This window comes from Pseudarthrobacter sp. RHLT1-30-1 (genome assembly GCF_059383415.1).
Window position 1 is genome coordinate 1 of the sequence record NZ_JBWZCG010000004.1, and the last position, 57,671, is coordinate 57,671.

A 57,671-nucleotide genomic window follows, 5' to 3' on the forward strand; every position below is an offset into this window, starting at 1 on the left:
CAGATCCTTGTTTGTGGTGTGGTGTACTGGGATACCCTGCAACGCGTGTTCATTTGTGCCCCCTTCCGGTGGCCGGGAGGGTCCGGAGTGGCCCCCGCGTTGGGGTGTGGGGTGAAGGGGTGTCGGGTGGGTTACTCGATGGTGGCGTAGAGGGCGTTGAGTTCCGCCGTGAGTTGCCGGCGCAGCTCGGGGGTGCCGATTTCCTTGCCGTCGATGTGGTTGACGGGCGCCAGCAGCCGGATGCTCGAGATCAGCCAGACCGCGTCGGCGTCGTACAGGTCCTGGGGCTCCAGCGGGCCGTAGCCCAGCTCCCAGCCGGCGGCCTTGGCCGCCGTGAACAGGGCACCCTGCGAGGTGCCGGGCAGGATCCCGCTGTCGAGCTGGGGCGTGATGAGCCGCCGGACGGTGTGGACCCCGCCGGCCCCGTCGTCGGAGGTCTCCAGGTGCGCGAGCAGCACGGTCGACGTCGGGCCCTCCAGGACCCGGCCGTCCGCCGAGGTGAAGATGACGTCGTCCGCGCCCTGGGTGTGTGCGTAGCGGAGCGCGGCCATGTTGACGGCGTAGGAGAGTGTCTTGGCGCCCATCAGCAGCCACGGCGCCCGTTCGCCGACTTCGCTGTCATAGCCGCGGTCCAGCAGGATGACATCGACCCCGGTCTCGCGCTGCCGCCGCCCGGTCGGTCCGGGGGCGGAGGCCTGGACCCAGCAGGTGGGCCCGGCTGCACCTTCGACGCCGCGGGTCACGAGGAGCTTGACCACGAGTTCGTCGTCATCGCTGCCTGCGGCGCCCGGCACGTGCTGGCGCCGGTATTCGCCGATTGCCGTCGTGATCGCCCGGCGCCAGGCGTCCTCGGCCGGGATGTCCAGGTCCAGCAGCCGGGCGGACCCGGCCAGCCGGTTCAGGTGCGCCTGGAGCTTGCGCGGCTGCCCGCCCACGGCCAGCAGCGACTCGAAGACCCCGTCGCCGCGGGTGGCGCCCTGGTCTGTCGCCATCAGCTGCGGCTTGGTGGCATCGGCCAGCCGGCCGTCGTCGAACGCGGGATCCAGGAAGACCAGCACCGGGGCAGGGGCGGGGGCAGGAGAAGTCATGGCTTCAGCTTAGTGCGGCGCGCCGCGGGATAGGATTTGAAGGTTGCCCGTTCCGGAACTGTTCCGCGGGTCTGGAACTTGAGGGGTTCGCCTGTGCTGTGGCCATTTTCGCTGGCGGAAACGCTTCCGTCGTGGGTGATCCTGATTTTGACTGTGGTCGACCTCGTCATCCGGGTGGTGGCGCTCGGCATCATCCCTGGAAACCGCCGCCCCACCACGGCCATGGCCTGGCTCCTGGTCATTTTCTTTGTCCCGGCGGTGGGCGTGGTGCTTTTCCTGCTTTTCGGCAACTTCCGTCTCTCCCGCAAACGCCGGGCGCAGCAGGACGCCGTGAACACCCGGGTGCGCGCCGGCGCATCGGATCTGGCGATGCAGGAAAGCCGCTACGAGGGCCCGGAATGGGTGTCCTCCGCGGCGGAACTGAACAAAACCCTGGGCTCGCTGCCGATGGTCGACGGCAACCATGTCGAGCTCCTGCCCGGCTACCCGGACTCCATCAAGGCCATGGCCGCCGCCGTCCGTAAGGCCGAGACCTTCGTCAACGCGGAGTTCTACATCCTGAGCTCGGACCACATCACCGATGACCTGCTGACCGCGATGGAGGAAGCCGCGGAGCGCGGCGTCGAGGTCCGCCTCCTGTTCGACCACCTGGGGACGCTGCGGATCAAGGGCTACCGCAGGCTGATCACCCGGCTCAAGGCCAGCAAGATCCGCTGGCGGCCCATGCTGCCGCTGAACCCGCTGCAGGGGCAGTGGCGCCGCCCGGACCTGCGCAACCACCGCAAGATCATGGTGATCGATGGGGAGGTCGCCTTCACCGGTTCGCAGAACCTGATCGAGCCGTCGTACAACAACCCGCGGCACCGCAAGCTCGGCCGCGAATGGGTCGAGCTGATGGCCTGCCTGCGCGGGCCGATCGTCACCACGCTCAACGTCGTCTTCGCCACCGACTGGCTCAGCGAGACCGACGAGTCGCTGGAGGGCCAGCTCGCGCACCGCCCCGAACTGCACGCCGGCAACATCACGGCGCAGGTGGTGCCCAGCGGTCCGGGCTTCATCACCGAAAACAACCTGCGGCTCTTCAACACCCTGATCTACTCGGCGCAGCGCAAGATCTCGATCTGCAGCCCGTACTTCGTCCCGGATGATTCGCTGCTGTATGCGGTGACGACGGCGGCGCAGCGCGGCGTCGACGTCGAACTCTTCGTCTCGGAAAAGGGTGACCAGTTTCTGGTCCACCACGCCCAGCAGTCCTATTACGAGGCGCTGCTGGAAGCCGGCGTGAGGATCTACCTGTACAAGGCGCCGTTTGTGCTGCACGCCAAGCACTTCACAATCGACAACGAGGTCGCCGTGCTGGGCTCCAGCAACATGGACATGCGCTCCTTCTCGCTGAACCTGGAGGTCTCGGTGATGCTCCTGGGCGAGGACATCGTGCGCCGGATCAGCGCCGTGGAAGACAGCTACCGGGACATATCGCGCGAACTGACGCTCGAGGACTGGATGAAGCGGCCCATTGGCGTCAAATACGTGGACAACGTCGCGCGGCTGACGTCCACCCTGCAGTAGCCTGGTCAGCCGGCCGGGAAGTCCGCGCCGAGGGCAGAGAGGACGCCGAAGGCCTTGGTCCGGATCTCCTCGTACTCCTCCTGCGGCGAGGAATCGGCCGTGATCGCGCCGCCGACGCCGAGGCTGAGTCCGGTGCCGCCCCCGGCCCGGCCGGTGAGCACGAGGGTCCGGATGGCGACGGCGAGATCGGTCGCGCCGCTGAGCGAGAAATAGCCGATCGCGCCGGCGTAGATCCCCCGGGGTGCGCCCTCGAGCCGGTCCAGGATGGCCATGGTGCTGACCTTCGGCGCCCCGGTCATGGACCCGGCGGGGAAACACGCCGCGACAGCCTCGGCCCGGGGCATCCCGGGCCGGAGCCGGGCATCGATGGTACTCACCATCTGGTGCACCGTGGCGTAGCTTTCGATCGCGCAGAGCCGGCTGACCGAGACCGAACCCGGCACCGCGAAGTGGCTGAGGTCGTTGCGCAGCAGGTCCACGATCATGATGTTCTCGGCGCGGTCCTTCGGCGAGGACGCCAGTTCCTGCCGCAGCAGCGCGTCCCTGGCGGGGTCCGGGTCCCGGTGCCGGGTGCCCTTGATCGGCTCGGCGCGCATCCGGCCGTCGGCCGCGATCCGGAGGAAGCGCTCCGGCGAGGTGCTCGCCACGGTGAGGTCCCCGAACCGCAGGAAGCTGGCGAAAGGGGCGGGATTCCGCCGGCGCAGCGCGACATAGGTCTGGAACGGGGCCGGGGCGGCGGCGGGAAGTTCGGCCGTCAGCGCCGTGGTCAGGCAGACCTCATACGTGTTGCCCTCGGCGATCTCGTGCTGTGCGTCGGCAATTTTGGCCTTGTAGGAGATCTCCGAGTCCCGCGCAGCGAAGTCCAGGGGAGCGGAGCCGGCAGCGCGAGGTTCGACGGCGCCGCGGCCGCCCGCCGCCGGCTGCCCGGATGGTCCCTCGAGCGCGGTGGTGCGCGCCGTGTCCAGCCAGTCGTCGGCGCCGGAAGCGTCCAGTGCCAGCAGCCAGGCCGTGTGCTCCACATGGTCCAGGACCACCGCGCGGCCGGCGAACAGCAGGCAGGCGTCGGGCGTTTCGGCTGTGACGTCGCTGCCGCCGGTCTCACGTTTGAGTTCGTAGCCGAGGTAGCCAAGCCACCCCAGGGTGAAGTCGCAGGGGTAGTCCTCGGGGCCCTGGAGCCGGCGGCGGCCCCAGACACCGTCAAGCCAGCGGAAGAATGACCCTTCAGCACGGACGACGGCGGTGCCGACGCTCACGCTGGTGGTCCCCGAACAGTGCCGGACCGACTGGCCGAACGGGCCGCCGTCGTCCGCCAGGATGCTGAAGCGGCTCCGTTGCACGGCAGCGCTGCCTTCCGGCGCCGCGCCGCCCTCCGGCCCGGCATCCCGCGGGTCCATTGAGGAATCGAGCCAGACGGCATTGGCGGACTGGCCGAAAAGGGTCTCGAACAGTGCGGCCGGGTCCGGGGTGGCGTCGATCCGTTCCGCGCGGAGTTGGAGGCCGCGGCGGGCGGCAAGTTCCGGGAGCAGCACGGGAGACAGCGCCGGAAGGTACTGGAGGGCCTGCAGCACATCCGCCGGAGCGGCGCCGTCAGCCAGGTTGAGCACCCGGACGTCGGCTGCGGCGGGGACGTCGTCCCCGGCCAGCCACTCCTGCTCCTGCGCGGCCCATGGGTCCCAGTAGGGTTCGTAGCTGTCACCGTCGCGGGCCAGGGCCCTGGTGCGCCGGTCCGGTTCGGGCGCATCGGTCCAGATCACCGCGCTCAGGAAGGGGCGGGCGGCCGCCGCGGCGGCTCCCACGCCTTCCACCAGGACGATTTCGGCGGGCTGGGTGGTGCGGACGTCGCCGTCGTAGTGCGCCGTCCAGTCCCAGCTGACCCATTCGGCCTTCTCGCCGCGGTGCAGCGGGGCCAGGACCGTCGCGGCGTAGCGTTCAATGCCTGCCATCAGCCCGTTCCAGCCGGGGTAGAGGTCCTCGAGGTGAAAAAGGGAAACCTTGTGGTGCTCGCGGAGCCGCGCCGCCAGTTCGATCGCCAGGGTGGTCTTGCCTGCGCCGGATCGTCCGTCGATGGCGATGATGACGGGTGCGGGACTCATGGAATAGAGCGTACCCGGTGCCCTGTTGAGCCGGGATTTTGCACGCCGGGCCCTCGCTGCCCGAGCTCAGCCCGGACGTGCGCCACGATCCCGGGAAGCGCGGCGTGGATCAGGTCCCAGGTGAGGTCGAAGTCCGCGTGCCCACCGTACCAAGGGTCTTCGATGCCCTGATCGAGGGGGTCCTTGCCCGCAACGGCCGGATCGAAGCTGCGCAACATCCTGATCTTCGCCAGGGACCTGGCGTCCGGCGCCGCCTGCTGCAGCCAGCCGAAATGGTCCACGTCGAGGGCCAGGATGAGTTCGCGGCTGGTGAACCACCCGGCGTCCCATTCGCGGGCCACCTGCTGGTCCGAGGAAATACCCTTGGCGGTGAGCTTGCGGGCGGCCCGCGGGTCAATCGGGCGGCCCACTTCATAGGCCGTGATTCCTGCTGAATCAACCACGGCGCCGGCCAGGCCGGCGGTGGCGATGGCCTCGGCCAGCATCAATTCGGCCATCGGCGACCGGCAGATGTTCCCGGTGCAGACCGCGATGATCCGGTACTGGCTCGACGTTGAGGTCATAGTGCTAAGCATGGATCATGCGGCACATGTTGGCTAATTTCCGGGCTCCGGATATTACAGAAAAGTCATATTGGGTTTACAGATTTCTAACTAAGGGTTCTCGGGAGCTCCGGTCCAGACGGCCTTGCGGAGAATGGACCGCAGTGACGCCACCTCCTCGCCGGTCAGCATCGTCAGCTGGTGTGCTTCCGCAGCCTGGGCGGCCTTCTGGGCGGCAGCATGCAGGGTGCGTCCCGCTCGTGTGGCGGACACGAGTTTCTGCCGCCGGTCGGAGATTCCCGGTTTTCTCTCCACCAGGCCGCGCTGTTCCAGCTCATCGATAAGGGCCACGATCTGGCTGGGATCGAGGCTGAGGAACTCGGCCAACTCGCGTTGCGTGGGTCCCAGATTGCCGCACGCCAGCGCCAGCACAGAGTAGGACCGCTCTTTCAGCCCAAACTCCGCGAGTGCGGCGTTGTTCAGCACGCTGCCAGCCGCGTGCAGTTTGGCCAGCAGGAAGCCGATGTCAGTACTGATGCTTGATGCCGCCAGTCGCGTGGAAGCCCCGCCGGAGCTTTCAGTGGCGTCGCGTGCCTGAAGTGTCATGGTGCCTTCCGGGCTGGTGGCCGAATGGGTCGTTGAATTATTCAATGATCACACGCCTGGGGGACGGCCATTGGATGCATAAATAAATGATTGACATTTTCAAGGATTGCCTTTCTAATTGAAGCAGTCAAGGGAGATGTGCCTCACACACAGGCTCCCGGGGAACATCCGCCGCGAGGCGCAGTGCAAAGGAGCATCATGAGCCTGTCAGGAAAAGTTGCAATCGTCACCGGAAGCGGCCGGGGACTGGGCCTGGCCTACGCCCGGGAGCTCGCCCGCCAGGGTGCCGCCGTCGTCATCAACGACGTCGACGCCGCAGTGGCAGCCGAGGCGGTCCGGACCATTGAGTCTGACGGCGGCCGTGCCGTCGCCGTCGTCGCGCCGGTGGGCAGCAGCGAAGCCGCCCGGCAGCTCGTGCAGACGGCCGTGGAGTCCTTCGGCCGGCTCGACATCCTGGTCACCAACGCCGGCATCCTGCGGGACAAGTCCCTGCTGAAGATGACCGACGAGGACTTCGATGCCGTGATCAATGTCCACCTGAAGGGCACCTTCACCTGCGCCCGCGAAGCGTTCGCCTATTTCAAGGAGAACGGCATAGCCGGCCGCATCATTACCATCGGCTCGCCCACCGGACAGCGCGGCAACTTCGGCCAGACCAACTACGCCGCCGCCAAAGCCGGCATCGTTGGCATGGTCCGCACCTGGGCCCTGGAAATGAAGAAGGCCGGCGTTACCGCCAACGCCGTGATCCCGGTGGCCGCCACCGCCATGACCAAGACGGTCCCGTACTTCCAGAAGGCCGTCGAAGCGGACGAGCGCGGCGAGGCCATGCCCGCCTTCTTCCGCCACGAGCTCGGCTTCGGCACCGCCGACGACGTCGCCGGACTCGTTGCCTTCCTCGCCTCCGACGAGGCGGCGGGCATCACCGGCCAGGCCATCGGCGCCGGCGGAGACCGCCTGCAGCTGTGGACCCACCCCGAGGCCGCCGTGACGGAGTACCGCGAAGGCGGCTGGGGCTATGCCGACCTGATCGATAACTTCGGGAAGCTCTTCGGCGATAAACTGCAGAGCGTGGGCGAGGAATTCCTGCCGCTTCCGGAAGACCTCAAGCCCGAACCGGCAGAGGTCCGCTGACATGGCCTCCCAGCGTTATGAACTCGGCATCGATGCCGAGAAGCTCGACGCAATCGACATGCATGTCCACCTCGAGGTGGACGGCCACGGCCACGAATCCCTGCCGCCGGCCCTGACCGAAGCGTCCGCCAAGTACTTCAAGTCCGAGGACCGCACCCCGTCGCTGGACCGGATCGCCGAGGTCTACCGCGATCTGAACATGGCCGCCGTCGTGTTCACCGTCGATGCCCGCACCCAGCTCAAGCACGAGCCGAACAGCATCGAAGACCTCATCGCCGGCGCCGCGCGGAACAACGACGTGCTGATCCCGTTCGGCAGCGTCGATCCCCGGACCGGCCCGGAGGCCATCCAGGGCGCCAAGCACCAGGCCATCGACCTGGGGGCCCGCGGGTTCAAGTTCCATCCGTCCCTGCAGGGTTTCGACCCGTCCAACGAACAGTTCTACCCGCTCTGGGCCGCCCTGCAGGAACTGGGCCTGCCGGCCATCTTCCATACCGGACAAAACGGCATGGGCGCCGGGCTCCCGGGCGGCTACGGCATCAAGCTGGGCTACTCCAACCCGCTGCTGCTGGACGCCGTCGCCGCGGACTTCCCGGAACTGCAGATCATCATGGCCCACCCCTCGGTGCCGTGGCAGGACGAGGCCAACTCCATCGCCACGCACAAGTCCAATGTTTTCATCGACCTCTCCGGCTGGTCCCCGAAGTACTTCCCGGAATCCCTGGTGAAGATGGCCAACTCCGTGCTGCAGGACAAGGTCCTTTTCGGCACCGACTTCCCGCTGATCACCCCGCAGAAGTGGCTGGGTGCCTTCGCGGACCTGCCGCTCAAGGACGAGGTCCGGCCCAAGATCCTCAAGCACAACGCCGTCCGCCTGCTCGGACTGGGAGGCTGAGATGACTGTCGATACCGAACAGCAAACCCGGCTGTACGGCGTCTGCGACTACTACGACGCCGAGTCCCTGTTGACGGCGGGGGAACGCCGTGTGCTGGGCAGGCTGCGGAGCTTCCTCGACGAGAAGGCGCGGCCCCTGCTGGCCGACTACTGGGAACGCGGCGAGTTCCCGGATGAACTCGCCGAGCCGCTGATCGGCCTGGATCTGATGGAACCGGCTGAACTGAGCGGCCCGGAGGGCAGCCCGGCCCGCGGAATCTACCAGGGCTTCCGGATCTTCGAACTCGCCCGCACCGACGCCTCGCTCGCCACCTTCTACACGGCCCAGGCCGGACTGTTCCGGACCGCCATCCGGGTTGGCGCCTCCGCAGAACAGCAGGCGCAGTGGATGCCGAAAGTCATCGATTTCTCGCTCAAGGGCGTCTTCTCGCTGACCGAACCGGAGTCCGGCTCCGACATCGCCGGCGGGCTCTCCACCACCGCACGCCGGGTTCAGGACGGTGAGGGCGACGGCTGGGTCCTCGACGGCGCCAAACGGTGGATCGGCGGTGCCGCCACCGCCGACGTGCTGGCCGTGTTCGCCCGCGACGTGGCCGACGGCCAGGTCAAGGCCTTCCTCGTCGAGCGGGACGCTCCCGGCGTGACGCTGGAGAAGATCCACGGCAAGACCGCCTTGCGGATGATGCAGAACGCGCACATCACCCTCGACGGCGTCCATGTGCCGGAAGCCATGCGGCTGCACAACGTGAACTCCTTCCGGGACGTCGCGGCCATGCTGCGGGCGATGCGCTCGGACGTCGCCTGGATCGCCACGGGCCTCGCGGCCGGTGCCTTCGAGGCGGCCCTGCGCTACGTCACGGAACGCCGGCAGTTCGGCCGCCCGCTCGGATCCTTCCAGCTGGTCCAGGAAAAACTGGCCCGGATGCTCGGCAATGTCACGTCGGCGCTGTCCCTCGTGGTGCGGCTGACCGAACAGCAGTCCAGGGGCATCTACCGCGACCAGGACTCCGCCCTGGCCAAAATGCAGACGTCGCTGCTGATGCGCGAAACCGTGGCCCTCGCCCGCGAAGTGGTCGGCGGCAACGGCATCACCCTCGAGACCGACGTCGCCCGCTTCCATGCCGACGCCGAGGCCGTCTACTCCTACGAAGGCACCCACGAAATCAACGCCCTCATCGTCGGGCGGGCCCTGACCGGCGAAAGCGCCTTCACCCGCTGACCGGCACGCCACCAAAACCAACGCACCCCGCTCCGGCACCGCCGTCGGACAGTTCCCTACCCCACCCAGCCCTCCAGGAGGACACCATGCCCAATCTCGTCGTCGATTTCGACAAACTGCTCACCCTCGCCGGCACCGATCTCGGGGTCACCGAGTACCGCGAAATTACCCAGGAACAGATCAACAAGTTCGCCGACGCCACCGGTGACGACCAGTGGATCCACGTTGACCCCGAGCGCGCCAAGGACGGCCCGTTCGGCGCCCCGATCGCCCACGGCTTTCTCACCCTCTCGCTCATCATCCCCTTCTGGGGCGAGCTGTTCGACGTCGACGGCGTCACCACCAAGGTCAACTACGGACTGGACAAGGTCCGCTTCACCTCGCCCGTCAAGGTCGGCTCCCGCATTCGCATGCAGGCCACCATCGCCGAGGTCACCGAGGTTAAGGGCGGCGCCCAGATCAAGGTCGCCAACACGATCGAAATCGAAGGCCAGGAGCGCCCCGCCGTCGTCGCCGAGTTCCTCGCCCGCTTCTACAAGTAAAAGTCCTTCCCCAAGAACCCTCCTCTGTTCAAAGGAACAACCATGTCCCAACTCACTCAGCTTCAGGCTATGGGCACCGCCGAGCGGCGCAAGGAAGCCCGCACCGTCATTGCCTCGAGCTACCTGGGCAGCACCATCGAGTACTACGACTTCCTGCTCTACGCCACGGCTGCGGCCGTGGTCTTCCCGAAGGTCTTCTTCTCCGGCATGGACGACTGGGTGGGCGTCGTGGCCGCCTATGGCACCTTCGCCGCCGGCTACGTGGCACGTCCCGTGGGCGGCGTCATCTTCGGCCACTTTGGCGACAAGCTGGGCCGCAAGAACATGCTGATCATCTCCATGCTGATGATGGGCGTCGCCTCCACTCTAATCGGAGTGGTTCCGGACGCCTCCGTGGCCGGTCCCTGGGGCGCTGTGCTCCTGGTGATCCTCCGCGTCCTCCAGGGCATTGCCGTCGGCGGCGAGTGGGGCGGCGCAGCCCTGATGGCACTGGAGCATTCCGAATCCGGCAAGCGCGGCTTTGCAGCTTCCTTCGTCAATGCCGGGGCGCCCACCGGTGCCGTGTTGGGCACCCTGATCATGGGCGCATTTTCGGCCCTGCCCAACGCCCAGTTCCTGAGCTGGGGCTGGCGCGTGCCGTTCCTGCTCTCCTTCGTCCTGCTGGGCATAGGCATGTTCGTCCGGCTGAAGGTTTCCGAAAGCCCCATCTTCAAGGCCGCACTGGAACAGGAAAAGGCCGAAAAGGCACAGGCTGACCAGGAAGCCATCCGCCAGGGCCTCACGGCCAAGCGGGATATTCCGCTGCTGCTGGTACTGCGGCGCCCCAAGACCCTGATCTTCACCATGCTGGCCGGCGCCGCCGGCTTCGCCCTCCAGGTGGTCCTGGCGACGTTCTCGGTGACCTTCGCAGTATCCAAGGGCGCGGACCGGCAGGGTGTGCTGTACGCGTTTGCCGCAGCGTCGGCCCTGTACATTGCGTTTGTCATCCTGGGCGGAAAGATCTCCGACAAGGTGGGCAGGCGGCCGGTGATGATCGGCGGACTGGTTCTCTTCATTATCTACCTGGTGCCGATGTTCCAGCTGCTCTCCTCCAACAACATCATGCTGATCTTCGTGGCATTCGCCATCGGCCTGATGATCCATTCCACGCTGTTCGGTCCCTTGGCGGCCTTCGTGTCCGAGCAGTTCGGCACCACCTCCCGCTACACCGGGGCATCGCTGGGCTACCAGCTGGCAACCCTGCTGGGCGCCGGCTTCACCCCGGGCATCGTGGCGCAGATCTACAAGGACTCCGGGCAGGACACAACATCGGTGGTCTGGTACCTGGCGGCCATGTCGGTGGTCTCCATCATTTTCATCCTGCTGACCCGGGAACCGAAGAACAACGACCTCCAGACCGTCCAGGCCTGACCCTTCATCGGGTCCCGTGCAACGGGCTAACCTCACAGTAGAAAGGATTCGCCATGGAAAATTTTGGCATCGGCTCATGGCTGCAACGTCGCCGCCCGAAGTCCGGAAGCAAGACCGCCCTGATCAGCGGAGACCGGGAACTCAGTTATGAACAGTTCGCGGACCGGACCCTGCGGCTCGCCAACGCCCTGCGGGACCGCGGCGTGGCCAAGGGGGACCGGGTTGCGTACCTGGGCGAGAACCACCCGTCTTTCCTGGAGACCCTTTTTGCCTGCGGCACACTGGGCGCCATCTTCGTCCCGCTCAACACCCGGCTGGCACCCCCGGAAATCCAGTTCCAGCTGCAGGACTGCGGTGCCGGGACCCTTGTCCATGCCGGCAGCCTCGGCGACCTGGCAGCCCGCGGGTCGGCCGGCACGGCAGTGGCGAGACTCGTCGTCGTCGACGATTCCCTTGACGGTTCCTCGGCCAGTGCGGCAGGCGGCGGCGTGCAGGCTGCCCGCGGGGCGGACGCAGCGGCGGTGGAGGACTTTGAGGACGTGTTGGCCTCCGCCGGGAACCAACCCATCGACGAACCGGTCACGCTGGACGATGGCGCCATGATCCTCTACACCTCCGGAACCACGGGCCGTCCAAAGGGCGCCCTGCTGACCCACGGCAACGTCACGTGGAACTGCATCAACGTGATCGTGGATTTCGATTTCTCCTCGCAGGACGTGGCGCTGATGATTTCGCCGATGTTCCACGTCGCGTCCCTCGACATGGGCGTACTCCCGACGCTGCTCAAAGGCGGAACGGTCATCCTCGAATCCAGGTTTGACCCCAGCCGGGTCCTGGCCCTCATCGAGCAGTACAGCGTCACCACTATGAGCGGGGTCCCGACCACCTATCAGCTCATCTGCGAACATCCCGCGTGGGCCTCGACGGACCTTAGCTCGCTGAACAAGCTCACCTGCGGGGGGTCCGCGATCCCGATGCGGGTGCTCGACGCCTATGAGTCCCGGGGCCTGCAGATCGGCACCGGCTACGGCATGACCGAAACCGCGCCTGCAGCCACGGTCCTCCCCGCGGCGCGGTCCCGCGACAAGGCCGGTTCCGCCGGGCTTCCGCACTTCTTCACCGACGTCCGCATAGCCGACCCAATAGCCGGCACCGCGGAGCCCGGAACTGGGGGAGAGATCCAGATCAAGGGTCCCAATGTGATCCGCGAATACTGGAACCGGGCTGACGCCACCGCCGAGTCATATGCGGAGGGTGGCTGGTTCAAGTCAGGCGATATGGGATACAAGGATGACGACGGCTTCGTCTTCGTCTCAGACCGGATCAAAGACATGATCATTTCCGGCGGCGAGAACATCTACCCCGCCGAGGTGGAACAAGCCATCACGGAACTGGAGGCGGTGGGAAGCGTGGCTGTGATTGGCGTGCCGGATGAGAAGTGGGGTGAAGTGCCCCGGGCGGTCGTCCTGCTGCGTGAGGGGGCCCAACTCACTGAGGAACAGCTCAGGCGGTATCTGGAAGGTCGCCTGGCGCGCTACAAAATCCCCAAGTCCGTGGTGTTTGTCGATGAGATGCCCCGGACAGCCAGCGGCAAGATCAGGAAGGCTGACCTGCGGAAGCTGAATTCCGTGCAGCAGTGACCGGCTGCGGCCACCGGCTGTCAGTGGATGAGGGCCAGCATCACGCCGACCGCCATGAACAGCACGCCGAATGTCCGGTTGAGGATCCGCTGCCCGCGGGCATCGTGGGTGAAGCGCTGAAAGGACTTGGCCGCAGCGGCGAAAAAGAACCACATGACCAGGATGTCAATCACAATCACGGTGGCGGACACGATCAGGTATTGCGGGAGCAGCGGATTCTCCGGACGGATGAACTGCGGCATAAAGGCGAGGAAGAAGACGACCGCCTTGGGGTTTAGGAGGTTCACCCAGAGGCCCCGGCGGAACATGGAGAACGCCGGCTCGTTGCGCAGGGCGGCGGCCTTTTCCTGGTCGAGATCGGGTTTGTGGCGGAACTGCTGGATGCCCAGGTAGACAAGGTAGGCGGCGCCGGCGTAGCGGATCACATTGAAGGCCACCGGCGAACTTGCCACGAGCACGCCGACACCGAGGGCCACAATCACGATGTGCACTACCAGCGCGGCCTGCTGGCCGAGGATACCCCAGATGGAACGCCGGAAGCCGGAATTCAACGAGTTGCTCATAGTGTTGATGGCGCCCGCGCCGGGCGTGAAGCTGATCAGGACACCGGCGCCCGCCAGGGCCAGCCAAAGGGAGGGTTGCACTGATTCAGTGTACGGCCGCGGACCCCACATTTTCCGCCGGGTGCTGCCGGCCGTCGGGAAGCCACCGGGGGGCCAGACGCTCCCCTCAGCTGGCGCGGAGGCCGTAGCTCAGAATCATGTTGCCCTTGCTGGTCTGCTGGGACGACTGCAGCTCAAGCCGGGTCAGGGGATCGCCGTCTTCGAAGAGCCTGCGGCCACCGCCCGCGATCACGGGATGGACGATCAGCATCAGGCTGTCGAGCAGCCCGGCGAACAGCAGTTGGCGGACGAGCGAGATGCTGCTGAAGACGCCGATGTCGCCGCCGTCGCCGTTCTTCAAGCCCGCGACGAAATCCTCCAGCGGCCCCTCAATCAGTTGCGAATTCTGCCATGCCAGCTCGCCGGCCAGGGTCCGGGACGCCACAAATTTGGGCAGCGGGTTGATAAACGCGCCGAAGTCGGCGTCGGCTTCTGCGTTCGGCCAGTACTCCGCCCATTGCTGGTAGCCAACGCGGCCCAGGAGACCGGTATCGATCCGGCCCATCATCTCGCCCATTCCTGCGCCCAGCTCCTCGTCGAAGCTGTCGAATTGCCAGCGGAACGGGTCTTCCACCACACCGTCCACGGAACTGAACAGGCCGGCCGTCACCTTGCGCATGGGATCTCCTCGCCGTGGGGTTTCTGAGAGCACCCTAGCGGCAGATCTTGAAGCAGGGAATACCCCGGCCGCGACAGTGCTGCGATCCGGGCAGTCACCAGCCGCGGGTCGGCCGTTGGAGGCAGGCGGTCCGGGCGCGGGCCAGCTCCTCATCACTCAGTGCTGCTGCGCCGGGCCGGAGCGGCCGTTCCCTGCGCCCTTCGCTAACGGGGAGGCCGATATGCCAACGCGCTCAGCCACACTTGCCCAGCTTTGAATGCGACCAGTGGAACCTGGTCCTGGGCAGGTCCGCATAACGTGGATACTGGTCAAAGTACGAACGCGCTCGGGCTGACATGTAGCCAGTTTCGTCGATGGCGAAGTGGCCGATCAGCTGGATTCCCCGTTCGGCTGCCTTCGCTTCCAACGCCAGGGCCTCCTCGAGAACCGGATCCGGGTAGCCGTAGGCGTCATCGAAGCTGCCGGGATGGGCTATCGCAAAGTACTTCGTGGCTTCCGGAACCAGTGCCGCGAGGACGGCGTCCTGGAAAGGGACAAGGCAGCCCGCGAAATCCCCGGGGAGGACATCCATTTCGCTTAGTTGCATGTCCGCGTCCAGGCAGATCAGTACGAGACTTGGCATCAGCATGCCGTGCTGGATGATGAGCGGGCGGGCGAGTATCTCGAGGTCAAAACCTGCTTGGATGATCATGTTTTGATGCTAAGAAACCTGCCCTTCGAGCTCCAGAGTCCGCCCCGGCTATGTGGACAACGGGCTGACGCTTACGCCCGGGCGATCACTTCGCCGTTGGGGATCAGGAACCAGCCGTCATCGGTGGAACCCCAGCGGTGCCAGCCGGCTGAGATCCGGGCCAGGTCCGCGGCGTTCGCGAAGCCGTACTCGAGCGCCTGGTCCGCGAAGGCTGAGTGCAGCACTCGTTCACCCCAGACCCGGGCCTGCCAGCGGCGCTGCTGGTCGGTGGCATAGAGCCAGTTGCTGCTGGACGGTGCGACGTCGGTAAACCCGGCGGACTGGGCCCAGGAAACCAGGCGGCGGCCGGCGTCGGGTTCGGCACCGTTGCGGCGGGCGATCCGCTGGTAGAGCTCCATCCATTCGTCCAGTTCGGGGACGGCCGGGAACCAGCTCATGCCGTGGAAATCGGCGTCGCGCACCGCCACAATCCCGCCCGGCTTGGCGACGCGGCGCATCTCCCGCAGGGCGGCAACGGGGTCGGTCAAGTGCTGCAGAACCTGGTGGGCGTGCACGACGTCGAACGTCTCGTCCTCAAAGTCAAGGTCGTAGATGTTGCCGGCCACGAATCCAACGTTCTGCACGCCGCGCTCGGCCGCGAGGGCGGTCGCCTGGCCGATCACCTCGGGCGAGCGGTCCAGCCCGGTAACTGTTCCGGGGAAGACGAGACCGGCGAAATCGCACGTGATGCTGCCCGGCCCGCAGCCGACGTCGAGCACCGAAACCCCGGGGGTGAGGTGCGGGATCACAAACGCCGCGGAGTTCTCCGCCGTCCGGGAGGCATGGGCGCGGACGACCGACTCGTGGTGGCCATGGCTGTACACATCTTCAGGCTGCTGCGCACTCATAAGGAAAAGCTACCGCTCCGCGCGCGGAAATGACCTCAGGGTGCTGTATCTGGCGGCGGCGACGGTTGCTGTGCCGCCTCCTGCCCGGCCCGGACCGTCGCCTCGATCATCGAGGACATGAACCGCGTCGCAATGTCCAGTTCCTCCGGAGTGAATTCGGCCATCGCGGCCGCCATGTGGAGGGCCAGCGGCCGGAACATCGCGCCGCCGTCGCGGTACGCCTTGGGGGTCATGCGGAGCTGGACCTGGCGGCGGTCCGTGCCCTGCCGTTCCCGGACCACGTGGCCGGAGTTGTGCAGCCGGTCGATCAGGGCGGTGGTTGCCGGCGAGCTCAGGTGGAGTTCCTTCCGGAGCACCCCGGGCGTGACAATCTCGTTCCTGGCCGCGTGCTGCATGATCACGGACAGGGCGTTCAGGTCCGTCCGGTGCATGTCATTGCGTCCGCCGGCGGAATCCACGTAGCGGTTGGCCTCCAGGCTGAACTCCTGCAGCAGCCGGACCAGCGGCGGCGGCCCGGAAGGCGGCGGCCCGGAAGGGTCGGGGCGTCCTGACGGATCGACTGTCACGGTGCGCACCTTCCTCTCCCTGTGGGTGTCCTCGCCTGCTCCGAAGATGGCGACCTCCGGAGTTTACTGCAGTGCGTGGGACCCTTGCCGCGGCCCGTCGCCGCAAGATTTCTCAAGAATCCGCTCGCACCTGTTTATCTCCATCATGGAGATAGTCTATTATGGACTCAATTGTACTCGTCCCAGACCCGCACCAGAAGGAACCATGAACAAGACCCCACACGGAAGTGCCCGCGTCCCCTTCTGGCTGCGCTGGCTGGTTCCCGTGCTGCTCGTTGTCACGTGGCTGGCCATCGCCGGGATCGGCGGACCCACCTTTGGCCGGCTGAGCGAGGTTTCCTCGAATGACCAGGCGTCGTTCCTCCCGGCGGGGGCCGAGGCTACCGCGGCGCAGGACTGGCAGGCCAAGTTCCGGGACTCCAACGAGATCCCCGCCGTCATCATCATCGAGAGCGATTCCGCCTTCACCCCGGCCCAGCTCGGCGAGGCCGCGGCCCTCAAGGTCAAGCTCGAGGCGCTGGGCGCCGGAAGCACCGTTATCGGCCCGATCCCGTCCGAGGATGCCAAGGCAGTGCAGTTTGTGGTTCCGATCGATTCCTCGGGCGAAGTGAAGGAAGTCGTCAAGGAACTCCGTTCGCAGGTGCAGGCGTCCGCTCCGGAGGGAATGCAGACCTTTGTGACCGGCCCGGCCGGGCTCACGGCGGACCTGGTCAGTGCCTTCGCCGGCATTGACGGGATCCTGCTTCTCGTGGCCCTCGGCGCCGTGTTCCTGATCCTGCTGATCGTCTACCGCTCGCTGCTGCTGCCGATCGCTGTGCTGTTCACCTCCGTCTTCGCCCTCTGCGCCGCCATCATGCTGGTCTTCGGCATGGCCAAGCTCGGCTGGATCCAGCTCAACGGCCAAAGCCAGGGCATTCTGTCCATCCTGGTGATCGGTGCCGCCACGGACTACGCGCTGCTCTATGTGGCACGGTTCCGTGAAGCCCTGACGCACACCACCAACCGCACGGCCGCCGCCCTCACCGCGTGGAAGAAATCGTGGGAACCCATCCTTGCCTCGGGCGCCACGGTGATTATCGCCCTGCTCTGCCTGCTGTTCTCCGACCTAAACTCCAACAAAGCCCTTGGACCGGTGGCCGCCGCGGGCATCCTTTGCGCACTCTTCGCCGCACTGACGCTGCTGCCCGCGATGATGGCGCTGCTGGGCCGGGCCGCGTTCTGGCCCTTCCGCCCCAAGCTGCTCCCGGACGCCGGACGGGAGCCTGAACTCGTCACCGGGCTTGAGGGCCAGAAGGGCCTGTGGCGTGCCACCGGCAGCCTCGTTTCCCGCCGCCCCCGGACCGTCTGGATCGCGTCAGTGCTGCTGCTTCTGGTGGCCTCCGCCGGCGTCCTGCAGCTCAAGGCCAACGGCGTCCCGCAGACCGACGTCATCCTCACCGCCTCCAACGCCGTCGACGGCCAGGACGCCCTGGCCCGGCACTTCGACGCCGGCTCCGGCAGCCCCGCCGTCATCGTCGTTGACGAGGCCAAGGCCCAGGACGTGCTGGACAAGACCACGGCGACCGACGGCGTCGGGGCCGCGTACCTGCTGGCCGACGGCGGCGCGCCGGTCGTCGCCGGGGTCCCCGGTCCGCCCGCAACGCCTGCGGTGAGGGACGGGAAGGTCCTGATCAACGCGACCCTGAATTACGCCGCGGACTCCAACGAGGCCGAAAACGTCGTCGTGGCCCTCCGCCGGGAACTCAAGAAGATCGACGGCGGCGCACTGGTCGGCGGCGTGACGGCGACGGCGCTGGACACAAACACCACCGCACAGCGTGACCTCGTCACCATCATCCCGGTGGTCCTCGCCGTGATCCTCGTGATCCTGATGCTGCTGCTTCGCTCTGTACTGGCGCCGGTCCTGCTGGTCGCATCGGTGGTCCTGTCCTACGGCGCCGCGATGGGCGTCTCAGCCGTTGTGTTCAACAACATCTTCGGGTTCTCCGGAGCCGATGCCACCGTGCCGCTCTTCGGCTTCGTCTTCCTGGTCGCATTGGGGGTTGACTACAACATCTTCCTGATGAGCCGGGTCCGGGAGGAGTCCCTGAAGCACGGCACGCGGCCGGGCATCCTGCGCGGACTAGGGGTCACCGGCGGTGTGATCACGTCCGCCGGAGTGGTCCTCTCGGCCACCTTCGCCGCCCTGGGCGTCATCCCCATCATGTTCCTGGCGCAGTTGGCCTTCATCGTGGCCTTCGGGGTGCTGCTGGACACCATCCTGGTCCGCTCGCTGCTCATCCCGGCCCTGGCCTACGACATCGGGCCGCGGATCTGGTGGCCCAGCAAGCTGGGACGCCCCGAGCCCGATGGCGGCGCACGCGCCCTTCCGTCCGCTCCGGAACCGGAACCGGAAACCGAGCCGGAATCCGCGCAGGCGGGAATCCGCTAGCTGGAATACCCGGCCTAACCGCCGTCACTGTGCCTGGTGCTTCCACCAGGCAACGGTGGCGGCGGCTGCGTCGTGGAGCAGCGTGGGGCGCAGATCCAGGGCCTCCTCGCTGGCGCGCGAGTCCATCACAAAAGGATGCTCGAACTGGTACAGGGTTTCGGTCAGTTCGCGGGTACCTGGGGAGAACATGCCCATCGTCCGAAGCGCCCAGCCGGGGACGGCGGCCACCCGCGGTGCCCGGACGCCGGCAGCGGCGGCGAACGCGTCGGCGATCTGCCGCTGGCTCAGGGCCGGGCCGGTCGGCGCATGCCACACCCGGTTCCAGGCTGCGGGATTCTGCGCTGCCGCGATCATGGCGGCGGCCAGGTCCGGCACGTACGTGAATGAGTGCGGCAGGTCCGCGTTGCCAACCACCATCAGGAACTTCCCCGCCAGCACGGGCTTCACCATCCGTTCGCCGGCATGCGCGCCCCGCACCCTGGGGCCGAAGAAGTCACTCGCCACCACACTCGCGGTGTCCGTGGCGGACCCGGCGCGGGCCGCCAGCAGCCCGGTGCGGATCCCCCGCTTGCCGCCCCGCGCATCGCGCGGGCCATCCTCGGTCATCGGCCGGTCCGGCTCGCTGTAGGAGTAGAGGCTTTCCGGAAAAACGACGACGGCGCCCGCCGCACCCGCCGCGGCAAGCACCGACTGCTCGGCGCCCGGGAGTTCCGCAGCCCAAGTGCTCGCGCTGTACCGCGAGCCGTGGACGCAATGGAACACGGCGCTGGCGCCGCCGAACAGCTCCCCGAGCCGGGACGGCTCGGACACATCGACGGAGACCTTCTCGACGAGGGGGTGGTCGGGACCGCTGCCGGACCGGGTAAGCACCCGCACCCGATGGCCCGCGGCCGCCAACTGCTCGGCAACCGTCCAGCCGACCGGACCTGCCCCGGTGACCACATACCGGGCAGAGGCGGGGGAGCCGGGCCGGGATGCGGGGGACTCTGCGGCCCCGGGGGAACCGGGCCGGGATGCGGGGGACTCTGCGGCCCCGGGGGAACCGGGCCGGGATGCGGCGGACTCTGCGGGCCCGGAGGAGCCCGGGACTTCGGGGGATCCTGGCTGGGACATGGTTTTCTCGCTCTCGCTGGGTTGAATCCGCGGCTGCGCCGGTCCGTCTTGCGCGGCCGGTGGGAGTTTGCTGAGAGCAGTGCTCTCTAATGTCAGGATGGCCTCCGCTGCGACTCAAGTCAAGAGCAGTGCTCACATTTGTTGACACTGCTCTGCTTCGTGGAATGCTGGACGTATGCCTCCGACCGTCACTGCGCCGCCCGTGGAGCCGGCCCCGCCCGCTAAGCCATCGTCTGCGAAGCCGCCCACCCCGCGCGAGCGTGCCCGCGCCCGGACCATCGAGGACATTGTCCGGCTCGGCCGGGTGCACCTGACGCTGCATGGGGCTGCCGCGCTGTCGCTCCGCGCCGTGGCCCGCGACCTCGGCGTCGTCTCCTCGGCCGTCTACCGGTATGTGGAGAACCGCGAGGAACTGCTGACGCTGCTGCTCATCGACGCCTACAACGAACTCGGCGACGAAGTGGAGGACGCCGTGGCCGCCTTGCCAGCCACCGATTTCGCCGGACGGTTCACCGCCCTGGGAGCCGCGGCCCGGCGCTGGGCGCTGCGCGAACCGGCCCGCTACGGACTCTTGTTTGGCAGCCCCGTGCCCGGATACCGGGCGCCCGCCGAGCAAACCACGGGACCGGGAACTCGCGTCATCTACGCCCTGATGGCCCTCCTCGACGGCGCCTACCGAGCCGGACAGTTGACGGAGCCTGGCGGCCAGGCCGCCGTCGAGCAGCCGCTTGCCGCCGACCTGGAGCGGATCCGCAGCGGATTGGGACTGGCCGTGCCGGACTCCCTGCTGGCGCGCGGCGCGCTCGTCTGGACCTCGCTGTTCGGCGCCATCAGCTTCGAAGTTTTCGGCCAGTACGGGGCTGGCACCTTCGCGGCCGCGGACGACCTGTTCGCCCACCACCTGGCTGTGCTGTCGGATCTCGCAGGCCTTCGACCCGCCGGGGAGCAGCCAGGCTGACGGGCCGTCCCACCCCGGGAATGGCCGCCGTGCCAGGGTTTCAGTCCCCCCTGTTGCCGGCCGGCGCTGCTCGATAGACTGCCCCTGCGCCTGCCTGGGCGCGCCGATGCTTCCGGGAAGGATCCAACCATGTCCGAAAACAGCGAGTTCGACCGAACGGCAGCGGAACCCGAGGACAAGCCCGCGGAAGGCCAGTACGTGGAGGGCGACTACGGCTCGGCGGGCACCGCCGGGGAGAACCCGCCCGAGGCCGTCGAAGGCGAATACCCCACCGGAGATTATGGTGCGGCGGGCGTCAGCGGTGCCACGGCCGTCGGCCTCGAGGAGGGTGACTACCCCGAGGGGGACTACGGACCGGCCGGCGTCAGCGGCGGCGCCGCCGACGAGCGTGTTAATCCTGCCGACGACCGGGCTGCCGCCGGCACGACCGGCGCGCGGTCCGCCGCTGGCGAAGAGGGCGAGTATCCGGAAGGCGACTATGGCGCCGCCGGCGATACGGGTGCCCGGCGGACCGGCAGCCGGACGGAGAAAGAAACACCCGCGAACGACGGGTCCAACGATTCCACCGGCGAAGCGGGACGCGGAGACCGCTGAGCGGCCGGCTTCGCGCTCAGCGAACAGGAAGGTTTCGGGCCTCGCGGTGCCCGAAAAGTCCCCGGAATTCCGGGTAAGAGTGGCTTCCGGGGATAGCTGTGGGTCACCCGGGTGGCCCAAGTTGAGCGCACATCACTCAACTTTGGATTGACTTTGATTCGGTGCGCGGTAAAGTTGAGTGCAGATCACTCAATAGCGGTTGGATCCTTTGGGTCCGCAGCCAATCCGGCAAGTTTCGAAGGAAAAGAAGGAAGCAACACATGTCACGTGCAGTAGGTATTGACCTCGGAACGACCAACTCCGTCGTCTCAGTTCTCGAAGGTGGCGAGCCCACCGTTATTGCCAACGCCGAGGGTGGCCGCACCACTCCGTCGGTTGTTGCATTCTCCAAGTCCGGCGAAGTACTCGTGGGCGAGATCGCGAAGCGCCAGGCCGTCAATAACATTGACCGCACCATTGCGTCCGTCAAGCGCCACATGGGCACTGACTGGAGCGTCGCCATTGACGACAAGAAGTACACGGCGCAGGAAATCTCCGCCCGTATCCTCATGAAGCTCAAGAACGACGCCGAGTCCTACCTGGGTGAAAAGGTCACCGACGCCGTCATCACCGTTCCCGCGTACTTCAACGACGCCGAGCGCCAGGCAACCAAGGAAGCCGGCGAAATCGCGGGCCTCAAGGTCCTCCGCATCGTCAACGAGCCCACCGCGGCCGCACTGGCCTACGGCCTGGACAAGGGCAAGGAAGACGAACTCATCCTCGTATTCGACCTCGGCGGCGGAACTTTCGACGTTTCCCTGCTCGAAGTGGGCAAGGACGAGGACAACTTCTCCACGATCCAGGTCCGCTCCACCGCCGGCGACAACCGCCTCGGCGGCGACGACTGGGACCAGCGCGTTGTGAACTACCTGCTGAACCAGCTCAAGGTCAAGGGCATCGACCTGTCCAAGGACAAGATCGCCCTGCAGCGCCTGCGTGAGGCCTCCGAGCAGGCCAAGAAGGAGCTCTCCTCCTCCTCCAGCACCAACGTCTCCCTGCAGTACCTCTCCGTCACCCCCGACGGCCCGGTGCACCTGGACGAGCAGCTGACCCGCGCCAAGTTCCAGGACCTCACCAAGGACCTGCTCGAGCGCACCAAGAAGCCGTTCCACGACGTCATCAAGGAAGCCGGCATCAAGCTTTCCGAGATCGACCACATCGTGCTGGTCGGTGGCTCCACCCGTATGCCGGCCGTCTACGACCTGGTCAAGGAACTCGCCGGCGGCAAGGAGCCGAACAAGGGCGTCAACCCGGATGAGGTCGTCGCCGTCGGCGCCGCCCTGCAGGCCGGTGTCCTGAAGGGCGAACGCAAGGACGTCCTCCTGATCGATGTCACCCCGCTCTCCCTCGGCATTGAAACCAAGGGCGGCATCATGACGCACCTGATCGAGCGCAACACGGCCATCCCGACCAAGCGCTCCGAGACCTTCACCACGGCGGATGACAACCAGCCGTCCGTGTCCATCCAGGTCTTCCAGGGCGAGCGCGAGTTCACCCGCGACAACAAGCCGCTGGGCACCTTCGAACTGACCGGGATCGCTCCGGCCCCGCGCGGCGTGCCGCAGGTCGAGGTCACCTTCGACATCGACGCCAACGGCATCGTGCACGTCTCCGCGAAGGACAAGGGCACCGGCAAGGAACAGTCCATGACCATCACGGGCGGTTCCAGCCTCTCCAAGGAAGACATCGACCGTATGGTCAAGGACGCCGAGGAGCACGCAGCAGAGGACAAGGCACGCCGCGAGGCAGCCGACACCCGCAACACTGCCGAGCAGCTGGCCTACTCCGTGGACAAGCTGATCGCCGACAACGCCGACAAGCTGCCCGAAGAGGTCAAGACTGAGGTCCAGGCCGACGTCGACGCCCTCAAGGCCGCCCTCGAAGGCACCGACGACGCCGCCGTGAAGACCGCGTTCGAGAAGCTGCAGGCTTCCCAGACCAAGCTCGGCGAGGCCATCTACGCGCAGCCAGGTTCCCCGGACGGTGCCACCGGCGCCCAAGGTGCGCCCGAAGGTGAGAAGGCAGCCGGCTCCGACGAGGACATCGTCGACGCCGAAATCGTTGACGAAGACGAGAAGAAGTAATCATGCCCCATCACGGTAACGAAGAAGAGCACGGTTCTTCCGAGAGCCGTCGCGACGCCGAACAGCGGGAGAACGAGCCGCAGAAGCCGATCATCCACGACAACCGCAAGGTTGATCCGAAGACCGGCCAGGCCCGCCACCCCGACCAGGAGCGCGCCGCTGCCGGGGACTCTGATTCCGGGGACGCGCTGTCCCAGGCGGAGGACATCCTCAACAGTGTCGAGGTGCCGGCGGCGGAGTCCGTGGCCCAGGCCGCCGACGGTGCGGAGGCGGAGGAGCTCAGGAATGACCTTCGCCGTCTGCAGGCCGAGTACGTCAACTACCGCAAGCGGGTCGAACGCGACCGCGCCGTGGCGGGGGAGATGGCCGTCATCGGCGTCATGAACTCCCTGCTTCCGGTACTGGACGACGTCGACGCCGCCCGGCAGCACGGGGACCTCGCGGACGGCCCGTTCGCCGCGATCGCCGCCAAGCTGGAGAACGCGCTGAAGACGTATGGCCTGGAGCGCATCGCCGAGACCGGCGTGGAGTTCGACCCCACGATCCACGAGGCCCTCATCCAGCAGCCCGGCGCGGATGTCGAGATCGACACCGTCAGCCAGGTCCTGCGCTCGGGCTACAAGTCCGGTGACCGGGTCCTTCGGGCGGCACAGGTCATCGTGGCTGTCCCGGCCTAGCAGTACCCCCTCGAGGTGACAGTTCGCGCCCATGTTTCGACCAAACATCGGCGCGAACTGTCACCTCGGCACACAGATTTGAAAGGAAACGCCATTGGCTAGCCAGGACTGGGTGGACAAGGACTTTTACAAGATCCTTGGAATCGCCAAGGACGCTTCCGACGCCGACATCAAAAAGGCCTACCGGAAGCTCGCGCGGCAGCACCACCCGGACACCAACGCGGGCAACGCTGCTTCGGAGCGGAAGTTCAAGGACATCTCCGAGGCCTATTCCGTACTCTCAGACCCCGACGAGCGGCAGCAGTATGACGCCATCCGGGCCATGGGCGGCGGAGCCCGGTTCGCTCCGGGCGGCGGTGGCGGCGCAGCCGGCGGGGCTGGCTTCGAAGACCTCTTCGGCGGGCTCTTCACCGGTGCCGGGGGACGGCACTCCGGCGGCTACAGCACCGCCGGTGGCATTCCCCCCGAGTTCGCCGACCTCTTCGGCGGTGGCGGCTTCGGCGGCGGAGGCCAGTCCTTCCAGCGCCCGCCGCAGAAGGGTGCGGACCGGACGGCGTCGACCTCCATTTCCTTCGCGGGATCCATCCGCGGCACAACCATCGGCCTGCGTGAACCGGACGGCGAAGTCATCGACGTCCGCGTCCCGGCCGGCATCAAGGACGGACAGAAAGTCCGGGTCCGCGGCAAGGGCCAGTACGGACCGGCCGGCAACGGGGACCTGATGGTCACCGTCTCGGTGAAACCGCACGATTTCTACGTCCGCGACGGTGACAACCTGCGCATCCACGTCCCGGTCACCTTTCCGGAGGCAGCCCTGGGCGCCGACATCGAGGTTCCGACCATCGACGGCGACAAGGTCAAGGTACGGGTCCCCGCCGGGACGCCGTCGGGCCGCACGCTGCGCGTCAAGGGACGCGGCGTCAAGCACTCGAAGGCCACCGGTGACCTGCTGGTGACCATCGACGTCGCCGTCCCAAGGAAGCTGAACAAAGAAGCCGAGGAAGCCGTCCAGGCCTTTGCCGCGGCCACCTCCGGCGAGGACGTCCGCGCCGAACTGGCAGCCAAGGCCCGGCTCTAGGAACGGACGCCCCGCCATGGCCATCGAGTTCGACTTCGACCAGCCGATCTTCGTGATCTCCGTCGCCGCGCAACTGGCGGACATGCACCCGCAGACGCTGCGGCAGTATGACCGGCTGGGGATTGTCTCGCCGAGCCGCGCCCCCGGCAAGTCCCGCCGCTATTCGCAGCGGGACGTCAACATGCTCCGCGAGGTGCAGCGGCTCTCGCAGGAGGGCGTCTCGCTGGAGGGCATCAAACGGATCCTCCAGCTGGAGAACCAGGTCGCAGCACTGCAGCGCCGCGTCACCGAACTAAGCGAGGAGCTCGAACGACGCCCGCGCAGCCTGGAGTCCCGCATCTTCGCTGCCGGGGCCGCGGGCGACGTCGTCAGCCTGGTCCGGGGCAAGCGCCCGCGGGCCCGTTCCCAGGCCGTCGTCGTCTGGAGGCCGCGGAACAGCGAGTGACGCAGCACGCTGTGCGTTCCGTCCCCTCCAGGTAGTCCGCGGCATCTTCCACGTAGTACAGGATTGCCGGGGCGAGTACGCCCGCCCCGGATCCGGGTAGTCGCTGTCTGAAAGACGGGTACAGCGTTTGCGTGACTTCAGTGCGGCGTGGCCGTTTGAATTGTCCTGGCAGGAAAGGCTGGCGCCAGAGCCAGCGAAGCAGCGAGGACAGCCGGGGGGCACCGCATGTTAGATCCATTGACGCCGGGTAAATCGGCGCCTGGACCCGCAACGATCGCGGGCAGGCCATGAACTCCGGGCTCCACACCTTGGTAATATTCGCGGGATCCCTGACCGGCTCGGTCCTGTTGTCCCTGGGCCAGGCAATCGTCGTCGTCTGTGTCTGCTTCGACATGGTCCGGGCCCTCAGCGTGCCGCGGTCCCACCGCCGCTACGTGGCAAACACCGTCTTCGCCACGCTGGCCTGGCCGTCGATCCTGATCTGCGCGGTCAGTGTGCTGATCGACGCCGCCAGCGGGACGTGGCAGGACGTGGCGGGCGGAGTCTTCATGATGGTGATGGTGATCTACCGGTGGCGCCACGGCGGTGACGAGGACAGCTGGTGGAAGGGGCGGGGCAAGAAACTGGCCACGTGGTTCCGGAACCAGACGTCCTCCCGGTCCGCGACCGCGCCGGCTGCCGCCTAAACCAGCCAACGCGGGGTCACTCCTCGCCAATCCCGGCTGGTTCAACCGGCGCGATCTGACCCCGCGTTGGATGTTCAGTAGCTGGCGGGGGCGTCGCCTTCGGCGCGCTGGACGTACTTGGCGGCGAGGGCCTCGGAGCCTCGAGCCAGCAGGGCGACGTCGGCGCCCACCAGGATGAAATTGGCACCGGCATCCAGATAGCGGCGGGCGGTGTCGGGTTTAAAGGCATTGACGCCGGCGGGTTTGCCGGCCGCCTTCGCGGCGGTGAGGCAATGCTCAACGGCGGCGCGCACCTCGTCATGTTCCTGCTGCCCCAGCAGGCCCATCGATGCGGCAAGGTCGGAGGGGCCCAGGAAGATGGCGTCCACGCCGTCGACCGTCAGGATGTCCTCCACCGCTTCCACGGCCGCGCCGGATTCGATCTGGACGGTGACGCTGACGGTCTCGCCGGCCCGGGCCAGGTAATCGGGAATCCGGTTCCAGCGGGCGGCGCGGGCCAAGGCGGAGCCCACCCCGCGCACGCCCTGCGGCGGGTAGCGGGTGGCCGCCACCGCGGCTTCCGCCTCGGCCGGGGAATTGACCATCGGGATCAGCAGGTTCTGGACGCCCAGGTCCAGGTACTGCTTGATCACCACGGTGTCGTTCACAGGCGGCCGGACCAGGGTGTGGATGGGGTAACCGTGGATGGCCTGGAGCTGGGCGAGGACGGATTCGAGGCCGTTGGGGCTGTGTTCGGCGTCGACCAGGAGCCAGTCCAGGCCTGACCCGGCGCAGAGCTCGGCCACCAGCGGGCTGCCCGAGCACACCCACATCCCTGCCAGCGGACGGCCGGCAGCGCCGGTTTGGTTGCGCAGGGCATCCCGGAAGGTGTTCTGGGGTTCTATGCGAAGCGGCATGTCACAACTCCCAGTGGTCCGTAGTCTGCGTGGACGGTGTCGCCCTTGTACACCCACAGCGGCCGGGTGAAGGAGCCGGCAAGGATGATGTCGCCGGCTTTCATGCTGTCCCCGTGCGCGGCGATCTTGTTGGCCAGCCAGTGCACCCCGTTGGCCGGGTGGTCAAGGACCCCGGCGGCAACACCGGTTTCCTCCACGGTCTGGTTCTTGTACAGAATGGCGGAGACCCAGCGGAGGTCCACGGCGTCCGGCTTTACCGGGTTGCCGCCGATCACCATGGCCCCCATCGCGGCATTGTCCGAGATGGTATCCACGATGGTCCGGCCCTCCATCTCGATCCGGGAGTCCAGGATCTCAAGGGCCGGAACCACGTAGTCGGTGGCTCTTAGGACATCAAAGATGGTGCAGCCGGGGCCTTTGAGCGCGTCCTTGAGGACAAACGCCAGTTCCACTTCCACCCGCGGGTGGGTGTACTTGTCCCATTCCACCGAGCAGCCGGTCTCCAGCACCATGTCATCGAAAATGGCGCCGTAGTCCGGTTCGGTAATGCCGGTGGCGGCCTGCATTGCCTTCGACGTGAGGCCGATCTTCCGTCCCACCAGGGTCCGGCCGGCTTCCTCGTTGCGGCGCCGCCACAACTGCTGGACCGCGTAGGAGTCCTCCACCGTCATGTCCGGGTAACGGGCCGTCAGGCGCGGGATGGGTTTGCGGGTGCGGCCGGCTTCGAGCAGTTCGTCCGCGATGGCCTCGATCGTCTTGGCGTCCAGCATGGCTACAGCTGCGCCCCGAGCTTGAAGCCTGTCCGGTCCCCGTCGGGGCTTCCGTCCTTGCGGGTGTAGGAGAAACCGTCGGCGCCTACGGTGACCGCCATTTCGCTCTTCTCTTCGCGCTCGATCACGGGCTGGGGATTGCCGTCGAGGTCCAGGACCAGGGAGGCCTCGGTGTACCAGGACGGGACCACGGGGTTGCCCCACCAGTCGCGGCGCTGGTTGTCGTGGACGTCCCAGGTGATGACGGGGTTGTCCGGGTCGCCGGTGTAATAGTCCTGGGTGTAGATCTCCACGCGGTGGCCGTCCGGATCCAGGATGTAGAGGTAGAAGGCGTTGGAGACGCCGTGCCGGCCGGGGCCGCGCTCGATCCGGTCCGAGATGCGCAGGGCGCCCATCTTGTCGCAGATCTGGATGATGTTGTGCTTCTCATGGGTGGCAAAGGCGATGTGGTGCATCCGCGGGCCGTTGCCGCCGGTCAGGGCGGTGTCGTGCACGGTCTGCTTGCGGTGCATCCAGGCCGCGTAGGTCACGCCGTCGGAATCCTGGATGTCCTCCGAGACCCGGAAGCCCAGATCCTCGAGGTATTTCCGGCCGCGCGGAACGTCCGGGGTGACCTGGTTGAAGTGGTCCAGCCGGACCAGCTCGCCCGCGGAGTAGAGGTCGTAGCGCTGCGTGAGGCGTTCGACGTGCTCCACCTCGTAGAAGAACTCGTAGGGGAAGCCCAGCGGATCCTCCACCCGGACGGCGTCGCCGATGCCCTTGGTGAAGCCTTCCTTGCGCCGTTCGGTGCGGCAGCCCAGTTCCTTGTAGTAGGCCTCGGCGGCGTCCACCTCGGCGGGTGACTTCACCCGGTAGGCGAAGGCCGCGACGGCGGCGATGGGTCCCTTGCGGAGCACCAGGTTGTGGTGGATGAACTCCTCCAGCGGCCGCAGGTAGATGTTGTTCTCATCCTCCTCGGTGACGTGCAGGCCCAGCAGGTCCACGTAGAACGCGCGGGACTTGGCGAGGTCGGTGACGACAATTTCCATGTAGGCGCAGCGGACGATGTCCGGTGCCGGGACGGAGGGGGTGGGGACAAAGTTGGTCATGGTGCGCTCTCTCTTCTTTGAAGGGGGGTGGATGATTAGCTGTCGCCGGCGGCGGCGGCGTCTTCGACGCTGCCGAACTTAGGCGTGTGGACGGTGCCGAGCGTGATGTGGACGGCCTGCTGGTCGGTGTAGAAGTCGATTGAGCGGTAGCCACCCTCGTGTCCCAGGCCGGAGGCCTTGACCCCGCCGAAGGGGGTGCGGAGGTCGCGGACATTATGGCTGTTGAGCCAGACCATGCCGGCTTCGACGTTTTGCGAGAAGTTGTGCGCGCGGGTCAGGTTCTGGGTCCAGATGTAGGCGGCCAGCCCGTACCGGGTGTTGTTGGCCAGGGCCAGTGCTTCCTCGTCGCTGTCGAACGGGGTGATCGCGACGACCGGGCCGAAGATCTCCTCCTGGAAGATCCGGGCGTCCGGGGCGACGTCGGCGAAAACGGTCGGCGCGATGTAGTTGCCCTCGGGCAGGTGGTCGGGGCGGCCGCCGCCGGCCAGCAGCCGACCCTCGGTCTTGCCGATCTCCACGTAGGAGGCAACCTTGGCGTAGTGCTCCGGGTGGACCAGGGCGCCGACCTCGGTCCTGGGGTCGTGCGGGTCACCGACGACGATGTTTTTTGCGCGCGCGGCGTACTTCTCGCAGAATTCCTCGTACACGCCGCGTTCGACCAGGATCCGGGACCCGGCGGTGCAGCGCTCGCCGTTGAGCGAGAAGACCCCGAACAGGGCCGAGTCGATCGCGGCGTCCAGGTCTGCATCGGCGAACACCACACACGGTGATTTGCCGCCGAGTTCCATGGACAGGCCCTTGAGGTTCTCCGCGGCGTTGCGGAAAATCGTCTGGCCGGTGGTGGTTTCGCCGGTGAAGGAGATCAGCGGAACGTCCGGGTGCTTCACCAGGGCGTCGCCGGCTTCCTCGCCGAGGCCGTTGACCAGGTTGAACACGCCGTCGGGCAGTCCGGCGTCCTTGAAGATCTGCGCCCACAGAGAGGCCGACAGCGGGGTGAACTCGGCGGGTTTGAGGACCACGGTGTTGCCGGTGGCCAGCGCCGGCGCCAGCTTCCACGACTCCAGCATGAACGGCGTATTCCACGGGGTGATGAGGCCGGCGACGCCGATCGGCTTGCGGTTGACGTAGTTGATCTGCGCGCCGGGGACCTTCATGGCGTCGTCGAACTGGGCCACGATCAGGTCCGCGAAGAACCGGAAGTTCTCCGCCGCGCGGAGCGCCTGGCCCTTGGCCTGGGTGATCGGCAGGCCGGTGTCGAACGTTTCCAGCTCGGCGAGACGGGCCTCCTGGGCCTCGACGGCGTCGGCGATCCGGTTCAGGACGCGGGCGCGTTCCCGTGGCTTCATCCGCGGCCACGGCCCGGTGGTGAAGGCCTTGCGGGCGGCGGCAACGGCCAGGTCGATGTCCTCCTTCTGGCCGGCGGCGGCGGTGGCGTAGTTGGTGTTGGAGACCGGGTCCAGAACATCAAAGGTCGCCCCGCCCACGGAATCAACGAATTCGCCGTCGATGTAGTGCTGGATGTGGGTGGGCAGGTGCTGCGGGACGTAATGGGTTGAAGCTTCTTCGGCAGTGAAGGTCATCGTTTTTCCTGTCTGGTATTGCAACGCGGGGTCACTTCCGGCCCATCCGGGGCCGGTTAATGGGCGCTAAGTGACCCCGCGTTGCTTTGGGCGAGGTAGGCGTCCAGGGTGGCGGAGCGGTGCAGGCGGGCGGCCTTTTCGATTTCGTCGGCGCTGGCGCCGGACTCGATGAGCCGGAGCAGTGCCTCGTGTTCGTCGACCGATTCGTGGGCGCGGCGGGGGACGAAGCGGAACGTGGAGGACCGCAGCGACGCCAGCCGGTTCCAGCCCCGGTGGACGAGGTCCAGGATGTGCGGGTTGGGGCAGTGCTCGAACAGGATGCTGTGGAAGTCCTGGTTCAGCCGGGTGAACCGGACGGGGTCGAAGTGCTCCAGGCACTCCCGCATCTCCTCGTTAACGGCCCGGGCCCGGGCCACGTCCGCCGGCCCGATCAGGGGAGCGGACAGGGCCGTGGCGGCGCCCTCGACGATGCTGAGGGTCTGCATCGTGTAGAGGTACTCGGTGGGGTCGATCCCGGCGACGGTGGCCCCGACATTCCGCTCGAAGGTCACCAGGCCCTCGGCTTCGAGCCGGCGGATGGCTTCGCGGACCGGCACCACACTGACCCCCAGATCCTCGGCGATCTTTGCCAGCACCAGCCGGTAGCCGGGGGAGTAGGTCCCGTTCACGATCCGGGCCTTGACGGCCGCGTAGGCCTGCTCGGACTTGCTGCCCGGGTGCGCGGCGGTTTGGGTGCCTGCGGTGCTGGGGCTGGCGGCGGCGGTGTCAGCCATTGGCTTTGCCGGCTTCCCATTCCTCGTAGCGGGTCCGCCATTCGGAGTTCAGGGGGTACAGGCCGTCCACGCTGTGACCCTGCTGCACCATCTCGGCAATGAAAACCTCCTCGCGTTCCTGGGCGATGGAATCGTCCGCGAGTTCCTCGGCCAGCGCCGGCGGGATCACCAGGATGCCGTCCGCGTCGGCCACGATGATGTCCCCGGGCTGCACGGTGGTCCCACCGCACGCGATGGTGATGTCGGTGTCCCACGGGATGTGCCGGCGCCCGAGCACGGCGGGGTGCGGGTTGGCATAGTAGGTGGGCATGTCCATCGCAGCCACCGCGGAGAAGTCGCGGACACCCCCGTCGGTGATGACGGCGGCGGCACCGCGGACCTGGGCGCGCAGGGCCAGGATGTCGCCGATCGTGCCCGTGCCCTTTTCGCCGCGGGCCTCCATCACCAGGATTTCGCCCTCGTTGACCGAGTCGATGGCCTTCTTCTGGGCGTTGAAGCCGCCGCCGTGGGTCTTGAAGAGGTCCTCGCGGTTGGGCACGTAGCGAAGGGTTCGGGCCAGGCCCACAATCCGCTTGTCCGGACGGGTCGAGGTGAGGCCGTCGATGCTGACGTTGTTCAGGCCGCGCTTGCGCAGCTGGGAGGACAAGGTTGCCGTGCAGACGCTCTCGAGCTTCGCCTTCAGCGCCGGCGACAGGACATGTCCAACGCTGGCGGCCGCCGCTTCCGCTATCTGGTCATGCCCGACGGCGGCGAGGCCGGCAGCTTCACGCGAGCCGTAGGCTTCCTCCCGCTGCAGGTCATCGGGCCGGGGCTGCGCGCCGAAGTCAGCGAACGGCGTCGTGCCTTCCGCGACCCGGGTGACCAGACGGCCAGTGGAGGGGCCGCCGGAAGCGGCGCCACCCGCCGTCGCGCTTTCCACGCTGAGGTCTACGGTACTGACTTCAACCTCGCTGACTTCGACCTCGACGACGTCGCCCGGCCTGGCCACGGAGGCGCCGGCGGGGGTGCCGGTGAGGATGATGTCGCCTTCCTCGAGGGTGAGCAGCTGGGACAGGTCAGCGATCAGCCGGGCAAACGGGAAGAGCAGGTCCCCGGTGGTGTCGTCCTGGACCAGGTCGCCGTTGTGCCAGGTGCGGATCCGCAGCCGTGCCGGGTCGACGGCGTCCGCGGCGATCAGTCCGGGGCCCACGGGCGTGAAGCCGTCGCCGCCCTTGGACCGGAGATTGGAGCCCTTGTCGGCGTAGCGGAGGTCGTAGACGCCGAGGTCGTTGCTGGCCGTGATCCACTCGACGTGGTTCCAGGCGTTCTCGATGGCCACCCGGCGGGCGGGCTTGCCGATAATCAGGGCGATCTCGCCTTCGTAGCCGAGCAGTTCGCAGCCGGCCGGACGCTCAACTGTTGAACCGGTGAGCGCCAGGGAGGACGATGGCTTCAGGAAATACGACGGCTGCTCGGGGGTACGGCCACGCTGGGCTGCCCGGCTGGGGTAGTTGAGATGCACCGCGATGACTTTGCGGGCCGCGGCCAGGGTGTGGTCGGTGACCAGTTCCAAAAGGTGCTCCTCATCGAGTACGAAATCGTATACGAAAACTATCGCCGAGGAACCGTGCAACGTCAACCCCTTGTTTACGGGAGTTTCTACGGCACTTGTAACCCACGTCATATCTACCGTACAGTGTGGATTGGAGATAAGAGTTCTATTATCGAACGTTCTGTTCTAATATCGAACACCAGCCTGGCGACCGTCCGCCACACCACGACATGCCACACAGCGAAGTGAGGAAAGCCCGTGCAGTTCCACCACCACGGTTACGTATCCGGTGACCCGCGAGTCCAGCCAGCCGCCGGCGTCGGCATCGACCGGCCCACCCAGCTTCCCGACGAGGTCGACGTGCTCATCGTGGGCACCGGGCCCGCGGGCGTTGTCACCGCCGCGCAGCTGTCCCAGTTCCCGGGCATCACCACGCGGATCGTGGAGCGTCGCGGCGGTCGGCTCCCCATCGGCCAGGCCGACGGAATCCAGGCCCGGAGTGTTGAGACGTTCCAGGCTTTCGGCTTTGCCGAGCGGATCATCGCCGAGGCGTACCGCATCACCGAGATGGCATTCTGGAAGCCGGACCCCGCCGACCCGTCCCTGATCGTCCGTGGCGCCCGCGCCGTGGACGACACGACAGGTATCAGCGAGTTCCCGCACCTCATCGTCAACCAGGCCCGCGTCCTGGACTACTTCGCGGAATTCATGGCGAACTCGCCCACCCGCATGTCGCCGGACTACGGCCTGGAGTTCCGGAGCCTCGAGGTCGCCGACGAGGCGGAGTACCCCGTCACCGTCACTCTCGTCCACACGGCCGGCCCGGACGCGGGCCGGGAGCGCATTGTCCGGGCGAAGTACGTCGTCGGCGCGGACGGCGCCAAGAGCAAGGTGCGGGATTCGATCGGCTGCACGCTCGCGGGCGACCAGGCCAACCACGCCTGGGGTGTGATGGACGTCCTCGCCGTCACGGACTTCCCGGACATCCGCACCAAGTGCGCGATCCAGTCCGGCACCGGCGGCAGCATCCTGCTGATCCCGCGCGAAGGCGGCTTCCTCTTCCGGATGTACGTCGATCTCGGCGAGGTCGGCCCGGATGACAAGGGGGCGGTGCGGAGCACCAGCATCGAGCAGATCATCGCGCAGGCGAACGAGATCCTCCATCCCTATACTCTCGACGTGCGCAACGTTGCCTGGCACAGCGTGTACGAGGTCGCGCACCGCCTCACCGACCGGTTCGACGACGTCCTGCCGGACCAGGTCGGCACACGCACGCCGCACGTGTTCATCACCGGCGACGCATGCCACACGCACAGCGCCAAGGCCGGCCAGGGCATGAACGTCTCCATGCAGGACGGCTTCAACCTGGGCTGGAAGCTCGGGCACGTACTCGAGGGCCGCAGCCCCGAGAGCCTGCTGTCCACGTATTCGGCCGAGCGCCAGGTCATCGCGAAGAACCTCATCGACTTCGACAAGGAGTGGTCGACCATGATGGCGAAGAAGCCCGAGGAGTTCGACAGCCCCTCGGAGCTCGAGGACTTCTACGTGCGCACCGCCGAGTTCCCCGCCGGGTTCATGACGGAGTACACACCGTCCATGCTCACCGCCCAGGCCACCCACCAGGGCCTGGCCACCGGTTTCACAATCGGCAAGCGCTTCAAGTCCGCTCCCGTTGTCCGGGTCTGCGACACCAACCCGATGCACCTCGGCCACCACGCCACGGCAGACGGGCGGTGGCGGATTTACGTCTTCGCCGACGCCGCAGCGGCCCAGACTGCCCAGCCGGGCACGGGGCAGCAGGGCACCGGACCGCACGGAACGGCGTCGCCCGTCGCCGACTTCGCCGAATGGATCGCGAACGCACCGGACTCCCCGCTCGCCGCAACCCCCACGGGGGCGGACCGTGATGCGTGGTTCGACGTGAAGGTGATCTACCAGCAGGACCACACGGGCGTCGACATCGGCGCGGTTCCCCCGGCGTTCAAACCGCTGGTGGGGCCGTTCCAGCTCACGGACTACGAGAAGGTCTACGCCACCGATCCGAAGGCAGACATCTTCGAGCTGCGCGGCCTCGACCGCGGCGGCGTTGTTGTGGTGGTCCGCCCGGACCAGTACGTGGCCAACGTCTTGCCCCTGACGGCGACCGCGGAACTCGGCGCGTTCTTTGCGCCGCTTCTTCGGGCAGGCAAACGGGCACCCGAGCTCCAGGATCACGCGGGCTAACCGCCGGGACAGTCACCCCTGCCGACGTCGTGCTGACGCTCCCGCCCAGTTGCTTCCGACCGCCCCTCGCCGCATCCCGCGGAATCCCGCGGAATCCCGCGGAATCCCGCGGGTGCTGGCGTGGCGGCGGGGGTGCCGCACCGGGTAACTGGGACGGAGCGTCGGCACCAGGGAAGCAGGGCGGACGGAGCGTTCCCGGCCGCGCCCCGTCCACTTTCCTGGCTCAGCCCAATTCGCCACGGAAAACGTCCCATGACACGGCAAAGGTAAAGCGCTACGGGCATACCCGTAGCGCTTTACCGTTTGCGCGTCACCAGCCCGGATCCGCAGCGAATTATTGCTTGGGGCCCGCGTCGGAGGAAGCGGTGGACGCCGGCCAACCGTATTTTTGTGCGCGGCGGGCCGTCAGCTTGTGGCGGCTTGCCCGCTCCGGTATTCGGCGGCGGCATAGACGCCCAGGATGCGCACTTCGGTGGTGAAGAAGTCCAGCTCCTCAAGGGCCAGGCGGACGGGCAGGTCCTCGGGGTGTCCTTCGACGTCGGCCATGAACATGGTGGCAGCAAACTCGTTGCCCACCATGTAGCTTTCCAGCCTTGTCATGTTCACGCCGTTGGTGGCAAACCCGCCAAGCGCCTTGAACAGTGCGGAGGGCACGTTCCTGACTCGGAACAGCAAACTGGTCACAGCCGCTTCCGGCAACGCCTCCCGGGACGGCAGTTCCTTTTCCGGTGCCAGGACCACGAACCGGGTGGTGTTGGACGGGTCGTCCTCAACCCGCGAGGCCAGCACCTCCAAGCCGTAGATCCGGGCCGCGAGCGGGGGAGCAAGCGAGAGCTTGGCTGGATCGTTCCACTCCCGCACTTCACGGGCGGAACCGGCGGTATCCCCGGCAATAACAGGCTTCAGGCCGGCACTGCGGATCAGCTTGCGGCACTGGCCCAGGGCGTGGATGTGGCTGTGGACCTCCGTGGCCCCCTCGATGGTGCTGCCCGGGATGCCCAACAGGTCGAAATGGATCGGAAGAAAGTACTCGCCTACGATCTGCAGGCGGGACAGCGGCAGCAGGATGTGGATGTCAGCCACCCGGCCGGCGATCGAGTTCTCAATGGGAATCATGGCCAGAGCCGCTTCGCCGCCGGACACCAGCTCTAAGGCATCCTCGAAGCTGGCGCACGGGACGCTTTCCAGCTCGGGGAACATCTGCGCGCACGCAATATTTGAATTGGCGCCGGGCTCACCCTGGTACGCAATCTTCTGGGCCATGGTTGGTATGGTTTCATGCCGGGAGCCCACGTAACCAAACGGCTCGCGTTCAGCGTCACAAGGCGGCGTGCCGCGGCTGCAGCGCCAGTCGACCCGAGTTCGGCGTCCCGCCCACGGCGGTCGTGCCCGGCCGCGGGCTGAGTCCCGCAACGCGGGGTCCGATTTGGCCCATCCCGGAGGGTTTTACCGGCGGTACGTGACCCCGCGTTGCTGTTGGGATGAACCCGTCAGTCGTTGAACAACCCGGCCAGGTCCTCCGCCGTGAGCGCGCCGCCGGAGAGCGCGTCGCCCTCCATGACGTCGGCGAACAACTGGGACTTCCGGGCCTTGAGTGCCATGACCTTTTCCTCGATGGTGTCCTTGGCAACGAGGCGGTACACCATGACGTTGCGGGCCTGCCCGATCCGGTGCGTGCGGTCCACGGCCTGGGCCTCCGAGGCCGGGTTCCACCAAGGGTCCAGCAGGAAGACGTAGTCCGCCTCGGTCAGGTTCAGGCCGAAGCCGCCGGCCTTGAGGCTGATCAGGAACACCGGGGCGGCGCCGTTCTTGAACTCATTGACGACGTCGGTGCGGTTGCGGGTGCTGCCGTCGAGGTAGCAGAACTCGATGTTCTCCTCGACGAGCCGTTCGCGGACCTTGCCCAGGAAGCCGGTGAACTGGCTGAAAATGAGGGCGCGGTGCCCCTCCGCCACCAGGTCCTCCAGCTGCTCGAACAGCACGTCGAGCTTGCTGGACCGGACCCCGGAGAGCGAGGGATCGATCAGCGACGGATCCAGGCTGAGCTGCCGCAGCAGCGTAAGGGACTGGAAGATTGTGAAGCGGTTCTTGTTGACGTCGTCGATCAGGCCCAGGATCTTCTGGCGTTCACGCTGCAGGTGCGTCTGGTAGACCTTCTGGTGCCGCGGGTTCAGCACGACCTCAAGGATCTGCTCCTGCTTCGGCGGCAGGTCGTGGATGACCTGCTCCTTGGTGCGCCGCATCATCAGCGGACGGACCCGACGCCGGAGCTTGTCCAGCTGGGCCTTGTCCCCGTTCTTTTCGACCGGCTTCTGGTAGTACTCGGCGAACCGCTTCGGGCTGGAGAAGAGACCCGGCGCCACGATGGAGGTGAGGGCCCAGAACTCCATCAGGTTGTTCTCCAGCGGGGTGCCGGTGATGGCCAGCTTGAACACCGCCGGGAGTTTCCGGGCGCACTGGTAGGCCTTGGACTGGTGGTTCTTGACGAACTGGGCCTCGTCCAGGACCAGACCGGACCATTCCTTGGAGGCGTAGGCCTCGTAGTCGATCCGGAACAGGGCGTAGGAGGTGATCACGATGTCTGCGCCCGCCATGGCCGTCACCGGGTCCGAACCGCTCTTGGCGAAGGTCTCGCTGATCGCACGCACCGTCAGCCCGGGGGCGAACCGTGCGGTCTCTGCCTCCCAGTTTCCGACGACACTCGTGGGGGCGACCACGAGAAACGGGGCAGCGCCGGCAGGGGCGTCCTCGGGAGCAGCCGCAGCGGCAGTTTCCCCGGCCGCGCCAGCAGCGGCAATTGCAGTCGCAACGCCCGCCGCGGCAGCGCCGCCGTCGGACGCCGCAGCAGGCATGCCGGCGGCGACCTTTGCGGCGCAGATCAGAGCCAGTGCCTGCACGGTCTTACCCAGGCCCATGTCATCGGCCAGCACGCCGCCGAGTCCGTGGCGGTAGAGGAAACTGAGCCAGTTGAACCCCTCCAGCTGGTACGGGCGAAGCTCTGCGTTCAGCGTCGCCGGCAACGGCAGGCCCTTCACGCCGCCTTCCAGCAGCCCGCCGACCGCCTCGCGCCAGGCCGCGGCCTGCTGGTCCACGATGCCGAGCTGGGCCAGCTCGTCCCAGAGCCCGGCCTGGAAGCGGCTGATCTGCAGCGGCGCGTCCTTGTTGTCCTGCAGTTCCCGGGCCTCTTCAATCAGGGCCCGGAGCTGGTGCAGTTCGGGCAGGTCCAGGGAGAAGTAGGCGCCGCTGGGGAGCAGCATCTTGGTCTGGCCGGCCGCCAGGGCCGAGAAAACGGCCGCGAAGGACACCGGCTGGCCCTCAAGGGAAATCTGGATGCCCAGGTCGAACCAGTCCCGCTGCTCGGTGGCCTTGGTGGAGATGGATACGACCGGGGCCTCTTCGGCCTCCCGGTAGTCGGCAATCTCGCCGGCAGTATCCACTGCGACGCCGGGGATCTCACGGAGCACAGGGAGCAGCTCCGCGGTGAAGGCCAGCGTGTCCAGGCCGCTGAGTTCAGCCGATGCCGCCAGCCGCGGCGTGCCCCAGCCGCCCGTGGCGGACTCGCCCAGGGCCGCCACCACGTCCCAGGGCTGCCCCACGGCTTCGAGCAGCCGGGCCTCGGCGGGGTCGTCCCGGTAGCCGTGATCGCCGGGGTGGCGCCACAGCGGCTGGGCCGTGACGAGCGTGCCGGACTTGTAATGCCATTCCCAGTGCAGCCGGACGCGGTGGTCGGCGCCGTAGTTCGCCAGCAGCGACAGGGTGGGAACGGCCAGCTGGGGCAGTTCCACGGATTCATCGGAGGCCGTCACCCGGGCGCTCTGCTTGAGTTTGGGGTAGAAGCCGGTCAGGAAGCGGCTCTCGTCCCGGGCCGGAATGTGCAGCGTGGTTCCTGCCGTGACGAATGTCAGCAGCTCCTCGCTGAGCCCCGGTTCCAGCGGGGCGAGCGTGATGATGGTGTCCGTGGCTGCGACACCGGGCAGGGCGTCGGGGCCGGAGGTCAGGAAGATCCCGTGGGCGGGCCGCCCGATGGTCCCGACGGACGCCGGATCGACGACTTCGCCCTCAACCGTGATGGTGGGGGCGAGGGACAGCCCGCCGTCGTTCGCGCCACCGGCAGTCGGCGCAATGTCGCCGGCTTCGTCCCCGGCCGGAACCGGCGCGGAGCCGAACCGGGTCAGGTTGAGCCCGACGTCGGCCGGCTGCTCCACGAGCCGCACGGGCTCCGAGCCCCGGCTGTGCACCAGGGCGACGCCGACCTTCCGGGCCTGCGCCAGCAGGCTCCACAAGTTCTTGCCGGCATACGTGTTCAGGCCCAGCCACAGGCCGGTCCCGGCATGCTGGCGGTTGGCCTGGGCGGTGTGCGAGGCGAGGAACTCCTGCATCCACTCGACGTGGGCCTCGTTGCATTCGCGCCGGTAGCTCAGGTAGCTCAGCGTGTTCCAGGAGACATCGCCCCGGATCCACTTGCCCTTGGCGCCCATGATCACGGGACGCGCCTTGAGCTGGCGGACGCTGCGCAGGGGATCCCGGCGGCCGGTGTAGGAGAAATGCGGGGCGGGTTCTTCGATCTCGAACTGGAGCGCCAGCGGGGTGCCGTTGGTGGACTGCGTGATTCCGGGCCGGGCGATCAGCGGGCTGAGCGCCTGTTCCCAGTCAGCCACCTCAAGCACCGGCGTCTGCCGGGACAGGCGGCTGGAATCGGCGGGGGCCAGCAACTGTACCCGGATCGCGGGGTTGTCCTCGGCGGCGAACAACAGTGCTGCCACGTGCTTGCAGTCCTTCCGGACCGGGCAGCTGCAAACGCCCACGGTGCAGCTCCAGCCGCCCGCCTTGCGGACCAGCTTCGCCGTCGTCGAATACGGCACATCGGAGCCGCCCCGCACCTTGCCGAGCATGAGTCCGGTGGCGGCGTCGAAGGAAATCCCGGAAACGCGGCTCCCCATGGCGTAGGCAAGCCCGGCCGCGAGGGAGCGGTCGTTGATCGCGGGAGTCTGGATTGCCAGTGCCGCACTCTCGTCCGGATGGGATGGCATGTGCGCACTACTTTCAGCAGTTGGTCATCTGATCCATCTTATCGAGCCTGGCAGGACTCCCCGTACCCGGCCGTCTGGCCATGTGGATAACCGGGCGCCTAGCCGGAGAGCCGTCTATTGCCAATTCGGGAACAATAGCCACTACGAAAAGTATTGGACCGCAATAGTCCGGGGATGGCACCGTTAGTGGACGGTCACCAGTGAGGTTGACTGCAGCAACGAGGCGGAAGAGGTATCCAGCCGGTGAGTACGGGATTGAATATCTTGGTTCTGGTTAAGTACGTTCCGGACTCCCAGACGGAGCCTGAATTCGTGGGGGATTCGCGGACGGTAGACCGGTCCAACGGCATCCTGTCCGAACTCGACGAATATGCGCTGGAGGCGGCCCTGCAGCTGGTAGAAGACCGGAATGAAAAAACGGACCGAATTACAGTCGCCACGATGGGCCAGGCCGCCGCTGCCGGTGCACTGAAAAAGGCCCTCCAGATGGGCGCCCGCGACGCGGTCCTGATATCTGACGATTCCCTGGCCGGAACGGATGCGACCGGCACGTCCAAAGTTTTGTCTGCCACCATCAGCCACCTGGGCAGAGGCGACATCATCCTGGCGGGGATGGCCTCCACCGACGGGAGCACATCAATTGTTCCGGCACAGCTCGCGGAGCGGTTGGAACTGCCCCAGATCACTTTCGCCTCATCCCTGGAGCTGGCGAAGGCCGGAACGGTAAACGCCGATTGGTCGGTGGAAAAATCCGCACTGGCGGGCTCCCACACCACCCGGTGTCGCGTCACTAGAGGCATTCCCGTGATCACAGTCCGTCCCGGCGGCGGGGAGACGACAGTGGCGCTGTCGTCTGCCGCTCCCCCGGTGGTCACAGTCCAAGCGCCCGACGTCGTGACCGCGCGCGTTGTCCGCCGGGAGGAAAAGCAGCTTTCCACGCGCCCGGCCCTGGCCGGCTCCCGCGTCGTGGTGTCAGGCGGCAGGGGCACCAACGGGGACTTCACCCAGATCGAGGCTCTGGCCGATGCCCTTGGCGGCGCGGTAGGAGCCTCGCGTGCGGCGGTGGACGCAGGCTGGATTGAAGCGGCGGCCCAGATAGGTCAGACCGGGAAGTCCGTTGCCCCGCAGGTCTACATTTCCTGCGGCATATCCGGCGCCATACAGCACAAGGCGGGCATGCAGACCTCCCGGCTGATCATCACCATTAACAAGGATGCCGACTCGCCCGTCTTTGAAATCACCGATTTTGGAATTGTCGGAGACCTTCTTGATGTCATTCCCCAGGCCGTCGCGGAACTGGAACGGCAGCGGCTCTAGCCAGCGCGCCGCGTATGCCCCACTGAAACTTTTACAGAAAGAGGAAAATTATGGACGCCGAGGATTTCGAAGCAGTACTGGATACCGTCCGCGATTTCGTCCGGGAGCAAGTCATTCCCCGCGAGGAGGAGATCGAAGACACCGACGCCATCCCCGAGGATATCCGGAAGGCGGCCGCCGAGATGGGGCTGTTCGGGTGGGCCATCCCTGAGGAATTTGGCGGCCTCGGCCTCAACGCCTCCGAGGACGCCCGGCTTGCCTTCGAGCTGGGCTACACCACGCCGTCATTCCGTTCGCTGTTCGGCACCAACAACGGCATTGCCGGACAGGTGCTGGTGAACTATGGCACCGAGGCGCAGAAAGAGCAGTGGCTGCCGAAGCTGGCGTCGGGTGAGACAGTGGCGGCGTTCGCCCTGACCGAATCGGAGGCCGGCTCGGACCCCAGCGGGCTGAAAACGGCTGCCGTGAAGGACGGCGACGACTACATCATCAATGGCACCAAGCGGTTCATCACCAACGCTCAGCTGTCCACCCTGCTGATCGTGTTCGCCCGGACGGACCCGGACGCCAAGGGGACCAAAGGTATTTCCGCCTTCCTGATGGACACCACGTCCCCCGGCGTCACGATCGGCGCCCATGACAAGAAAATGGGTCAGGAAGGCGCCTGGACTTCGGAGATCTACTTCGACGATGTTCGGATCAGCAAGGACCGGTTGGTCGGGGGCGCCGAGGAGGTCGGCTTCCATGCGGCGATGGCGTCGCTGAACAAGGGCCGGCTGCACATCGCAGCCATGTGCGTGGGCCAGGCCCAGCGGATCCTGGACGAATCGGTGGCCTATGCCGTCACAGCCAAGCAGGGCGGCAACGCGATCGGTACTTTCCAGCTGGTCCAGGCCATGCTGGCGGAGTCCTATGCAGAGCTGTTGGCTGGACGTGAGCTGGTGCTCGGTGCGGCCGCGCGCTTTGACAGCGGAGAAGATAAAAAACTCGGGCCGTCGTCGGCCAAGTTGTTCTGCTCGGAGATGTTGGGACGCGTGGCGGACCGTGGAGTGCAGGTACACGGCGGTATGGGTTACATGCGCTCCGTTCCCGTTGAGCGGTTCTACCGTGCGGCCAGGCTGTTCCGCATCTATGAGGGAACCAGCGAAATTCAGAAACTGGTGATTGCCCGCCAGCTCCTGAAGAGCGCGGCCACAGCGTAACTACCGATTCGTGAACAAGTAAGGGAGTTGGAATGGGTTTGCTCGAGGGGCGCACCAGTATTATCACCGGCGGGGCGCAGGGCATCGGATTTTCGATAGCCGAGGCCTTCGCCAAAGAGGGTTCAAACATCGTTCTCGGAGATTTGAATGGCTCTGCTGTTGAAGCCGCGGCACTGCGGCTCGGCATTGGCGGAAAAGCCATCGGGGTTGAGTGCGACGTCACGGATGCGGCCAGCGTTGACGCACTGCTACGGGCGGCCGTCGAGACATTCGGGCAGGTCGACGTCATGGTCAACAATGCCGGCATCACCCGTGATGCGACGATGCGCAAGATGACCGAAGATCAGTTTGACCAAGTGATTGACGTCCATTTGAAGGGGACGTGGCTCGGCACACGCGCGGCCTCGCTGGTGATGCGGGAGAACGCCTCGGGCGGCTCCATCATCAACGTTTCGTCGATCTCCGGCAAGGTCGGAATGGTCGGGCAGACAAACTACAGCGCAGCCAAAGCCGGCATCGTTGGTCTCACCAAGGCGGCGGCCAAGGAATTGGGATTCAAGGGAGTGCGGGTTAACGCCGTGCAGCCAGGCCTGATCCGGACGCCGATGACGGATGTGCTGCGGGAAGATGTGATGGCACAAAAGCTCGCCGAGATCCCCATGGGCCGTGCCGGTGAGCCATCCGAGGTGGCCCAAGTTGTCCTGTTCCTGGCCAGCGACATGTCGAGCTACATGAGCGGGACAGTGCTGGAGATCGCCGGGGGACGGCACATCTGATAGTCAGTCAAGCAGGTCACGCAAACGCCCGGCGGGGATTTCCCCGCCGGGCGTTTGCGTGCCCTGTCGAGCATGCGTGTGTACGCGCAAGCCCGCCGCGGGCCCTGGTGCGGCCCCGTCCACGGAGGACATGAGCCGCGTCGCTTCCGGCTGAGCCCGTTCGATTCCGCCCACAGCAAAGCCGCGACAGGGCGACTTTCCTTATTTTCCACAGGTCGCAAAATCTCGTGACGCGCGTCACCCTCTAGATGTAGGGGTGAAATGCGTTTTATTTAGATTTGAACAATAATGTGAGCCTCATAAAGTATTGGACCGGGCCTAGTCGATCTGACATCGTCGGTGCAACAGGAGCCCCATTTTGGGGTTTTTCTATGTTGGCAGAGAGGGCAACCTAGATGAGCACGACGACGATTGAACCCACCGAGAAGGAAGTCAACAAGAAGGCCTTCAGGGCCGGTATTGCTTCCTTTATCGGTACCACTATCGAGTGGTACGACTTCTACATTTACGGGACCGCCGCGGCGCTGGTGTTCGGCAAGGTGTTCTTCCCTTCCGATATGGAGGCCGGCCTTAGCACCATGCTGGCCTTTGTTACCCTCTGGGCCGGCTTCCTGGCCCGACCGATCGGCGGGATCATCTTCGGCCACCTCGGCGACAAGATCGGCCGCAAAAACACCCTGGTTATCACGCTGATTATGATGGGCGTTGCGACGGTCGGAATCGGTCTGCTCCCGTCATACGCACAGATCGGCATGGGCGCACCTGTCCTGCTGGTGCTGCTGCGTGTCTTCCAGGGGGTAGCCGTGGGCGGCGAATGGGGCGGAGCGGTGCTTATCGCCAGCGAGAACGCCCCCAAGGGCAAGAGCATCCTCTACTCTGCCTTCGCCCAGCAGGGTTCGCCCACGGGCAATCTGCTGGCCACCATCGCCTTCTTCGCCCTGAGCGCCATGCCAACCCCCGACTTCATCCTCTACGGCTGGCGCATCCCGTTCCTTATCTCCGCCGTCCTGGTGATCGTCGGAATGGTAATCCGGCTCAAGCTCGAAGAGTCCGACGAAATGAAGCTGGTTCTCAAGCGCAAGAAAACGGTCAAGCTGCCGCTCGGCGAGGTTCTCCGCAAGCACTGGGTTCTGGTCCTGCTGGGCGCCGGAGCCCTGCCGCTGGTCCAGGTGACATATTTCAAGAACACGTTCGCCCTGTCGTGGGCCACGAAAGAACTCGGCTACGACAGCGGCACGTTCCTGGCGATCATCGCCATCGCGTTGGTGGTGCAGTTCTGCGTGCAGCCGTTCGGCGCCGTCCTGGTCTCCCGGATGGACATGCGCAAGGCCATCTGCCTGATGGTTTTGCCGGAGTTCATCCTGATGCCGGCCATGTTTTTCGCCATCCAGACCGAGAACTTTTGGCTCGCCGTTGTCGCCATGAGCGTGGCAACAATCCCGCATGCGATGTTCTACGGGGCAATCGGCGGCTTGCTGGCACGGGCCTTCCCAGCCAATATCCGTTACACGGGGCTGTCATTGTCCTATCAGCTGTGCTCCCTGGTGGTCGGCGGCGGAACCCCGGTGCTGGCACAGTGGATGCTCAACTCCACCGGCAGCATTGTGCCGGTGGCTATCACCTCCGGTTGCTACGCCCTGGTTTCGCTGGTCTGCACCCTGCTGCTGCTGAAGCGAACCGGATTCGACGCGAAGGCGCTGTCCACCGCCGAACAGTCTGACTCCGACGAGCTGGGGCTGGAGGCCCTTGCGGCCGGCAGGGAAATGTCCCCCGAAATGCACGGATCAGACGACTCGCGCCCCGGCGGCCGGGCGGCTGAACCTAGCCGTACGTAGCAACTTCTTAGCCGGTTCCAGGGAGGGCGGGGGAACGGGGACTCTCCGGCCCTCCCTGGCTTCCGGCCGGTCCAACTGCGGGCGTCGGGAGAGCTTCTTCTGACAGTCTGAGAACTTCTTTCAGCGCGGGACTTTCGTTGTCTTGCCGCCAGGCAAGGCGCAGCTCGAGAGGCTTCGGCGAATTGGACAGCGGACGGAACACGACGCCGGGATTGTTGACACTCTGGGCCACGCTGGCCAAGGTGAGCGAGATCCCTACCTCGGCGGAGACCAGGGCCATCAGGGAGAACGAATCAGGGGCGCTCTGGACGATCCGAGGAAAGTACCCGGCCTGCTCGGCGGTCCGCAGCAGCGCATCCCGCAGGCTGGAGCCGGGTTCCCCGGGCAAAGCGACCCAGCCTTCGCTCTCCAGCTCCTTCATCTGCAGCGAGGCGCGGTGCGCCAGGCGGTGGTCCGAGGGGAGAGCTACCAGCAGGTGCTCGAGGGCAATCAGCCGGGAGGCAATTCCCGGTGGCGGGGTTGTCCAGCGGACCATTCCGACGTCGAGGGTGCCGTCCAGCACTTTGCTGAGCGCTTCGGTGGCATAGGCCGTGCTGTTTAGGACGAACTCGATCCCTGGATTCGTTTTCCGGACCAGTTTGGCCCACTGGCCAATCAGGAGGTGGGATGAGGCGCCCGCAAAGCCGATCCGTACCCGCCCGGTTTGACCTTTGCCCGCAGCTGCAACGGCGATCTCCGCCATTCTGCAGGAGTCCAGAATGTCCCGGGCCGGTTGAACCAGGGCTTCTCCGGCCGCTGTAAGCCGCACGTTGCGGGTGTCGCGGTCAAATAGCCGGGCACCAAGCGCCTTCTCCAGCTGGCGGATCGTCCTGCTGAGCGGAGGCTGGCCCACATGAAGCCGCAGCGCGGCCCGGCCGAAGTGCAGTTCTTCTGCGACCGCCAGGAAGGCGCTGACCTGATGTATATCCATAAGTAATTATGTCCCCACGGGCAATAGTCTGGTCAATATTTTGTATTGGACTATACCTAATGCCGGTGGGAAAGTTGAGGCAAGATGCACGGGTTAGCGGAGGAAAGCATGTCAAAAGACAAAGTCGTCAGTATGAGTGAAGCCATTGCCGCCTACGTTGAAGACGGGATGACGGTTGCCCTGGAAGGGTTCTCGCATCTGATTCCGTTCGCGGCAGCCCATGAAATTATTCGGCAGGGGCGCCGAAACCTCACGCTGTGCAGGATGACCCCCGACATCGTCTCGGATCAGCTGCTGGCGGCCGGTTGCGTGTCCAAGCTGGTCGCGTCGTTCTTTGCCAGCGGGTCGGCGGGGTCGCTGCACGAACTGCGCCGCCGGGTCGAAGACCATGACCCGGTCAAGCTGGAGGTTGAGGAATACAGCCACTACGGGATGGTCTGCCGGTATCAGGCCGGCGCGTCAGGGCTGCCCTTCTTTCCGTTGCTGTCCTATGCCGGCAGCGATCTGCCCAAACTCAATCCGCGGATCAAGTTGGTGGACAACCCCTACGGCGAGGGCACCGTTTACGTGGTCCCCCCGCTGAACCCGGATGTCACGATAATCCACGCCCAGCGCGCGGACCGGAGCGGTAACGTGCAAATCTGGGGAATTTCCGGTGTGCAGCAGGAAGCCGTCTATGCCGCCAGGAAGGCGATCGTTGTTGTTGAGGAGATCGTTGACGATGAGGTTATTCGTTCTGACCCCAGCCGGACGCTGATTCCCTCGCATGCCGTGGATGCCATCGTGGTCTGCCCGCAGGGCGCGCATCCCTCCTATTCGCAGGGCTACTACGACCGGGACTGTGCCTTCTATCGGCGCTGGACGCCGATCAGCAAAGACCCCGCGTTGCTGCAGGAATGGCTCCGGGAGTGGGTCTACGAAACGGCTGATCACGAGGGGTACCTCGCCAAGCTCGGGGCCGACTACTGGAACGGGCTTGAAGTAACACCGAACTATTCAGAACCCGTCAACTATGGGAGTCGGCAATGACAATTTCCGCCATCGAAACAGCCTCCGCAACGGAGATCATCGCGGCCGTTGCAGCCCGGGCCCTCGCCGGCAAGGCGCGTGTCTTTGCCGGCGTTGGCCTGCCCACTCTCGCCGTGGACCTTGCCAAACGCACCGTCAATCCGGGAATTGAGCTCATCTACGAGTCAGGCGTGTGCGGGGCCCACCCGGCGGCCATGGCCGAGGGCATCGCGGATTCGGTAGTGGTCTCGGGCGCGGAATCGGTGCTCAGCATCCCCGCGCTCTTCGCCTATGTCCTGCAGGGCGGCAATGTCGACGTCGGCTTCCTGGGCGCCGGGCAGATCGACCGGCACGGCAGCCTGAACACCAGCTTCATCGGCGACTGGGACAAGCCGACGGTGCGGCTGCCCGGATCCGGTGGGGCCGTAGAGATCATGCCGAACGCGGGCGAAGTCTTCGTGGTGATGCGCCGGCACGACCTGAGCTCATTCCCCGCTGAGCTGGACTTCTGCACGTCGCCGAGCCCTGTCCGGGCACATGCCAGCGGTGACGGCATCATGCCGCGGGGGATGGGAGTCAGCAAGGTCTTCAGCAGCCTCGGAGTACTGTCCCGCTCCGGACCTTTTGAAGAGCTGGAGTTAACCAGCATCCATGAAGGCGTCACTGTCGACCAGGTCCGGGCAAATACGGGCTGGGACCTGCGGATTTCCCCTGAGCTGACCGTCACCGAACCGCCAACCAGTGAGGAGATCCGGCTGCTTCGCGACGAGATCGACAAGGTCAGGCTCTACCTGCGCTGACGCCGGACACCCTGGCCAATCCCACTACTGTATGGAGCGTTTAATGTCGAAGGTCTACACAACCCCGGTCCACGTCCGGTGGTCCGACCAGGATGTCTTTGGCCATGTAAACAATGCCAGACTGCTGACCCTGCTGGAGGACGCCAGAATCCGCTTCCTGACCCAGGTTGCCGCTGGTGAGGGGTACCCGGAGTTCGGGGCACCAAAATTGGTGGCGTCGCAGACTATTAACTACCGCCGACCGGTGCATTTCGGCCCCGAACTGTTGGTTGACATCAGCGTGGCCCGAATCGGATCCAAGTCCTACACCCTGGGCTATGTGGGACGGCAGGACGACGCCGTCGTCCTCGACGCTCTCACCGTAATGGTGCCGCTGACCGAGGCAGGTGGGTCCGCGCGCGAACTCACCGACGGCGAAAAGTCCTACCTCGAACAGTTCCTGAGCCAACCCGTGCCGGCCTTGGTATAGCGCCACATGGCATCGTCCGCCAAGGAGCCGTCCCGGATCCTTTACGTCGCCCTGCTCGGTGTCCCCACACTGGGCACCCTGTCAAGCAACATCATGAACGCCCCGCTGCATACCATCCAGACCGATCTCGGAGCCGATTCCAGCGGGGTGGTCCTGGCGGTGAGCGCGTTCACCGTGGCGATGGTGATGTGTGTGCCACTGGCCGGTTGGCTCTGCGACCGCTTCGGTGCGAAAAACGTCCTGGTGTATTCCCTGGCCATCATGGTCATCGCGGAACTGGGCGCGGCGCTCGCCCAGGATCTGCCCGCGCTCGTTGCCATGAGGACGCTGCAGGGGATTGGCTGCAGCGCCATCCCTCCCGGCGTGCTGCAGCCCTTGACCCGGCTCTGGCCGGAAAAACAGGCGTTCTCGACCGCCGCATGGGCTTCGGCCAGCGGCCTGGGGCAGGCCATCGGCCCGCCTTTCGGAGGGCTCGTCACCGAGGCGGCCGGGTGGCGGTATGTCTTCGTGGTGCATGCCGCGCTTTGTGCCGCGGCCATCGTCATCCTGCTCAAATCGATGCCGGCAGGCAACTATGGAAGGCCCCCGGTCCACGCCGCGGGGCTTACCTGCCTCATAGTCGGCGGAGGGTCGCTGGTCATCGCTTTCACGATGGCCGGGCAGCACACGGGCGGCCCGTTGCCCGTCCTAGTGCTGGCCGGGGGCGTGGCCGGGCTGGTGCTGTATACCGTGATCGCGGTCCGGAACCCCTTGGCGCTGGTGGCCCCGCGGGCGCTCTATGAACGGCATTTCATCCGAAGCACCGCGGCGGCTTCAACGTCCATGTTCGTATTGGGTGTCTGCATCGTGACGATGCCGCTTTATCTGGCCGTCCACCTGGACCTGCAGCCCGGGGCGGTGGGCCTGGTTCTGCTGGGCCTGGCCGCGGCGATGATGGGAATGGCACCGCTGTCGCCACGGCTCAGTGCTGCCTCGTCCGCGCGCCGTGTCCTGCAGCTTGGCCTCCTCCTACTGTTGGCCTCCACCACCTCGCTCGGCATCCTGACGTCGGTCACCGCACGGATACCCGTGTGGCCGTTCGTTCTGGCGCTGGTTGTGGCCGGTGCCGGGCTGGCATTCACCCAGAGCATCTCGGCGCTGGGGATCACACGCTCCGCAGTGGGGCAACGGGGCATGGCGCTGGGCATCCACAACATGGTTCGTTTCACCGGGATGGCCGCCGGCTACGCATGGGTGGCGGTGACCTACCCGCTGGGCAGCCTTTGGTTGACATTCGGCGGCGCCGCCCTGGTTGCAGTGCTTGGCTTCATCCCCACGCTCATGTCTTTTGAAACAGCAGTACCGGAGCCGGTGTAATGCCACACCGGCGTGCACAACAACCGGAATACCCGTCGAAAGGATCAAACAATGTTGGTTGTATCGGGAATTGATGGACTGAAAGACCTGGTCGGAACGGAACTGGGGGTTAGCGACTGGCTGGCTGTGGACCAGGCCCGGATCCAACTCTTCGCGGACGCCACGGGGGACCATCAATGGATCCACACCGATCCGGAACGGGCGGCCAGCGGGCCGTTCGGCAAGACGATCGCGCATGGGTATATGTCGCTGTCGTTGTTTCCCGCCCTGGCGGCGCAGATCTACCAGGTCGATGGCCTGGAGCTGACGGTGAATTATGGGCTGGACAAGGTCAGGTTCCCCGCACCGGTGCCAGTGGGATCACTTATCCGGAGCAGACTTGAGCTGCTGGCGGTGACGCCCTCCGACCGGGGGGTGCGGGCCTTCGTCCGGCATACCATGGAGCTCGAGGGCTCCACGCGGCCCGCGTGCGTTGCGGAGCAGATCCGCTTTATGATCGCCGAAAGCAGCGAGTCATGAAGACACGGGCCACGGAACTTCTGGGCATCGAGCATCCTGTCGTCCAGGGCGGCATGCAGTGGGTGGCAACGGCCGAACTCGCCGCCGCCGTTTCGAACGCTGGAGCGCTCGGCGTAATCAGCGCGCTCACCACCGGTTCGCCGGAAAATTTGGCGCGCGAAATCCGACGCTGCCGGGCGTTGACGGACCGCCCGTTCGGGGTAAACCTGACCATTTTGCCGTCTATCACGCCCCCTCCGTACGACGAATACCGGGACGTGATTGTTGCCGAAAAAGTTCCGGTGGTGGAGACCGCTGGCAACAACCCGGGTCCGTTCGTGGACACCTTCAAAGCCCACGGGATCACCACCATCCACAAATGCACCAGCGTGCGGCACGCGCTCAAAGCCGAATCGCTGGGCGTGGACATCGTCAGTATTGACGGGTTCGAATGCGCCGGCCACCCGGGCGAGGACGACGTTCCCGGACTGGTTCTGATTCCGGCGGCGACCGCCCGGCTCCGGATACCGGTGCTGGCTTCCGGCGGCATCGCTGACGGGCGCGGATTGGTAGCAGCACTTGCCCTTGGAGCCGAGGGGATCAGCATGGGAACTCGATTTATGTGTACCAAGGAATCCCCTATTCACCAGCGGATCAAGGACGCGATCGTGTCGGCAACCGAGTTGGACACCGAGCTGATCTTCCGGCAATTGCGCAACACCTCGCGCGTGGCGAGCAATTCGGTCAGCCGCGAAGCGGTGGAGGTGCTCTCCAAGGGCGGCGCCTTCGAGGATGTCAGGGAGCTGGTGGCCGGGACCCGAGGCAGACAGGTCTATGCCGAGGGGGATCCCGAGCATGGTGTCTGGACCGTCGGTATGGTCCAGGGGTTGATCCACGATGTGCCGGGCTGCGCGGAGCTGGTGGGCCGGATAGTGGCCGAGGCGGAGATGCTGATCGACTCCAGGTTGCGGGCTGCGGTGGGCGCTGTGGCCTGAGGTTGGCGTCCATTCCTTCACGCGCATTCAAGTCGACGCCTCCGGCGCCGAGGTCGGGCGTCGGCGGCACGGAGTGAAGGGAAAACGGCCCGCGGTCGTCCCGGATAGCGGCAGGTTCGGAAGGGGATGGCGTATCTTAACAACATCCTCCTTTCCGCTAAAGAAAAGTCTTTCGATGTCCCGGCAGCCACCGAAGAAACCCGCCCGCCCTCAGCTCAGCCAGGAGGCTGCCGCGCATGTGCGGGCGCTAATCATGGCCGGTGAGCTCAAGCCGGGAACGCCGGTGCTTGCCGAAACCATTGCAGAGGTGCTCGGTATTTCCACCACGCCGGCACGCGAAGGCCTGCAGTCCCTGCGCGTGGAGGGGTTCCTGGAACTGATCCCGCGGCATGGTTTCCAGGTGGCTCCCCTGACGGGCACCGACATCCGCGACCTGTTCCAGATCCAAGGCCTGATAGCGGGCGAGCTTGCTGCCCGGGCGACAACGGCGGCTACGAGCGAGGACATTGAGGAGCTGGATGCACTGCACCATGAACTCATCGCAGCGGCCCGCCGGCATGACCAGCGGGTGCTGGAGGAGAAAAACCACGCCTTCCACCGGGAAATAAACGTGATAGCCGGCTCGCGCAAGATCATCTGGGCATTGGGGCTGCTGTCCCGCTACGTGCCCAGGGAGTTCTACTCCTCCATTACGGGCTGGCCGCAGGCCACGGTGGATGACCATGCGCTCCTGCTGGAGAGCATCCGCAGCCGCGATGCCGAAGCGGCCCGGACCGCGATGCACCAGCACCTGATCCATGCTGGGGAGCTGCTGGCTGATTACTTTGATCGCCGCGTGGCGCAGGACGGCGAGGAAGCCCGCCCACGCTAGGAGGCCCGGCCGCAACCATATTCTGTCCCGCTCTCAGCTCAATAGCGACCACCCACTATTGCGTAAATATAATATATTCACTACTTTAGAGTCAGGATTTCCGGTGGTTTTCCCCGCCGGTCCCTCGGGGCGAACGCACCCGGATGATTTTCCTGACTCAAAGGAGAGCAGTGAGCGAACTCTTGCTAGGCCGTACATATACCAGCGATCTACATGTCATAGCGGTTTCCCAGGCCGGCGGTGCGACCCTGGCTGGGCTTCCGGCTGCGGGCACACCGGGTGACGACGGAACGCTGGCCGGCTACGGCCTCAGCTCGCTGCTCGCGGCCTTGCGACGCAGCGCCCCCGCCTGGACCCTGGTCAGGGCTGACTGGAGGAACCGCCGGCCGGTCGCCGCTGGGCAGGAGGTCCGCCATGAACTCACGCTCACCCGGGTTCGCCGGGCCGGCACTGGTTCGCTGTTCAGCGCGAGCGCAGTCCTGCGGGCCGAGAACGGCACTGTGCTGGAGCAGGGGACCTGTGAGTTCGCCTCGCCAGCCGCTCCCGGCAAGGAAGCCGGCGGACGCTACCAGTTTGGCACCGTCGAATGGGGCAGGCTCCTGGTCCCCTATCTGGAAGGAAATGAGCAGTTCACCAGCGCCATCGCGTCCTATGACGGCACTGTCGGCCTCGCCGCGGGCACCGGGGAGGTCCACTTCCGGCTCTACAAGGGCGCGGTCCTGGAAGTCGTCCGGCGGGCCATTCACGGCTCGGACTTCACCCTGGAGGCCGATGACAGCGTCTGGTCGGAGCTAATCCTGGGCGCTCGCAATGACTTCATGGACCGCGCCATGAAGGGGCAGTTTCGCACGCGCGGCAGCGGTTACGAATACCTGCGCATGACCAAGGCTTTGGTCTGTATTATCGACGCGGCCCGCGCGGCAGCCGCAACCGGAGAGGATGTGGCCCCGTGAATCTGGCAGCGCACTATTTGAACATTGAGGGATCCTTGGCATTTGTGGAGGATTGGGGCCAAGGGCAGCCGGTCTTTTGTATCCACACCGCCGGCCAGAGCGGGGTCCAGTACCGCTACGCGGCGAAGGAACTCGCCGCGCTGGGCTATCGGGTGATCGTTCCGGACCTGCCGGGCCACGGCCGCACTGAGCCGAGCCCCGGCGGGGCCGTCACCAACCTGGGCGACTATGCCGCCTGGTGCGTCCGCGTGATCGAAGCCCTCGGGCTGGAGCGGCCGGTCATCTTGGGATGTTCCATCGGCGGCAAGATTTCCCTTGACGTCGCAGCCCGGATGGGGGACCGGATCAGTGCCGTCATCGCCATGGCAGCCAGTGCCGAGCCGGGCGCCATCAATGTGAACGGCCTGCGGCGCGAGCTGGAAGATACCGCCGCGCCGAGCCGGCGCGACCGGACCTTTTACGGCACCCGCGCGGTCGTCGGTTCCAAGGTCCCGGATGCCGAGCGGGACATGATCGCCCGGATGCACTGTCGGGAAGACGCGGAAATTTCCATCTCGGACCTGATCGGCTGGGGCACCCACCAGGTCTTCGACCGGCTGACGGACGTCACAGCCCCCGCCCATCTGGTCCTCGGCAGCGACGACCTATGGGTAGACCCGGCAGCGGTACACCGCGCATTGGCGGAGATCGACGGCGCCGACTACACCTACTTGGAGGGGATCGGCCACTATCCGATGGAGGAAATGCCGGATTTCCCCGACTTCGTGCACGGCTGGCTTGCCTCCAAAGGTATCGGCATGAACGTCCCGGCGGGCGTGCGATGAACGCGCTCTACGACGCCCTGGCCGTCCGAACAGCGGCCAACCCTCAGGCCCCCCTCTTCCTGGAACCGGTGGGCGGCGTTTATGCCCCGCTCAGCCGCGCGGATTTCCTCGCCGAGACGGACCGTTTCACCGCCCTGCTGCGCCGCAACGGAATCGGCGACGGCGACTGCGTGGCCACCTGGCTGCCCAATTGGTCCTCAGCCGTCGCTTGGCAGTTCGCGGCCTCCGCCGTGGGCGCCCACGTAATCGGCATCAATACGCGGTACAACGTCGCCGAGGTTGCCCACGTGTTCCGGAAGGCGCAGCCCCGGCTGGTCGTGATGGCGCACGATTTCCAGCGCCTGGATCTGCTGGGGATGGCCAAAGCGGCTCTTGCCGAGGCCGGGCTGCGGCCGGTTCCCGCAGTCGTTCCCCAGGCCGGGCCGGGATGCGGGGCTCCCGCCAATCCGGCCGCCTACGACGTCGGCGGAGGAGTCCTTCGGCCCGTCTCCTCGAGCGCCGTTCCCGCTCCGGCAGGAATTGAGAAGCCCACACTCCGCCGGTCAGGTGGCGGCGAGGCTGCCGCCGTGCGCGACCCGCTCGCTGTGGCCTTCACGACGTCGGGCTCCACGGGCATGCCCAAGCTCGCGGCGCACAGCGAGGCCGGGGTGATCCACCACGGCACCGCCGATGCGGCCACCATGGACCTGCACGAGGGCGATTTGATGGTAGCCGCACTGCCCTTCTCCGGCGTCTTCGGCTTCAATACGGTGATGGCAGCCATCTTCGCCGGGGCTACCACGCTGCTGCATCCGGTATTCAATGAAAAACAGCTGCTCGGGGCGATGGCCGAGCACGGGGCCACGCATTTCGTCGGGGCAGATGACATGCTTACCCGGATCGAAGCCGCCTGGCGCGAAGAACCGGTGGATCTGTCCGCGTGGCGCCGGATTCATATGGCGGACTTCCTGGGCCGCACTTATGAGATCGCGCAGTGGGCCGGGGACACCTTCGGCACCGTCGCGGCGGGGGTGTACGGCTCCTCCGAGCTTTTTGCCCTTCTGGCCTTCTGGCGGCCGGAGACAGAAGTACCCAGGCGCTGGAGCGGCGGTGGGATCCCGGTCTCGGATCGGATCGAGGTCCGGATTGCGGATCCCGGCGGTGCGGTTGTGCTCGATTCCGGCGACGGCGAACTGCAGTTCCGCGGCCCGAATGTGGTCAACGCGTACCTCGGCGACGAGGGCGAAGGCGCTGAGGCGTTCACCCCTGATGGCTGGTTCCGCAGTGGTGACCTCGGTCGGCAGACGCCGGACGGCGGGTTCGAATATATCTGCCGCGCCGGTGACGTGCTGCGGCTGCGCGGGTTCCTGGTGGAGCCGGCGGAGATCGAGCGCCGCCTTGGCGAGCATCCTGCTGTGGACACCGCCAAGGTGGTCGGCATCCGCGACGGCGGCGGCGAAACCAACGCCGTAGGCTTCGTGACGCTCGTGCAGGGGGTGGAAGTACCCACGAGCGCGCAGCTGCGCACGTGGTGCCAGGAGAGCCTTGCCCGCTTCAAGGTGCCAACCGTGGTGCATGTCATAGAGGACATGCCCACGACGGCCGGTACCAACGGAAGCAAGATCAAGGCTGCAACCCTGCGGGACTGGGCGCAGCAGCGGGGTCTGTCCTGATCCTGTGCGAAGCTCGGGCCGCCTGCAGATAGGCCGGCAGAGCGGCGGTGGACGACCCATGCGGGCGTCCGCCGCCGTTCCAGTGCCCAGCGGTTCTTGCCGCTGGCAACGCCGCCGCGACCGGAATATATTTCAGTTCCCCTGAGAGCAGAACAACTACTTCGCCACCCTTGTGGACTCCACTTATATAATATATTGTCATGCCTGTGGCCCAGGTCACGCAGCATCAACGTTTCAGTTAGCAAAGTCGGGAAGACCGCCGTTCCGGTAGCCCGCAGACTTCCCAATGGAGGGAAAGCAGATGATCGCTAGACGAACACTTTTTGCAGCGGCTGCCGTCGCCCTGGTGATGGAACTCACGGCGTGCGGGGGCGCCGGAAACGGGGCTACCGGCGCGGCACCGGAGAAGATCGTCATCGGCGGGCTCTGGGCCATGAGCGGTCCGAGCGCGGCCTACGGCGACTGGTACTCCAACGGAGCAAACCTGGCCGTAAAGGAAATCAACGACGCCGGCGGTCTTAACGGCAAGACCAAGATCGAACTGAAGATCGAGGACACCCAGGCTCAGGCCGACACGGCCGTCACGGCACTGCAGCGCCTGATCGGTGAGGATGTTCGCTTTGTGGAGTCGGCATTCTCCAGCCAGACCCTGGCGCTGATGCCGATCGCGAACCAGCGCAAGATTCCGGTCATGAACGGCGGAGCCCAGAGCCCGCTGTTGGCCAAGACCGGCGATTTCCTTTTCAACGATATTCCATTGATCTACAAGGAGAGCGCGATTCTGGGCAAGTACCTGCACAGCGGTGCCAAGCTCTCCAAGGCCGCCGTCCTCCACACCAGCGACGACGGTGGTGTGGCGGCGTACGAGGCCTTCAAGCAGTCCTACGAGGCCGACGGCGGCCAGGTTGTCGCAGTCGAAAGCGGCAAGTACCAGGGAACCGACTACCGGTCCCAGCTCACCAAGCTCAAGGGGTCCGGGGCGGACGTCCTGGTCATCGGGGCCTTCGGCCAGGATTCCAACAACATCATTTCCCAGGCCCGTGAAATCGGCTGGAACGTGCAGATGGCCAATACCTCTTGGGTATCCATCCCTGACGTCCTTGCCAACCCGGCGGCCGAGGGCCTGATCCACACCAGTATCCCGTTCACCCCGACCGCCAAGTTCGCCGCTTCCTACAAGGCCGCCTACGGCAAAGAGCCGACCACCGGCTACATCGGTAACTACTACGACGGCATCAAGGTCTGGGCCGCGGCCTACGAGAAGGCCAGCCAGGGCGGCAGTATCGATCCCGACGGCACGGCAGTCATGAAGGCCCTGCACGAAATCAAGACTTTCGATTCCTCCTACGGCTCCGAGTTGTCCTTCGACGACAAGGGCGTCGCCGACCGGCCCATCTCCATCTCAAAGATTTCCGGCGGTGCCTCCGCCGTCTTCCTGGAAAACTACGCCGGCTAACGAGGAATCATGTCACTATTTGTTCAACTGCTGCTCAACGGGCTGGTCTCCGGATCCCTGTATGCGCTGGTGGCCGTGGGGTTCGGACTGATCTTCGGCGCCACCAAGCACTTCCACATCTCGCACGCGGCGGTCTTCGCCTCCGGCGGATATCTGACGTACCTGTTCGGCTCCACCCTGGGCCTGCCGGCCCCCGCTGCCGCCGCCGCCGGCATCGCCATAGCGGTGGTCGTCGGTGTAGCCATCGTCCGCTTCCTTTATGTGCCGTTGAACAAACGTGGCGGCCAGGGGTTCATCCTCTTCCTGGTCTCGCTCGGCGTGCTGACCGTGCTGGATAACATTTTCACCCTTGGCCTCGGTGCCCGACCGGCAAAACCGGACCTGGGCGGCTGGTTCAGCAAGGCCCAGCAGATCGGCCCTTGGACGCTGACGGTCGGGCAGATTGTGATCATTGTCCTGACCTTCCTAATGTTTGCCGGCCTCGTGCTCTCCCTCGAGCGCACCCGGGCCGGCAAGCTCATCAAGGCCTA

The 57,671-nt window shown here is 66.1% G+C and carries 51 protein-coding genes (1 of these 51 running past the window's edge); 32 read left to right on the forward strand and 19 right to left on the reverse strand.

Annotated elements, in window-relative coordinates:
- Positions 1-131: 131 nt before the first annotated feature.
- On the reverse strand, positions 132-1,088 hold the full coding sequence (locus AC50YM_RS04610) for an aminodeoxychorismate lyase (protein WP_494955797.1): 957 nt from the start codon (positions 1,086-1,088) through the stop codon (positions 132-134).
- Between the two features lie 93 nt (positions 1,089-1,181).
- On the opposite strand from AC50YM_RS04610, the gene cls reads away from it, so the two are divergent.
- On the forward strand, positions 1,182-2,657 hold the full coding sequence (gene cls, locus AC50YM_RS04615; RefSeq protein WP_494955798.1) for a cardiolipin synthase: 1,476 nt from the start codon (positions 1,182-1,184) through the stop codon (positions 2,655-2,657).
- 5 nt (positions 2,658-2,662) lie between these two features.
- On the opposite strand, the gene pabB is transcribed toward cls, so the two are convergent.
- The 3 genes from pabB to AC50YM_RS04630 form a co-directional block, all read right to left on the reverse strand.
- The gene (pabB, locus tag AC50YM_RS04620; protein WP_494955799.1) at positions 2,663-4,750 is read right to left on the reverse strand and encodes an aminodeoxychorismate synthase component I; all 2,088 of its coding nucleotides are present in this window, start codon (positions 4,748-4,750) and stop codon (positions 2,663-2,665) included.
- The gene (locus AC50YM_RS04625) at positions 4,747-5,313 is read right to left on the reverse strand and encodes a low molecular weight protein-tyrosine-phosphatase (RefSeq protein ID WP_494955800.1); all 567 of its coding nucleotides are present in this window, start codon (positions 5,311-5,313) and stop codon (positions 4,747-4,749) included. The genes pabB and AC50YM_RS04625 overlap by 4 nt, the downstream gene beginning before the upstream one ends.
- Before the next feature lie 90 nt (positions 5,314-5,403).
- Positions 5,404-5,898, reverse strand: a complete 495-nt coding sequence (locus AC50YM_RS04630; protein WP_494955801.1) for a MarR family winged helix-turn-helix transcriptional regulator — start codon at positions 5,896-5,898, stop codon at positions 5,404-5,406.
- Positions 5,899-6,096: 198 nt separating this feature from the next.
- On the opposite strand from AC50YM_RS04630, the gene AC50YM_RS04635 reads away from it, so the two are divergent.
- From AC50YM_RS04635 to AC50YM_RS04660, 6 genes are all read left to right on the forward strand, one after another.
- Complete coding sequence (locus AC50YM_RS04635; protein WP_494955802.1) at positions 6,097-7,032, forward strand: SDR family NAD(P)-dependent oxidoreductase; 936 nt, start codon at positions 6,097-6,099, stop codon at positions 7,030-7,032.
- A gap of 1 nt (position 7,033) precedes the next feature.
- Positions 7,034-7,927, forward strand: a complete 894-nt coding sequence (locus tag AC50YM_RS04640) for an amidohydrolase family protein (protein WP_494955803.1) — start codon at positions 7,034-7,036, stop codon at positions 7,925-7,927.
- Between the two features lies 1 nt (position 7,928).
- Positions 7,929-9,146, forward strand: coding sequence for an acyl-CoA dehydrogenase family protein (locus tag AC50YM_RS04645; RefSeq protein WP_494955804.1), 1,218 nt, complete (start codon positions 7,929-7,931; stop codon positions 9,144-9,146).
- Between the two features lie 86 nt (positions 9,147-9,232).
- Complete coding sequence (locus tag AC50YM_RS04650) at positions 9,233-9,688, forward strand: MaoC family dehydratase (RefSeq protein WP_209742095.1); 456 nt, start codon at positions 9,233-9,235, stop codon at positions 9,686-9,688.
- 42 nt (positions 9,689-9,730) lie between these two features.
- The gene (locus tag AC50YM_RS04655; RefSeq protein ID WP_494955805.1) at positions 9,731-11,098 is read left to right on the forward strand and encodes an MFS transporter; all 1,368 of its coding nucleotides are present in this window, start codon (positions 9,731-9,733) and stop codon (positions 11,096-11,098) included.
- 53 nt (positions 11,099-11,151) lie between these two features.
- The gene (locus AC50YM_RS04660) at positions 11,152-12,738 is read left to right on the forward strand and encodes an acyl-CoA synthetase (protein WP_494955806.1); all 1,587 of its coding nucleotides are present in this window, start codon (positions 11,152-11,154) and stop codon (positions 12,736-12,738) included.
- 20 nt (positions 12,739-12,758) lie between these two features.
- On the opposite strand, the gene AC50YM_RS04665 is transcribed toward AC50YM_RS04660, so the two are convergent.
- The 5 genes from AC50YM_RS04665 to AC50YM_RS04685 all read right to left on the reverse strand — a co-directional run bounded on the left by AC50YM_RS04665 (position 12,759) and on the right by AC50YM_RS04685 (position 16,163).
- Positions 12,759-13,382, reverse strand: coding sequence for a LysE family transporter (locus AC50YM_RS04665; RefSeq protein WP_494955807.1), 624 nt, complete (start codon positions 13,380-13,382; stop codon positions 12,759-12,761).
- Positions 13,383-13,467: 85 nt separating this feature from the next.
- Complete coding sequence (locus tag AC50YM_RS04670) at positions 13,468-14,019, reverse strand: dihydrofolate reductase family protein (protein WP_494955808.1); 552 nt, start codon at positions 14,017-14,019, stop codon at positions 13,468-13,470.
- A 232-nt stretch (positions 14,020-14,251) separates the two neighbouring features.
- A complete protein-coding gene (locus AC50YM_RS04675) occupies positions 14,252-14,710 on the reverse strand; it encodes a hypothetical protein (RefSeq protein WP_494955809.1) in 459 nt (152 codons plus the stop codon).
- Positions 14,711-14,781: 71 nt separating this feature from the next.
- The gene (locus AC50YM_RS04680) at positions 14,782-15,597 is read right to left on the reverse strand and encodes a class I SAM-dependent methyltransferase (protein ID WP_494955810.1); all 816 of its coding nucleotides are present in this window, start codon (positions 15,595-15,597) and stop codon (positions 14,782-14,784) included.
- Between the two features lie 35 nt (positions 15,598-15,632).
- Complete coding sequence (locus tag AC50YM_RS04685) at positions 15,633-16,163, reverse strand: MarR family winged helix-turn-helix transcriptional regulator (protein ID WP_494955959.1); 531 nt, start codon at positions 16,161-16,163, stop codon at positions 15,633-15,635.
- A gap of 205 nt (positions 16,164-16,368) precedes the next feature.
- On the opposite strand from AC50YM_RS04685, the gene AC50YM_RS04690 reads away from it, so the two are divergent.
- Positions 16,369-18,594, forward strand: coding sequence for an MMPL family transporter (locus AC50YM_RS04690; protein ID WP_494955811.1), 2,226 nt, complete (start codon positions 16,369-16,371; stop codon positions 18,592-18,594).
- Positions 18,595-18,618: 24 nt separating this feature from the next.
- On the opposite strand, the gene AC50YM_RS04695 is transcribed toward AC50YM_RS04690, so the two are convergent.
- A complete protein-coding gene (locus tag AC50YM_RS04695; RefSeq protein ID WP_494955812.1) occupies positions 18,619-19,707 on the reverse strand; it encodes an NAD-dependent epimerase/dehydratase family protein in 1,089 nt (362 codons plus the stop codon).
- A gap of 175 nt (positions 19,708-19,882) precedes the next feature.
- Between AC50YM_RS04695 and AC50YM_RS04700 the strand changes: the two genes are divergently transcribed.
- From AC50YM_RS04700 to AC50YM_RS04730, 7 genes are all read left to right on the forward strand, one after another.
- A complete protein-coding gene (locus tag AC50YM_RS04700) occupies positions 19,883-20,665 on the forward strand; it encodes a TetR/AcrR family transcriptional regulator (RefSeq protein WP_494955813.1) in 783 nt (260 codons plus the stop codon).
- Between the two features lie 129 nt (positions 20,666-20,794).
- On the forward strand, positions 20,795-21,259 hold the full coding sequence (locus AC50YM_RS04705) for a hypothetical protein (protein WP_494955814.1): 465 nt from the start codon (positions 20,795-20,797) through the stop codon (positions 21,257-21,259).
- Between the two features lie 260 nt (positions 21,260-21,519).
- Positions 21,520-23,382, forward strand: a complete 1,863-nt coding sequence (dnaK, locus tag AC50YM_RS04710) for a molecular chaperone DnaK (RefSeq protein ID WP_494955815.1) — start codon at positions 21,520-21,522, stop codon at positions 23,380-23,382.
- Between the two features lie 2 nt (positions 23,383-23,384).
- Positions 23,385-24,059: a nucleotide exchange factor GrpE gene (locus AC50YM_RS04715; RefSeq protein WP_494955816.1), complete on the forward strand. Its 675-nt coding sequence runs from the start codon at positions 23,385-23,387 to the stop codon at positions 24,057-24,059.
- 94 nt (positions 24,060-24,153) lie between these two features.
- Positions 24,154-25,137 carry a DnaJ C-terminal domain-containing protein gene (locus AC50YM_RS04720; protein ID WP_494955817.1) on the forward strand — a complete coding sequence of 328 codons (984 nt, stop codon included), beginning with the start codon at positions 24,154-24,156 and terminating at the stop codon, positions 25,135-25,137.
- 16 nt (positions 25,138-25,153) lie between these two features.
- Positions 25,154-25,582 (forward strand): heat shock protein transcriptional repressor HspR, encoded by a 429-nt coding sequence (locus AC50YM_RS04725; RefSeq protein WP_494955818.1) that lies wholly within the window; start codon positions 25,154-25,156, stop codon positions 25,580-25,582.
- Between the two features lie 287 nt (positions 25,583-25,869).
- Positions 25,870-26,268, forward strand: coding sequence for a hypothetical protein (locus tag AC50YM_RS04730; protein WP_494955819.1), 399 nt, complete (start codon positions 25,870-25,872; stop codon positions 26,266-26,268).
- Positions 26,269-26,342: 74 nt separating this feature from the next.
- Here the strand turns inward: AC50YM_RS04730 and AC50YM_RS04735 are convergent, their stop codons facing one another.
- Genes AC50YM_RS04735 through AC50YM_RS04760 form a run of 6 tightly spaced genes read right to left on the reverse strand, consistent with a single transcriptional unit; the run spans position 26,343 to position 32,927 of the window.
- Entirely contained in the window at positions 26,343-27,164 is an 822-nt protein-coding gene (locus tag AC50YM_RS04735; RefSeq protein WP_494955820.1) for an HpcH/HpaI aldolase family protein, read from the reverse strand.
- A complete protein-coding gene (gene hpaH / locus AC50YM_RS04740) occupies positions 27,149-27,934 on the reverse strand; it encodes a 2-oxo-hept-4-ene-1,7-dioate hydratase (protein WP_494955821.1) in 786 nt (261 codons plus the stop codon). The genes AC50YM_RS04735 and hpaH overlap by 16 nt, the downstream gene beginning before the upstream one ends.
- 2 nt (positions 27,935-27,936) lie before the next feature.
- Positions 27,937-29,022 carry a 3,4-dihydroxyphenylacetate 2,3-dioxygenase gene (hpaD, locus tag AC50YM_RS04745; RefSeq protein WP_494955822.1) on the reverse strand — a complete coding sequence of 362 codons (1,086 nt, stop codon included), beginning with the start codon at positions 29,020-29,022 and terminating at the stop codon, positions 27,937-27,939.
- Positions 29,023-29,057: 35 nt separating this feature from the next.
- On the reverse strand, positions 29,058-30,602 hold the full coding sequence (gene hpaE, locus AC50YM_RS04750) for a 5-carboxymethyl-2-hydroxymuconate semialdehyde dehydrogenase (protein ID WP_494955823.1): 1,545 nt from the start codon (positions 30,600-30,602) through the stop codon (positions 29,058-29,060).
- A 56-nt stretch (positions 30,603-30,658) separates the two neighbouring features.
- Entirely contained in the window at positions 30,659-31,375 is a 717-nt protein-coding gene (locus tag AC50YM_RS04755) for a GntR family transcriptional regulator (protein ID WP_494955824.1), read from the reverse strand.
- Complete coding sequence (locus AC50YM_RS04760; protein WP_494955825.1) at positions 31,368-32,927, reverse strand: fumarylacetoacetate hydrolase family protein; 1,560 nt, start codon at positions 32,925-32,927, stop codon at positions 31,368-31,370. The genes AC50YM_RS04755 and AC50YM_RS04760 overlap by 8 nt, the downstream gene beginning before the upstream one ends.
- A gap of 237 nt (positions 32,928-33,164) precedes the next feature.
- Between AC50YM_RS04760 and AC50YM_RS04765 the strand changes: the two genes are divergently transcribed.
- On the forward strand, positions 33,165-35,129 hold the full coding sequence (locus AC50YM_RS04765; RefSeq protein ID WP_494955826.1) for an FAD-binding monooxygenase: 1,965 nt from the start codon (positions 33,165-33,167) through the stop codon (positions 35,127-35,129).
- A gap of 405 nt (positions 35,130-35,534) precedes the next feature.
- Here AC50YM_RS04765 and AC50YM_RS04770 read toward each other — a convergent pair whose 3' ends face one another.
- A complete protein-coding gene (locus AC50YM_RS04770; protein WP_494955827.1) occupies positions 35,535-36,392 on the reverse strand; it encodes a prephenate dehydratase in 858 nt (285 codons plus the stop codon).
- Between the two features lie 227 nt (positions 36,393-36,619).
- On the reverse strand, positions 36,620-40,159 hold the full coding sequence (locus AC50YM_RS04775; protein ID WP_494955828.1) for a DEAD/DEAH box helicase: 3,540 nt from the start codon (positions 40,157-40,159) through the stop codon (positions 36,620-36,622).
- Between the two features lie 255 nt (positions 40,160-40,414).
- Here AC50YM_RS04775 and AC50YM_RS04780 point away from each other — a divergent pair, with 255 nt between their 5' ends.
- From AC50YM_RS04780 to AC50YM_RS04795, 4 genes are all read left to right on the forward strand, one after another.
- A complete protein-coding gene (locus AC50YM_RS04780) occupies positions 40,415-41,476 on the forward strand; it encodes an electron transfer flavoprotein subunit alpha/FixB family protein (RefSeq protein WP_494955829.1) in 1,062 nt (353 codons plus the stop codon).
- 50 nt (positions 41,477-41,526) lie between these two features.
- Entirely contained in the window at positions 41,527-42,678 is a 1,152-nt protein-coding gene (locus tag AC50YM_RS04785; RefSeq protein WP_494955830.1) for an acyl-CoA dehydrogenase family protein, read from the forward strand.
- Between the two features lie 32 nt (positions 42,679-42,710).
- Complete coding sequence (gene fabG / locus AC50YM_RS04790) at positions 42,711-43,454, forward strand: 3-oxoacyl-ACP reductase FabG (protein WP_494955831.1); 744 nt, start codon at positions 42,711-42,713, stop codon at positions 43,452-43,454.
- Positions 43,455-43,849: 395 nt separating this feature from the next.
- Positions 43,850-45,289, forward strand: a complete 1,440-nt coding sequence (locus tag AC50YM_RS04795; protein ID WP_494955832.1) for an MFS transporter — start codon at positions 43,850-43,852, stop codon at positions 45,287-45,289.
- 7 nt (positions 45,290-45,296) lie between these two features.
- On the opposite strand, the gene AC50YM_RS04800 is transcribed toward AC50YM_RS04795, so the two are convergent.
- Positions 45,297-46,259 carry a LysR substrate-binding domain-containing protein gene (locus tag AC50YM_RS04800; RefSeq protein WP_494955833.1) on the reverse strand — a complete coding sequence of 321 codons (963 nt, stop codon included), beginning with the start codon at positions 46,257-46,259 and terminating at the stop codon, positions 45,297-45,299.
- Positions 46,260-46,391: 132 nt separating this feature from the next.
- Here AC50YM_RS04800 and AC50YM_RS04805 point away from each other — a divergent pair, with 132 nt between their 5' ends.
- From AC50YM_RS04805 to AC50YM_RS04860, 12 genes are all read left to right on the forward strand, one after another.
- On the forward strand, positions 46,392-47,288 hold the full coding sequence (locus AC50YM_RS04805) for a CoA transferase subunit A (RefSeq protein WP_494955834.1): 897 nt from the start codon (positions 46,392-46,394) through the stop codon (positions 47,286-47,288).
- Positions 47,285-48,067, forward strand: a complete 783-nt coding sequence (locus tag AC50YM_RS04810; protein ID WP_494955835.1) for a CoA-transferase subunit beta — start codon at positions 47,285-47,287, stop codon at positions 48,065-48,067. Before AC50YM_RS04805 ends, AC50YM_RS04810 begins: the two co-directional genes overlap by 4 nt.
- 43 nt (positions 48,068-48,110) lie before the next feature.
- Positions 48,111-48,536: an acyl-CoA thioesterase gene (locus AC50YM_RS04815; RefSeq protein WP_494955836.1), complete on the forward strand. Its 426-nt coding sequence runs from the start codon at positions 48,111-48,113 to the stop codon at positions 48,534-48,536.
- Between the two features lie 6 nt (positions 48,537-48,542).
- On the forward strand, positions 48,543-49,892 hold the full coding sequence (locus tag AC50YM_RS04820; RefSeq protein ID WP_494955837.1) for an MFS transporter: 1,350 nt from the start codon (positions 48,543-48,545) through the stop codon (positions 49,890-49,892).
- Positions 49,893-49,943: 51 nt separating this feature from the next.
- Positions 49,944-50,411 (forward strand): MaoC family dehydratase, encoded by a 468-nt coding sequence (locus AC50YM_RS04825; protein WP_494955838.1) that lies wholly within the window; start codon positions 49,944-49,946, stop codon positions 50,409-50,411.
- Positions 50,408-51,385 carry an NAD(P)H-dependent flavin oxidoreductase gene (locus tag AC50YM_RS04830; RefSeq protein WP_494955839.1) on the forward strand — a complete coding sequence of 326 codons (978 nt, stop codon included), beginning with the start codon at positions 50,408-50,410 and terminating at the stop codon, positions 51,383-51,385. Before AC50YM_RS04825 ends, AC50YM_RS04830 begins: the two co-directional genes overlap by 4 nt.
- Before the next feature lie 175 nt (positions 51,386-51,560).
- A complete protein-coding gene (locus AC50YM_RS04835) occupies positions 51,561-52,256 on the forward strand; it encodes a GntR family transcriptional regulator (RefSeq protein ID WP_494955840.1) in 696 nt (231 codons plus the stop codon).
- 170 nt (positions 52,257-52,426) lie between these two features.
- Entirely contained in the window at positions 52,427-53,209 is a 783-nt protein-coding gene (locus AC50YM_RS04840; protein WP_494955841.1) for a hypothetical protein, read from the forward strand.
- Positions 53,206-54,033 (forward strand): alpha/beta fold hydrolase, encoded by an 828-nt coding sequence (locus AC50YM_RS04845; RefSeq protein ID WP_494955842.1) that lies wholly within the window; start codon positions 53,206-53,208, stop codon positions 54,031-54,033. The genes AC50YM_RS04840 and AC50YM_RS04845 overlap by 4 nt, the downstream gene beginning before the upstream one ends.
- A complete protein-coding gene (locus AC50YM_RS04850; RefSeq protein ID WP_494955843.1) occupies positions 54,030-55,685 on the forward strand; it encodes an AMP-binding protein in 1,656 nt (551 codons plus the stop codon). Before AC50YM_RS04845 ends, AC50YM_RS04850 begins: the two co-directional genes overlap by 4 nt.
- A 301-nt stretch (positions 55,686-55,986) precedes the next feature.
- The gene (locus tag AC50YM_RS04855) at positions 55,987-57,141 is read left to right on the forward strand and encodes an ABC transporter substrate-binding protein (RefSeq protein WP_494955844.1); all 1,155 of its coding nucleotides are present in this window, start codon (positions 55,987-55,989) and stop codon (positions 57,139-57,141) included.
- 9 nt (positions 57,142-57,150) lie between these two features.
- Positions 57,151-57,671, forward strand: partial view of a branched-chain amino acid ABC transporter permease gene (locus tag AC50YM_RS04860; RefSeq protein WP_494955845.1) — the 5' portion only. 376 nt of this gene lie beyond the right edge of the window; 521 of the gene's 897 nt are visible here — the first part of the coding sequence; its start codon is at positions 57,151-57,153; its stop codon lies beyond the right edge, outside the window.

Coding starts and splice junctions, on each gene's coding strand:
- AC50YM_RS04670 (WP_494955808.1), bottom strand. CDS start 14,019: ATGCGCAAGGTGACGGCCGGCCTGTTCAGTTCCGTGGACGGTGTGGTG.
- AC50YM_RS04705 (WP_494955814.1), top strand. CDS start 20,795: ATGTCCGAAAACAGCGAGTTCGACCGAACGGCAGCGGAACCCGAGGAC.
- AC50YM_RS04690 (WP_494955811.1), top strand. CDS start 16,369: ATGAACAAGACCCCACACGGAAGTGCCCGCGTCCCCTTCTGGCTGCGC.
- AC50YM_RS04660 (WP_494955806.1), top strand. CDS start 11,152: ATGGAAAATTTTGGCATCGGCTCATGGCTGCAACGTCGCCGCCCGAAG.
- AC50YM_RS04610 (WP_494955797.1), bottom strand. CDS start 1,088: ATGACTTCTCCTGCCCCCGCCCCTGCCCCGGTGCTGGTCTTCCTGGAT.
- AC50YM_RS04715 (WP_494955816.1), top strand. CDS start 23,385: ATGCCCCATCACGGTAACGAAGAAGAGCACGGTTCTTCCGAGAGCCGT.
- AC50YM_RS04805 (WP_494955834.1), top strand. CDS start 46,392: ATGAGTGAAGCCATTGCCGCCTACGTTGAAGACGGGATGACGGTTGCC.
- AC50YM_RS04810 (WP_494955835.1), top strand. CDS start 47,285: ATGACAATTTCCGCCATCGAAACAGCCTCCGCAACGGAGATCATCGCG.
- AC50YM_RS04795 (WP_494955832.1), top strand. CDS start 43,850: ATGAGCACGACGACGATTGAACCCACCGAGAAGGAAGTCAACAAGAAG.
- AC50YM_RS04635 (WP_494955802.1), top strand. CDS start 6,097: ATGAGCCTGTCAGGAAAAGTTGCAATCGTCACCGGAAGCGGCCGGGGA.
- AC50YM_RS04755 (WP_494955824.1), bottom strand. CDS start 31,375: ATGGCTGACACCGCCGCCGCCAGCCCCAGCACCGCAGGCACCCAAACC.
- hpaH (WP_494955821.1), bottom strand. CDS start 27,934: ATGCTGGACGCCAAGACGATCGAGGCCATCGCGGACGAACTGCTCGAA.
- pabB (WP_494955799.1), bottom strand. CDS start 4,750: ATGAGTCCCGCACCCGTCATCATCGCCATCGACGGACGATCCGGCGCA.
- hpaD (WP_494955822.1), bottom strand. CDS start 29,022: ATGACCAACTTTGTCCCCACCCCCTCCGTCCCGGCACCGGACATCGTC.
- AC50YM_RS04730 (WP_494955819.1), top strand. CDS start 25,870: ATGAACTCCGGGCTCCACACCTTGGTAATATTCGCGGGATCCCTGACC.
- AC50YM_RS04835 (WP_494955840.1), top strand. CDS start 51,561: ATGTCCCGGCAGCCACCGAAGAAACCCGCCCGCCCTCAGCTCAGCCAG.
- AC50YM_RS04680 (WP_494955810.1), bottom strand. CDS start 15,597: ATGAGTGCGCAGCAGCCTGAAGATGTGTACAGCCATGGCCACCACGAG.
- AC50YM_RS04820 (WP_494955837.1), top strand. CDS start 48,543: ATGGCATCGTCCGCCAAGGAGCCGTCCCGGATCCTTTACGTCGCCCTG.
- AC50YM_RS04655 (WP_494955805.1), top strand. CDS start 9,731: ATGTCCCAACTCACTCAGCTTCAGGCTATGGGCACCGCCGAGCGGCGC.
- AC50YM_RS04645 (WP_494955804.1), top strand. CDS start 7,929: ATGACTGTCGATACCGAACAGCAAACCCGGCTGTACGGCGTCTGCGAC.
- AC50YM_RS04800 (WP_494955833.1), bottom strand. CDS start 46,259: ATGGATATACATCAGGTCAGCGCCTTCCTGGCGGTCGCAGAAGAACTG.
- AC50YM_RS04640 (WP_494955803.1), top strand. CDS start 7,034: ATGGCCTCCCAGCGTTATGAACTCGGCATCGATGCCGAGAAGCTCGAC.
- AC50YM_RS04695 (WP_494955812.1), bottom strand. CDS start 19,707: ATGTCCCAGCCAGGATCCCCCGAAGTCCCGGGCTCCTCCGGGCCCGCA.
- AC50YM_RS04855 (WP_494955844.1), top strand. CDS start 55,987: ATGATCGCTAGACGAACACTTTTTGCAGCGGCTGCCGTCGCCCTGGTG.
- AC50YM_RS04700 (WP_494955813.1), top strand. CDS start 19,883: ATGCCTCCGACCGTCACTGCGCCGCCCGTGGAGCCGGCCCCGCCCGCT.
- dnaK (WP_494955815.1), top strand. CDS start 21,520: ATGTCACGTGCAGTAGGTATTGACCTCGGAACGACCAACTCCGTCGTC.
- AC50YM_RS04725 (WP_494955818.1), top strand. CDS start 25,154: ATGGCCATCGAGTTCGACTTCGACCAGCCGATCTTCGTGATCTCCGTC.
- AC50YM_RS04650 (WP_209742095.1), top strand. CDS start 9,233: ATGCCCAATCTCGTCGTCGATTTCGACAAACTGCTCACCCTCGCCGGC.
- fabG (WP_494955831.1), top strand. CDS start 42,711: ATGGGTTTGCTCGAGGGGCGCACCAGTATTATCACCGGCGGGGCGCAG.
- AC50YM_RS04785 (WP_494955830.1), top strand. CDS start 41,527: ATGGACGCCGAGGATTTCGAAGCAGTACTGGATACCGTCCGCGATTTC.
- AC50YM_RS04735 (WP_494955820.1), bottom strand. CDS start 27,164: ATGCCGCTTCGCATAGAACCCCAGAACACCTTCCGGGATGCCCTGCGC.
- AC50YM_RS04770 (WP_494955827.1), bottom strand. CDS start 36,392: ATGGCCCAGAAGATTGCGTACCAGGGTGAGCCCGGCGCCAATTCAAAT.
- AC50YM_RS04815 (WP_494955836.1), top strand. CDS start 48,111: ATGTCGAAGGTCTACACAACCCCGGTCCACGTCCGGTGGTCCGACCAG.
- AC50YM_RS04625 (WP_494955800.1), bottom strand. CDS start 5,313: ATGACCTCAACGTCGAGCCAGTACCGGATCATCGCGGTCTGCACCGGG.
- AC50YM_RS04775 (WP_494955828.1), bottom strand. CDS start 40,159: ATGCCATCCCATCCGGACGAGAGTGCGGCACTGGCAATCCAGACTCCC.
- AC50YM_RS04830 (WP_494955839.1), top strand. CDS start 50,408: ATGAAGACACGGGCCACGGAACTTCTGGGCATCGAGCATCCTGTCGTC.
- AC50YM_RS04850 (WP_494955843.1), top strand. CDS start 54,030: ATGAACGCGCTCTACGACGCCCTGGCCGTCCGAACAGCGGCCAACCCT.
- AC50YM_RS04825 (WP_494955838.1), top strand. CDS start 49,944: ATGTTGGTTGTATCGGGAATTGATGGACTGAAAGACCTGGTCGGAACG.
- AC50YM_RS04675 (WP_494955809.1), bottom strand. CDS start 14,710: ATGATCATCCAAGCAGGTTTTGACCTCGAGATACTCGCCCGCCCGCTC.
- hpaE (WP_494955823.1), bottom strand. CDS start 30,602: ATGACCTTCACTGCCGAAGAAGCTTCAACCCATTACGTCCCGCAGCAC.
- AC50YM_RS04630 (WP_494955801.1), bottom strand. CDS start 5,898: ATGACACTTCAGGCACGCGACGCCACTGAAAGCTCCGGCGGGGCTTCC.